This is a genomic window from Streptomyces sp. NPDC052107, assembly GCF_040680215.1.
Lineage (GTDB): Bacteria > Actinomycetota > Actinomycetes > Streptomycetales > Streptomycetaceae > Streptomyces.
Window position 1 is genome coordinate 114,084 of sequence record NZ_JBFAWG010000017.1, and the last position, 49,289, is coordinate 163,372.

At 70.9% G+C, this 49,289-nt stretch carries 49 protein-coding genes and 1 pseudogene (1 of these 50 only partly in view); 32 read left to right on the forward strand and 18 right to left on the reverse strand.

Going from position 1 to position 49,289, the window contains the following annotated elements; genetic code table 11:
- Both AB0M27_RS20790 and AB0M27_RS20795 read left to right on the forward strand, forming a co-directional pair.
- Window positions 1–470, forward strand: the 3' end of a protein-coding gene (locus tag AB0M27_RS20790) for a sensor histidine kinase (protein ID WP_365723324.1). Its footprint begins 736 nt before the window's first position; the window shows 470 of its 1,206 coding nt (coding positions 737–1,206); the start codon falls outside the window, past its left edge; its stop codon occupies window positions 468–470.
- Between the two features lie 78 nt (window positions 471–548).
- Window positions 549–1,220 carry a response regulator transcription factor gene (locus tag AB0M27_RS20795; protein WP_365723325.1) on the forward strand — a complete coding sequence of 224 codons (672 nt, stop codon included), beginning with the start codon at window positions 549–551 and terminating at the stop codon, window positions 1,218–1,220.
- A 480-nt stretch (window positions 1,221–1,700) separates the two neighbouring features.
- Here AB0M27_RS20795 and AB0M27_RS20800 read toward each other — a convergent pair.
- Window positions 1,701–2,805: pseudogene (locus AB0M27_RS20800) on the reverse strand (DUF5937 family protein).
- Window positions 2,806–3,007: 202 nt separating this feature from the next.
- Here AB0M27_RS20800 and AB0M27_RS20805 point away from each other — a divergent pair.
- Complete coding sequence (locus AB0M27_RS20805; RefSeq protein ID WP_365723326.1) at window positions 3,008–3,214, forward strand: hypothetical protein; 207 nt, start codon at window positions 3,008–3,010, stop codon at window positions 3,212–3,214.
- 60 nt (window positions 3,215–3,274) lie between these two features.
- Here AB0M27_RS20805 and AB0M27_RS20810 read toward each other — a convergent pair whose 3' ends face one another.
- A complete protein-coding gene (locus AB0M27_RS20810) occupies window positions 3,275–4,471 on the reverse strand; it encodes a beta-eliminating lyase-related protein (RefSeq protein WP_365723327.1) in 1,197 nt (398 codons plus the stop codon).
- Between the two features lie 238 nt (window positions 4,472–4,709).
- Between AB0M27_RS20810 and AB0M27_RS20815 the strand changes: the two genes are divergently transcribed.
- The 10 genes from AB0M27_RS20815 to AB0M27_RS20860 all read left to right on the forward strand — a co-directional run bounded on the left by AB0M27_RS20815 (window position 4,710) and on the right by AB0M27_RS20860 (window position 13,086).
- Window positions 4,710–5,690, forward strand: a complete 981-nt coding sequence (locus tag AB0M27_RS20815; protein ID WP_365723328.1) for a DUF2520 domain-containing protein — start codon at window positions 4,710–4,712, stop codon at window positions 5,688–5,690.
- Complete coding sequence (gene panC, locus AB0M27_RS20820) at window positions 5,687–6,679, forward strand: pantoate--beta-alanine ligase (RefSeq protein WP_365723329.1); 993 nt, start codon at window positions 5,687–5,689, stop codon at window positions 6,677–6,679. Before AB0M27_RS20815 ends, panC begins: the two co-directional genes overlap by 4 nt.
- Complete coding sequence (locus tag AB0M27_RS20825) at window positions 6,676–8,385, forward strand: L-aspartate oxidase (RefSeq protein WP_365723330.1); 1,710 nt, start codon at window positions 6,676–6,678, stop codon at window positions 8,383–8,385. Before panC ends, AB0M27_RS20825 begins: the two co-directional genes overlap by 4 nt.
- 29 nt (window positions 8,386–8,414) lie before the next feature.
- Window positions 8,415–9,392 (forward strand): carboxylating nicotinate-nucleotide diphosphorylase, encoded by a 978-nt coding sequence (nadC, locus tag AB0M27_RS20830; protein ID WP_365723331.1) that lies wholly within the window; start codon window positions 8,415–8,417, stop codon window positions 9,390–9,392.
- Between the two features lie 5 nt (window positions 9,393–9,397).
- Window positions 9,398–10,195, forward strand: a complete 798-nt coding sequence (locus AB0M27_RS20835) for a type III pantothenate kinase (RefSeq protein WP_365589633.1) — start codon at window positions 9,398–9,400, stop codon at window positions 10,193–10,195.
- A 190-nt stretch (window positions 10,196–10,385) separates the two neighbouring features.
- The gene (locus tag AB0M27_RS20840; RefSeq protein ID WP_365723374.1) at window positions 10,386–11,057 is read left to right on the forward strand and encodes a hypothetical protein; all 672 of its coding nucleotides are present in this window, start codon (window positions 10,386–10,388) and stop codon (window positions 11,055–11,057) included.
- 141 nt (window positions 11,058–11,198) lie between these two features.
- Window positions 11,199–11,378, forward strand: coding sequence for a hypothetical protein (locus AB0M27_RS20845; protein WP_023547678.1), 180 nt, complete (start codon window positions 11,199–11,201; stop codon window positions 11,376–11,378).
- A 120-nt stretch (window positions 11,379–11,498) separates the two neighbouring features.
- Window positions 11,499–11,993: a BlaI/MecI/CopY family transcriptional regulator gene (locus AB0M27_RS20850; protein WP_365723332.1), complete on the forward strand. Its 495-nt coding sequence runs from the start codon at window positions 11,499–11,501 to the stop codon at window positions 11,991–11,993.
- A gap of 9 nt (window positions 11,994–12,002) precedes the next feature.
- Window positions 12,003–12,536: an amino-acid N-acetyltransferase gene (locus tag AB0M27_RS20855; protein ID WP_365723333.1), complete on the forward strand. Its 534-nt coding sequence runs from the start codon at window positions 12,003–12,005 to the stop codon at window positions 12,534–12,536.
- A 214-nt stretch (window positions 12,537–12,750) separates the two neighbouring features.
- A complete protein-coding gene (locus tag AB0M27_RS20860) occupies window positions 12,751–13,086 on the forward strand; it encodes an Lsr2 family protein (protein ID WP_356299876.1) in 336 nt (111 codons plus the stop codon).
- Here the strand turns inward: AB0M27_RS20860 and AB0M27_RS20865 are convergent.
- Window positions 13,065–13,724 carry an SCO3374 family protein gene (locus AB0M27_RS20865; RefSeq protein ID WP_365723334.1) on the reverse strand — a complete coding sequence of 220 codons (660 nt, stop codon included), beginning with the start codon at window positions 13,722–13,724 and terminating at the stop codon, window positions 13,065–13,067. The genes AB0M27_RS20860 and AB0M27_RS20865 overlap by 22 nt on opposite strands.
- 430 nt (window positions 13,725–14,154) lie before the next feature.
- Between AB0M27_RS20865 and AB0M27_RS20870 the strand changes: the two genes are divergently transcribed.
- Window positions 14,155–16,680: an ATP-dependent Clp protease ATP-binding subunit gene (locus AB0M27_RS20870; RefSeq protein ID WP_365723335.1), complete on the forward strand. Its 2,526-nt coding sequence runs from the start codon at window positions 14,155–14,157 to the stop codon at window positions 16,678–16,680.
- Between the two features lie 80 nt (window positions 16,681–16,760).
- On the opposite strand, the gene AB0M27_RS20875 is transcribed toward AB0M27_RS20870, so the two are convergent.
- Window positions 16,761–17,378: an HAD family acid phosphatase gene (locus tag AB0M27_RS20875; protein ID WP_365723336.1), complete on the reverse strand. Its 618-nt coding sequence runs from the start codon at window positions 17,376–17,378 to the stop codon at window positions 16,761–16,763.
- 381 nt (window positions 17,379–17,759) lie between these two features.
- On the opposite strand from AB0M27_RS20875, the gene AB0M27_RS20880 reads away from it, so the two are divergent.
- Window positions 17,760–18,311, forward strand: a complete 552-nt coding sequence (locus AB0M27_RS20880; protein WP_365723337.1) for a M23 family metallopeptidase — start codon at window positions 17,760–17,762, stop codon at window positions 18,309–18,311.
- Window position 18,312: 1 nt separating this feature from the next.
- Here the strand turns inward: AB0M27_RS20880 and AB0M27_RS20885 are convergent, their stop codons facing one another.
- Window positions 18,313–18,912: a TetR/AcrR family transcriptional regulator gene (locus AB0M27_RS20885; protein WP_365723338.1), complete on the reverse strand. Its 600-nt coding sequence runs from the start codon at window positions 18,910–18,912 to the stop codon at window positions 18,313–18,315.
- Window positions 18,913–19,061: 149 nt separating this feature from the next.
- Here AB0M27_RS20885 and AB0M27_RS20890 point away from each other — a divergent pair, with 149 nt between their 5' ends.
- The 3 genes from AB0M27_RS20890 to AB0M27_RS20900 all read left to right on the forward strand — a co-directional run bounded on the left by AB0M27_RS20890 (window position 19,062) and on the right by AB0M27_RS20900 (window position 21,669).
- Window positions 19,062–20,618: an MDR family MFS transporter gene (locus AB0M27_RS20890; RefSeq protein WP_365723339.1), complete on the forward strand. Its 1,557-nt coding sequence runs from the start codon at window positions 19,062–19,064 to the stop codon at window positions 20,616–20,618.
- A 101-nt stretch (window positions 20,619–20,719) separates the two neighbouring features.
- Window positions 20,720–21,226: a helix-turn-helix transcriptional regulator gene (locus tag AB0M27_RS20895; RefSeq protein ID WP_365723340.1), complete on the forward strand. Its 507-nt coding sequence runs from the start codon at window positions 20,720–20,722 to the stop codon at window positions 21,224–21,226.
- Entirely contained in the window at window positions 21,223–21,669 is a 447-nt protein-coding gene (locus AB0M27_RS20900; protein WP_365723341.1) for a VOC family protein, read from the forward strand. The genes AB0M27_RS20895 and AB0M27_RS20900 overlap by 4 nt, the downstream gene beginning before the upstream one ends.
- A gap of 49 nt (window positions 21,670–21,718) precedes the next feature.
- Here the strand turns inward: AB0M27_RS20900 and AB0M27_RS20905 are convergent, their stop codons facing one another.
- A complete protein-coding gene (locus AB0M27_RS20905) occupies window positions 21,719–22,471 on the reverse strand; it encodes an SDR family oxidoreductase (protein ID WP_365723342.1) in 753 nt (250 codons plus the stop codon).
- A 166-nt stretch (window positions 22,472–22,637) separates the two neighbouring features.
- On the opposite strand from AB0M27_RS20905, the gene AB0M27_RS20910 reads away from it, so the two are divergent.
- Window positions 22,638–23,219: a TetR/AcrR family transcriptional regulator gene (locus AB0M27_RS20910; protein ID WP_365723343.1), complete on the forward strand. Its 582-nt coding sequence runs from the start codon at window positions 22,638–22,640 to the stop codon at window positions 23,217–23,219.
- Between the two features lie 63 nt (window positions 23,220–23,282).
- On the opposite strand, the gene cseC is transcribed toward AB0M27_RS20910, so the two are convergent.
- The 5 genes from cseC to AB0M27_RS20935 all read right to left on the reverse strand — a co-directional run bounded on the left by cseC (window position 23,283) and on the right by AB0M27_RS20935 (window position 27,724).
- Window positions 23,283–24,641 (reverse strand): two-component system sensor histidine kinase CseC, encoded by a 1,359-nt coding sequence (gene cseC / locus AB0M27_RS20915; protein WP_365723344.1) that lies wholly within the window; start codon window positions 24,639–24,641, stop codon window positions 23,283–23,285.
- Between the two features lie 13 nt (window positions 24,642–24,654).
- Window positions 24,655–25,359: a two-component system response regulator CseB gene (gene cseB, locus AB0M27_RS20920; RefSeq protein WP_365723345.1), complete on the reverse strand. Its 705-nt coding sequence runs from the start codon at window positions 25,357–25,359 to the stop codon at window positions 24,655–24,657.
- A gap of 39 nt (window positions 25,360–25,398) precedes the next feature.
- A complete protein-coding gene (locus AB0M27_RS20925; RefSeq protein WP_365723346.1) occupies window positions 25,399–26,049 on the reverse strand; it encodes a hypothetical protein in 651 nt (216 codons plus the stop codon).
- On the reverse strand, window positions 26,037–26,576 hold the full coding sequence (locus AB0M27_RS20930) for a SigE family RNA polymerase sigma factor (RefSeq protein ID WP_030751823.1): 540 nt from the start codon (window positions 26,574–26,576) through the stop codon (window positions 26,037–26,039). The genes AB0M27_RS20925 and AB0M27_RS20930 overlap by 13 nt, the downstream gene beginning before the upstream one ends.
- Before the next feature lie 272 nt (window positions 26,577–26,848).
- Entirely contained in the window at window positions 26,849–27,724 is an 876-nt protein-coding gene (locus AB0M27_RS20935; protein WP_365723347.1) for an A/G-specific adenine glycosylase, read from the reverse strand.
- A 181-nt stretch (window positions 27,725–27,905) separates the two neighbouring features.
- On the opposite strand from AB0M27_RS20935, the gene AB0M27_RS20940 reads away from it, so the two are divergent.
- Window positions 27,906–28,727 carry a hypothetical protein gene (locus AB0M27_RS20940; protein WP_365723348.1) on the forward strand — a complete coding sequence of 274 codons (822 nt, stop codon included), beginning with the start codon at window positions 27,906–27,908 and terminating at the stop codon, window positions 28,725–28,727.
- Between the two features lie 85 nt (window positions 28,728–28,812).
- Here the strand turns inward: AB0M27_RS20940 and AB0M27_RS20945 are convergent, their stop codons facing one another.
- The 3 genes from AB0M27_RS20945 to radA all read right to left on the reverse strand — a co-directional run bounded on the left by AB0M27_RS20945 (window position 28,813) and on the right by radA (window position 32,023).
- Complete coding sequence (locus AB0M27_RS20945; RefSeq protein ID WP_365723349.1) at window positions 28,813–29,268, reverse strand: RICIN domain-containing protein; 456 nt, start codon at window positions 29,266–29,268, stop codon at window positions 28,813–28,815.
- A 139-nt stretch (window positions 29,269–29,407) separates the two neighbouring features.
- Complete coding sequence (gene disA, locus AB0M27_RS20950; protein WP_365723350.1) at window positions 29,408–30,532, reverse strand: DNA integrity scanning diadenylate cyclase DisA; 1,125 nt, start codon at window positions 30,530–30,532, stop codon at window positions 29,408–29,410.
- Window positions 30,533–30,613: 81 nt separating this feature from the next.
- The gene (radA, locus tag AB0M27_RS20955) at window positions 30,614–32,023 is read right to left on the reverse strand and encodes a DNA repair protein RadA (RefSeq protein ID WP_365723351.1); all 1,410 of its coding nucleotides are present in this window, start codon (window positions 32,021–32,023) and stop codon (window positions 30,614–30,616) included.
- Window positions 32,024–32,220: 197 nt separating this feature from the next.
- On the opposite strand from radA, the gene AB0M27_RS20960 reads away from it, so the two are divergent.
- Window positions 32,221–33,957 (forward strand): hypothetical protein, encoded by a 1,737-nt coding sequence (locus AB0M27_RS20960; RefSeq protein ID WP_365723352.1) that lies wholly within the window; start codon window positions 32,221–32,223, stop codon window positions 33,955–33,957.
- 314 nt (window positions 33,958–34,271) lie between these two features.
- On the opposite strand, the gene AB0M27_RS20965 is transcribed toward AB0M27_RS20960, so the two are convergent.
- On the reverse strand, window positions 34,272–35,141 hold the full coding sequence (locus AB0M27_RS20965; protein ID WP_365723353.1) for a hypothetical protein: 870 nt from the start codon (window positions 35,139–35,141) through the stop codon (window positions 34,272–34,274).
- A gap of 71 nt (window positions 35,142–35,212) precedes the next feature.
- Between AB0M27_RS20965 and AB0M27_RS20970 the strand changes: the two genes are divergently transcribed.
- From AB0M27_RS20970 to ilvD, 4 genes are all read left to right on the forward strand, one after another.
- Entirely contained in the window at window positions 35,213–36,145 is a 933-nt protein-coding gene (locus tag AB0M27_RS20970) for a Ppx/GppA phosphatase family protein (RefSeq protein WP_365723354.1), read from the forward strand.
- Between the two features lie 148 nt (window positions 36,146–36,293).
- On the forward strand, window positions 36,294–37,118 hold the full coding sequence (locus AB0M27_RS20975; RefSeq protein ID WP_365723355.1) for a sugar phosphate isomerase/epimerase: 825 nt from the start codon (window positions 36,294–36,296) through the stop codon (window positions 37,116–37,118).
- Window positions 37,115–37,726, forward strand: coding sequence for a TetR family transcriptional regulator (locus AB0M27_RS20980; protein WP_365723356.1), 612 nt, complete (start codon window positions 37,115–37,117; stop codon window positions 37,724–37,726). The genes AB0M27_RS20975 and AB0M27_RS20980 overlap by 4 nt, the downstream gene beginning before the upstream one ends.
- A gap of 156 nt (window positions 37,727–37,882) precedes the next feature.
- On the forward strand, window positions 37,883–39,736 hold the full coding sequence (ilvD, locus tag AB0M27_RS20985; RefSeq protein ID WP_365723357.1) for a dihydroxy-acid dehydratase: 1,854 nt from the start codon (window positions 37,883–37,885) through the stop codon (window positions 39,734–39,736).
- A 52-nt stretch (window positions 39,737–39,788) separates the two neighbouring features.
- On the opposite strand, the gene AB0M27_RS20990 is transcribed toward ilvD, so the two are convergent.
- The gene (locus tag AB0M27_RS20990; RefSeq protein WP_365723358.1) at window positions 39,789–41,891 is read right to left on the reverse strand and encodes a serine/threonine-protein kinase; all 2,103 of its coding nucleotides are present in this window, start codon (window positions 41,889–41,891) and stop codon (window positions 39,789–39,791) included.
- Window positions 41,892–42,070: 179 nt separating this feature from the next.
- On the opposite strand from AB0M27_RS20990, the gene AB0M27_RS20995 reads away from it, so the two are divergent.
- Genes AB0M27_RS20995 through AB0M27_RS21005 form a run of 3 tightly spaced genes read left to right on the forward strand, consistent with a single transcriptional unit; the run spans window position 42,071 to window position 43,327 of the window.
- Entirely contained in the window at window positions 42,071–42,397 is a 327-nt protein-coding gene (locus AB0M27_RS20995) for an SH3 domain-containing protein (RefSeq protein ID WP_365723359.1), read from the forward strand.
- A gap of 21 nt (window positions 42,398–42,418) precedes the next feature.
- The gene (locus tag AB0M27_RS21000) at window positions 42,419–42,763 is read left to right on the forward strand and encodes an SH3 domain-containing protein (protein WP_365723360.1); all 345 of its coding nucleotides are present in this window, start codon (window positions 42,419–42,421) and stop codon (window positions 42,761–42,763) included.
- A 42-nt stretch (window positions 42,764–42,805) separates the two neighbouring features.
- Window positions 42,806–43,327 carry an EamA/RhaT family transporter gene (locus AB0M27_RS21005; RefSeq protein WP_365723361.1) on the forward strand — a complete coding sequence of 174 codons (522 nt, stop codon included), beginning with the start codon at window positions 42,806–42,808 and terminating at the stop codon, window positions 43,325–43,327.
- A 16-nt stretch (window positions 43,328–43,343) separates the two neighbouring features.
- Here the strand turns inward: AB0M27_RS21005 and AB0M27_RS21010 are convergent, their stop codons facing one another.
- Window positions 43,344–43,820, reverse strand: coding sequence for an SAM-dependent methyltransferase (locus AB0M27_RS21010; RefSeq protein ID WP_365723362.1), 477 nt, complete (start codon window positions 43,818–43,820; stop codon window positions 43,344–43,346).
- A 193-nt stretch (window positions 43,821–44,013) separates the two neighbouring features.
- Here AB0M27_RS21010 and AB0M27_RS21015 point away from each other — a divergent pair, with 193 nt between their 5' ends.
- The 4 genes from AB0M27_RS21015 (at window position 44,014) to proC (ending at window position 47,502) form a co-directional block, all read left to right on the forward strand.
- A complete protein-coding gene (locus AB0M27_RS21015) occupies window positions 44,014–44,799 on the forward strand; it encodes a class I SAM-dependent methyltransferase (protein WP_365723363.1) in 786 nt (261 codons plus the stop codon).
- Window positions 44,800–44,988: 189 nt separating this feature from the next.
- Window positions 44,989–45,789 carry an ABC transporter ATP-binding protein gene (locus tag AB0M27_RS21020; RefSeq protein ID WP_365723364.1) on the forward strand — a complete coding sequence of 267 codons (801 nt, stop codon included), beginning with the start codon at window positions 44,989–44,991 and terminating at the stop codon, window positions 45,787–45,789.
- Window positions 45,786–46,586 carry an ABC transporter permease gene (locus tag AB0M27_RS21025; protein WP_365723365.1) on the forward strand — a complete coding sequence of 267 codons (801 nt, stop codon included), beginning with the start codon at window positions 45,786–45,788 and terminating at the stop codon, window positions 46,584–46,586. Before AB0M27_RS21020 ends, AB0M27_RS21025 begins: the two co-directional genes overlap by 4 nt.
- A gap of 103 nt (window positions 46,587–46,689) precedes the next feature.
- Window positions 46,690–47,502 carry a pyrroline-5-carboxylate reductase gene (gene proC, locus AB0M27_RS21030; protein WP_365723366.1) on the forward strand — a complete coding sequence of 271 codons (813 nt, stop codon included), beginning with the start codon at window positions 46,690–46,692 and terminating at the stop codon, window positions 47,500–47,502.
- A gap of 127 nt (window positions 47,503–47,629) precedes the next feature.
- On the opposite strand, the gene trpS is transcribed toward proC, so the two are convergent.
- Window positions 47,630–48,658 (reverse strand): tryptophan--tRNA ligase, encoded by a 1,029-nt coding sequence (trpS, locus tag AB0M27_RS21035; protein ID WP_365723367.1) that lies wholly within the window; start codon window positions 48,656–48,658, stop codon window positions 47,630–47,632.
- Window positions 48,659–49,289: the final 631 nt, after the last annotated feature.

Below are 49,289 nucleotides of genomic sequence, written 5' to 3' on the forward strand. Positions count from 1 at the left end.
GCCGCCTGCTGGGCGTGCTGCGTACCGGGGAGCACCAGGAGAGCGGCGAGTACGTCCCGCAACCCGACGTCGAGCAGATCGACGAGCTGATCGAGCAGTGCCGCAGCTCCGGCCTCCCGGTCGACTTCAAGGTCGAGGGCACCCCCCGCCCGCTGCCGAGCGGCGTGGAGCTGACCGCGTACCGGATCGTGCAGGAGGCGCTCACCAACACCCGCAAGCACGGCGGGCCCAACGCGGGCGCGAGCGTCCGGCTGGTCTACTTCGACGACGGGCTCGGCCTGCTCGTCGAGGACGACGGCAAGGGCGCGCCGCACGAGCTGTACGAGGAGGGTGGCGCCGACGGACGGGGGCACGGTCTGATCGGTATGCGCGAACGCGTCGGCATGGTCGGCGGCACCCTGGACGCGGGCCCGCGCCCGGGCGGAGGATTCCGCATCAGCGCCCTGCTCCCGCTCAAACCGGCGCACTGACGCGGCCGCACGTCCCCATCGACACCTGTAACACCCTCGCCCTGAGGCAACACCACCGCCCCGATCGAAAGAGGCCCGATGACGATCCGTGTGATGCTCGTCGACGACCAGGTGCTGCTGCGCACCGGGTTCCGGATGGTGCTCGCCGCCCAGCCGGACATGGAGGTCGTGGCGGAGGCGGGCGACGGCGTCGAGGCCCTGCAGGTGCTGCGGTCCACGCCCGTCGACGTCGTCCTGATGGACGTCCGCATGCCCAAGCTGGACGGCGTGGAGGCCACCCGGCGGATGTGCGCGGAGCCCAATCCGCCCAAGGTGCTGATCCTGACCACCTTCGACCTGGACGAGTACGCCTTCTCCGGGCTGAAGGCGGGCGCCTCCGGCTTCATGCTCAAGGACGTGCCGCCCGGCGACCTGCTGGGCGCGATCCGGGCCGTGCACAGCGGTGACGCGGTCGTGGCGCCCTCCACCACCCGGCGTCTGCTGGACCGTTTCGCGCCGATGCTCCCGTCCACCGGCAAGGAGCCGCAGCACAAGGAGCTGGAGCGGCTCACCGACCGGGAGCGCGAGGTGATGGTGCTGGTCGCGCAGGGCCTGTCCAACGGCGAGATCGCGGCAAGGCTGGTGCTGAGCGAGGCCACGGTGAAGACCCACGTGGGCCGCATCCTGACCAAGCTCGGCCTGCGCGACCGGGTGCAGGTCGTGGTGCTCGCCTACGAGACGGGACTGGTCCGCGCGGGCGGCCACGGCTGAGCCCGGCCGCCGCGGGGGCCTCGGTGCAGCCCCCGCCCGGGCACGGCGAAGACCGGCCGCTGCGGCAGCCGTCAGCGCGGGCGCGTCGCGGCCGCGGCCGGGACCGGCCACGGTGGCGGGCGTCGGACGAGGCCTGTCGACGACCGCTCCTGTGGCTGTGGCTGTGGCTGAGGCCGGCCACGGTGGCGGGCGTCGGCCCGGCTGTGTCGCGGCCGCGGGTCGGGACCGGCCCTGCTGCCTGCCTCTGCGGCCACGGCACAGCCTGGCCCGGCCAGAGGGTGATATCCGCCCGGGATGCCGCGGCCGCCCATGGCTGACCCTGGCACCGACGGCGGATGTCGGCCCGAGATCCCGTGGCTGAGCCGGGCCCGATGACGGACGTCGGCCTAGGACCTGAGCGGCCGTGGCTGAGCGCGACTCCGGCGCCGGACGTCAGCTCAGGCCCACGGCCGCGGTCGGCGCCTGCTGCGGCGGGGTGCGTCAGCGCAGGACGCCCTCGATGAAGTCGGTGCCGAGGCGGGCCACCGCGGCCAGGTCCAGCTGGTGCTGGACGTACCGGCCCCGGCGGCAGTTGGTGATCAGGCCCGCCTTCTTCAGCACCGCCAGGTGCCGGGATATCTCGGGCGCCGACATGCCGTGCGCGTCGGCCAGTTCGCTCGTGGTGTGCGGGGCCCGCGCCAGATGCCGGCACAGCCCCATCCGCACCGGGTGGGCCAGCGCCTCCAAGCGGCGGGTGAGCTGCTCGACGGACGGGGCCTGCGGGCGGGAGCCGCTCGCCGGGTAGGTGATCGAGGGCTGCCAGCCGTATCGGTGCAGGACCATCACATGCGGCCAGCCGAGGCTGGTCGGGACGAGGACCAGGCCGCTGTCGCCGGTCGTGGTGCGGCCCACCAGGAGCTTGTCGACCGTGATGAGCGCGGCCTCCTCGTCGAGCGAGACGGCCCCGGAAAGTGCCGCGAGCGCCGCCCCGAGGCCCTTGCGGCGCAGGAGTTCGGTCTTGTACCGGGCGTCGGCGGCGAGCTGGGGCTGGAGACGGGCCCAGGTGTCGGCGAAGAACGCCTCGTCGCAGTCGAGCATCAACTCCCGGAACCAGGCGCGGACGGCCGGCGGATCATCCAGCAGCCGGCGCGTGAACCGCTCCTGCACGGCGCCGCGCGCGGCGGCCAGTTCCAGGGAGCGGCGGCGCAGCTCCGGGTCCTCCAGCGGGCCGGGTTCCTGGACGTCGTAACGCAGTTGGCACGGTGAACTCCAGGGCCGCGGTGACGAACTGGTCGTCCGTGAGCTTGTCCAGCTGGTCCAGTTCCTCGGCGAGGGTGGCGCCGGGGAGCGCACGGCCGCCGGGGATGCCCGCGAACGGGGCGAAGACGTCCGAGAACGTCGTACGCCACAGGAAGTCGGCCTCGCACAGCCGGTCGGCCAGGCAGGGGTCCAGCCGGGAGGAGACGGCGGTGGCCCAGCCCTGGAGGCCGGGGTGGTGGCCGGGCTCGCTGAGGGCGTGCAGGGCCATCCCCAGCTCCGCCAGCGGAGAGGGCACGACAAAGACCCGCTCCAGTGGCAGTCCGGTGATGTCGATGGTCACGCTCATGCCCTCCATCGTGCACCCGGCCACTGACACCGCCGCCGTGGATTGACGGCAGTCGTCAATCCACGGGACAGCCGCCCCGGCCGGGAGCAGGCTGGAGGCACCGGGGCAGCCGCGGAGCCCGAACGGTCACCGAGCTCACCGGGCGGTGGGTGACCCGACCTTGACCCGAGAGTCCCGAGAACCTCCGAGAAGGCGATCCGCCATGAGCATCACCCAGCAGTACCTCCTGGACAGTTACCGCGCCCGCGCGCTCGGCGAACCGGATCCGCCCGCACCGGGCCGGCACGACGCCGACCTGGTGCGCGAACTGCGCGACCACCGGCGCTTCCACGCGGTCATCGCCGGGCGCCCGGCGCGGGGGCGTGTGCGTTACGCCCTGCGTCGATGGCTGAGCCCACGCGCGCTGTAAAGGAGCGCGAGGCCCGCCTCGCCGTACACGCCCCTCTGGCCGTCGCGGCGTGCGCGTCGGCTACGCCCCAGGAAGCCGACGCGCGAAGTCGGCGACGGCCGCGCGTACGTCGTCCGCCGTCCACTCCAGGCCCGGCGAGCGCACGGAGACCTCGGTGAAGGACACCCCCGGCGCGCCGGGGTCCCAGGGACCGGCGAAGAGGAACGTCCCCTTCTCCTCGGCCTGGCGCACCGCCGCCTCCATCAGGACGTCCGGGTCGTACGGCAGCCAGACCTGGAAGTCGTGGGTGTGCGGTTCCTCGGGGTGGACGCGCGCCCACGGGACCCCTGCCGCGGCGAGACCCTCGCGCAGCGCGGCGGCGACCACGCGCGCGTGCCGTACATAGTCCGGCAGCCGGGGCAGCTCGCGCTCCAGCCCGGCAAGTGCGGACAGCGCGGTGGGGAACTGCTGGAAGACCATTCCGCCGTACCGGTGCCGCCACGCCTTCGCCTCCTCCACCAGCGTCCTCGGGCCGGCCAGCGCGGCGCCGCCGAAGCCGTCGAGGGACTTGTAGAACGACACGTAGACGCTGTCCGCCAGGCCCGCGATCTCCTGAAGGGGCCGGCCGAAGTGGACCGTGCACTCCCACAGGCGCGCGCCGTCGAAGTGCACCACCGCGTCACGCTCCCGCGCCGCCTCGACGACCTCGGTCAGCTCCTCCCAGGTGGGCAGCACGAAACCGGCGTCCCGGAGGGGCAGTTCCAGCATCAGCGCGCCGAAGGGCTCGTCGAAGTCCCGTACCTCGGCGGCGGTGGGCAGCCGGGGCTCACTGGTCACGCGCACCGGACGCAGCCCGCTGACCTGGCTGAACGCCTGCCGTTCGTGCACCTCGGGATGGGCCAGGGCGTGCAGGGCGACCGCGCGGTCGCCGGTGCGGCCCGCCCAGCAGCGCAGGGCCACCTGCTGGGCCATCGTACCGGTCGGGAAGAACGCGGCGGCCTCCGTGCCGAGCAGGGCCGCGACCCGTTCCTCCAGGTCCGCCACGATCTCGTTGCCGTACTGGTCCACGGGCTTGTCCAGGTCGTACACCTCGGGTGCCGTCTGCTGGAGGTCTGCCAGCCGCTCCCGGATCGTGCGCCGGAAGCCCGGACGCCACAGCACGCGCTCCGCCTTCGCGAAGGCGGCCCGGCGTCGCCCCCGCATCCGCTCCTGCTCGGACTGCTCCGTCTGCCGCTCGTCGTCCTGCCGCTCTTCGCCCGGTTCCGCCGTCTCGGTCATGTACGGATCATGCCCCGCCGGGGTCGGGGCGGGCAGCCGGTTTCGGCGCTCGCCTGCGCCCTGAGGCCGCGCGGGCCGAGGCGCGGCCGGGGCACGGGTGGACACCCGACTGCGGGGCGTACACGTGGCGTAACCCACAGCCTGTGGACAACCAATCGGCTCCGGACCGAGATAGCGTTAACATGACGAGAAATCGTCCGGTACCCAGAGCGGACTGGAACGGGAAGGCCTCCGTCGCGTGAGTACAGTCCACCAGAAAGACCTCAAGGACCGCCCCGCGCGGCTCACCGTCGGCGTCGTCGGCGCCGGCCGCGTGGGCCCCGCGCTCGCCGCGTCCCTCCAGCTCGCCGGGCATCGCCCGGTGGCCGTCTCCGGCGTCTCCGACGCCTCCCGGCGGCGCGCCGAGACCATGCTCCCGGACGTGCCGCTGGTGCCGCCCGCCGAGGTACTGCAGCGCGCCGACCTGGTGCTGCTCACCGTCCCCGACGACGTCCTGCCCGGCCTGGTCACCGGTCTCGCCGAGACCGGCGCCGTGCGGCCCGGGCAACTGCTCGTGCACACCTCCGGCCGGTACGGCGCACAGGTCCTCGACCCGGCCCTGCGCGCGGGCGCCCTGCCGATGGCCCTGCACCCCGCGATGACCTTCACAGGCACACCCGTGGACGTGCAGCGCCTCGCCGGCTGCTCCTTCGGCGTCACCGCGCCCGAGGAGCTGCGGCTGGCCGCCCAGGCCCTCGTCATCGAGATGGGCGGCGAGCCCGAGTGGATCAGCGAGCAGAACCGCCCGCTCTACCACGCGGCCCTCGCGCTCGGCGCCAACCACCTGGTGACCCTGGTCGCCCAGTCCATGGAGCTGCTGCGCACCGCGGGCGTCGAGGCGCCCGACCGGATGCTCGGCCCGCTGCTCGGCGCCGCCCTCGACAACGCGCTGCGCTCCGGCGACGCGGCCCTCACCGGTCCCGTCGCGCGCGGCGACGCCGGCACGGTCGCCGCGCACATCACCGAGCTGCGCAGGCACGCCCCGCAGACCGTCGCGGGCTACGTCGCGATGGCCCGCGCCACCGCCGACCGGGCGCTCGCGCACGGCCTGCTGAAGCCCGAACTCGCCGAGGACCTGCTCGGCGTCCTGGCCGACGGCGCCGGTGGCACGAACGGCACCGGTGGCACGAACGGCGGCGGGACGAACGGCACTCACGGCACCGAGGGGAACGACCGATGACCACCGCCCTGCTGAGCACCGCCGACGAGCTCCACGCGCGTGTGCGCCGCGGCCGCCGCGCCGTCGTGATGACCATGGGTGCCCTGCACGACGGTCACGCCACCCTGATCCGTACCGCGCGCGAGATCGCGGGGCCGGACGGCGAGGTCGTCGTCACCGTCTTCGTCAACCCGCTGCAGTTCGGCGCCGGCGAGGACCTGGACCGCTACCCGCGCACCCTCGACGCCGACCTGAAGATCGCCGATCAGGCCGGTGCGGACGCGGTGTTCGCGCCCTCCGTGGACGAGGTCTACCCCGGCGGCGACCCCCAGGTCCGGATCACCGCCGGCCCCATGGGCGAACGCCTGGAGGGCGCCTCGCGCCCCGGCCACTTCGACGGCGTGCTCACCGTCGTCGCCAAGCTGCTCCACCTCACCCGTCCCGACGTGGCCCTCTACGGCCAGAAGGACGCCCAGCAGCTGGCCCTGATCCGGCGCATGGTGCGGGACCTGAACTTCGGCGTCGACATCGTCGGCGTACCCACCGTGCGCGAGGAGGACGGGCTCGCCCTGTCCAGCCGCAACCGCTACCTCTCGCCGGACGAGCGCCGTACCGCGCTCGCGCTGTCCCGCGCGCTGTTCGCGGGCCGGGACCGGCACGCCGCGCAGGAGGCGCTGCGCGCGCGTGCCCGCGAAGTGCCCTCCACGCACGCGCGTGCCGAGGCGCTGAGCGCCCTCGGCGAGTCCCGCGCGGCCGCCGACGCGCACGCGGTCGCCACGGCGTCCCCCGGCGGCCCGGCGGCCGTCCGCGCGGCCGCCCGCCAGGTGCTGGACGAGGCCGCCCGGCTCGTCCCGCCGCTCGAACTGGACTACCTGGCGCTCGTCGACCCGTCCGACTTCACCGAGATCGGCCACGGCTTCACCGGCGAGGCCGTCCTGGCCGTCGCCGCCCGGGTCGGCACCACCCGGCTGATCGACAACCTTCCTTTGACCTTTGGAGCCGCCTCGTGACCAGCACAGGCACCAGCACTGGCATACGACTGCACGCGCCCGCCCCCGGCTGGGCGATCTCCGCGGACGTGGTCGTCGTCGGCTCCGGCGTGGCAGGCCTGACCGCGGCCCTGCGCTGCCAGGCCGCGGGCCTGACGACGGTCGTCGTCACCAAGGCCCGCCTGGACGACGGCTCCACGCGGTGGGCCCAGGGCGGCATCGCGGCCGCGCTCGGCGAGGGGGACACGCCCGAGCAGCACCTGGACGACACCCTGGTGGCCGGCGCGGGCCTGTGCGACGAGGAGGCCGTACGGATCCTCGTCACCGAGGGCCCCGACGCGGTACGGCGGCTCATCGACACCGGCGCCATCTTCGACGAGTCCTCCGAGGGAGGACTGGACCTCACCCGCGAGGGCGGCCACCACCGGCGCCGGATCGCCCACGCGGGCGGCGACGCGACCGGCGCGGAGGTCTCCCGGGCGCTCGTGGAGGCCGGACGCGCGCGTGGGCTGCACACCATCGAGAACGCGCTCGTGCTGGACCTGCTGACCGACGCCGACGGCCGTACGGCGGGCGTCACGCTGCATGTGATGGGCGAGGGCCAGCACGACGGCGTGGGCGCCGTGCACGCGCCCGCGGTGGTGCTCGCGACCGGCGGCATGGGCCAGGTGTTCTCCGCGACCACCAACCCGTCGGTGTCGACCGGCGACGGCGTGGCGCTGGCACTGCGCGCGGGCGCCGAGGTCAGCGACCTGGAGTTCGTGCAGTTCCACCCGACCGTGCTGTTCCTCGGCCCGGACGCCGAGGGCCAGCAGCCGCTGGTCTCCGAGGCGGTGCGCGGCGAGGGCGCCCACCTGGTCGACGCCGGCGGGGTGCGCTTCATGGTCGGGCAGCACGAGCTGGCCGAGCTGGCGCCCCGGGACATCGTCGCCAAGGGCATCCTGCGGCGGATGCTGGAGCAGGGCGCCGAGCACATGTACCTCGACGCCCGGCACTTCGGCGCCGAGACGTGGGAGCACCGCTTCCCGACCATCCTGGCCGCCTGCCGCGCCAACGGCATCGACCCGGTCACCGAGCCCATCCCGATCGCCCCGGCCGCCCACTACGCCTCCGGTGGCGTGCGCACCGACGCCCGGGGCCGTACGACCGTGCCCGGCCTGTACGCGTGCGGCGAGGTCGCCTGCACCGGCGTGCACGGCGCCAACCGGCTCGCCTCCAACAGCCTCCTCGAAGGCCTCGTCTACGCCGAGCGGATCGCCGCCGACATCGCCGCCGCGCGAGCGGAGAACGGCCTCCACGCGCGCGTGCCCGTACCGGTCCCGCACCCCGAGACGCCCGCGCACCCGCTGCTCGCCCCCGAGACCCGGTTCGCCATCCAGCGGATCATGACCGAGGGCGCCGGTGTGCTGCGCTCCGAGGAGTCGCTCGCCAAGGCCGCCGAGGAGCTGCAGCGGCTGCACACGGACGCCCGCGACGCCCTGGAGGAGAACGGCAAGACCGCCGAGCCCGGCGTCGACACCTGGGAGGCCACCAACCTCCTGTGCGTCGCCCGCGTCCTGGTCGCCGCCGCGCGGCTGCGCGAGGAGACCCGCGGCTGCCACTGGCGCGAGGACCGCGCCGAGCGCGACGACACCCACTGGCGGCGCCACATCGTCGTACGGCTGAACCCCGACCGGTCGCTGGCCGTGCACACGACCGACACCACAGACTTCCCCCCTACCCGGTAACACCCAGCGCCTCAGGAGCAGTGACAGACGTGAGCACCGACGACCTTCCCCTCGCCCCCACCGGCGGCTGCGGCGACGGCTGCGCCTGCGGCGCCGAGGGCGACGAGGAGTACCTGGAGAGCGGGCTCGACCCCGCGCTCGCCGAGCTGCTGGCCGCCGCCGGACTCGATCCCGTAGAGGTCGAGGACATCGCCAATGTCGCCATCCAGGAGGACCTGGACGGCGGCGTGGACGTGACGACCGTCTCGACCATCCCCGAGGACGCCACCGCCACCGGCGACTTCACCGCGCGCGAGGCGGGCGTCGTGGCGGGGCTGCGGGTCGCCGAGGCCGTGCTGTCCGTGGTCTGCACGGACGAGTTCGAGGTCGAGCGGCACGTCGAGGACGGCGACCGCGTCGAGGCCGGGCAGAAGCTGCTGTCTGTCACCTCGCGCACGCGTGACCTGCTGACGGCCGAGCGCAGCGCGCTGAACATCCTGTGCCGGCTGTCCGGCATCGCGACGGCCACGCGCGCGTGGGCGGACGTCCTGGAGGGCACCAAGACGCGCGTGCGGGACACCCGCAAGACGACCCCGGGTCTGCGCTCGCTGGAGAAGTTCGCCGTCCGCTGCGGCGGTGGCGTCAACCACCGCATGTCGCTGTCCGACGCGGCCCTGGTGAAGGACAACCACGTGGTCGCCGCGGGTAGCGTCGCGCAGGCCTTCAAGGCCGTACGGGAGGCGTTCCCGGAGGTGCCGATCGAGGTCGAGGTCGACACCCTGCACCAGCTGCGCGAGGTCGTCGAGGCGGGCGCGGACCTGATCCTGCTGGACAACTTCACGCCCGACGAGTGCGCGGAGGCCGTCGGGATCGTCCACGGGCGGGCCCTGTTGGAGGCCTCGGGCCGGCTCACGCTCGACACCGCGCGCATGTACGCCGACACGGGCGTGGACTTCCTGGCCGTCGGCGCGCTCACCCACTCCGCGCCGATCCTGGACATCGGCCTCGACCTGCGCGAGGCGGAGTAACCGCGATGCTCCTCACGATCGACGTCGGCAACACGCACACCGTCCTCGGCCTGTTCGACGGCGAGGACATCGTCGAGCACTGGCGCATCTCCACGGACGCGCGCCGCACGGCGGACGAGCTGGCGGTGCTGCTCCAAGGCCTGATGGGCATGCACCCGCTGCTCGGCGAGGAGCTGGGCGACGGCATCGACGGCATCGCGATCTGCGCGACCGTCCCGTCGGTGCTGCACGAGCTGCGCGAGGTCACCCGGCGCTACTACGGCGACGTCCCCGCCGTCCTGGTCGAGCCGGGCGTGAAGACGGGGGTGCCGATCCTCACCGACAACCCCAAGGAGGTCGGCGCGGACCGGATCATCAACGCGGTCGCGGCCGTCGAGCTGTACGGCGGCCCGGCGATCGTCGTCGACTTCGGTACGGCGACCACGTTCGACGCGGTCTCCGCGCGCGGGGAGTACGTCGGCGGGGTCATCGCGCCCGGCATCGAGATCTCCGTGGAGGCGCTCGGCGTGAAGGGCGCGCAGCTGCGGAAGATCGAGGTGGCCCGGCCGCGCAGCGTGATCGGCAAGAACACGGTCGAGGCCATGCAGGCCGGCATCGTGTACGGCTTCGCGGGGCAGGTCGACGGGGTCGTCAGCCGGATGGCACGGGAACTCGCCGACGACCCGGACGATGTGCGGGTGATCGCCACGGGCGGGCTCGCGCCGATGGTGCTGGGGGAGTCCTCGGTGATCGACGAGCACCAGCCGTGGCTGACGCTGATCGGGCTGCGGCTGGTGTACGAGCGGAACGTGTCGCGGCTGTGAGGTGACCCGCGTGCGAGGGGACCGGCACCTGGGCGGGGCGCCGGTTTTCCCGCTCCACGCGTGCGTGCCGTAGCCCCGGTCGAGGGAAACCGGGAGCGACACGCGGTGAATAGATCATCCCTATTCGTCACTTTTGTCCGATTAGCGGTAGCGTCGCCGCATGCCCACGCCATACGGATCCCGCGGCGGCATGGCGTTCGGCGTGGAGGAGCTCCGTGTGCTCCGCCGCGCCCTCGCCCTCGCCCTTCACCCCGGCCAAGCGTCCGCCGAGGACGTCCAGGACTGCTTCCGCCTCGCCGAGTCGCTCGACGAGGCGCTGCACGAGGGGGCGAGACTGCGTGCTTTCCTGGTGGCCGACCTCGGCCGGTACCGGGCGGCGCTGCCGGGCACCACCGCCGGCTATCTCGCCCTCCTGGAGGAGGTGCTGGCGGCCGGGTACCGGCCGACGCCGGACGATCTCGCCGCGCTGCGGGCGCTGCGCGTGAACCCGGTGGCGGGCGCGCTGCTGGACCGTTGCCGGGTGCTGGCCGAACAGGACGTACGGGCCCGGTTCGCGCAGGGCGCGCGCAAGGTGCCGGCACCTGCCGTGCCGCCCGCCCGCACCCGTCTGCTGGCCCTTCCGGGCGGCGGGGGAAGCTCAGGGGTGCCACAGGCCCAGGAGGGTGCCGGAGAGCCGCAGAAGCCCGCCCAGAAGCCCCCGCAGAAGCCCGCGCCGAAACCTGCGCCGACACCCGGGGAGCGGCCCGGTGCGGAGCCGGCGGCGCCGAAGCGGCCCATTCCGACGCCGGGCGAGGTCTTCCCGCGCCGCAAGCCGACGCCTCCGGCGGGCCCGGCCGAAACCCGCGAACTGGCCGTCGGCTGACCGACCCGGCCTACGGCCGGTTTACCCGTTTACCCACCCGCACCCCCGGTGCGGCTGTCGCGGTCGGGTGCGGGTGGCCCCGGTGGGGGGTTTGCGTACCCCGTACCTTTCGCGGGTTGGCCCGTGGCTACTCTGTTGGGCATGGACTACGTCTCCGCGCTCGTGCCTCCGGTCGTGATGGCCGTGTTCTTCATCGGTGTGGTCAGGGTGATCGTGAAGACCCAGGGCGGGGCCGCCAAGGCCAAGGAGGACGCGGCCGTCGACGCCGCCCTCGCGCGTGCGGAGAGTGCGCGTCAGGCCTCCGCCGGCGGCGACGCCTGAGGCTGCCCGCCGAGCCCTGTCTCCGTAACGCCGCGAGCCGTATGCCCTTTTTGTTCGTATTCATGGGCTAGTGCACGTCCGGCACGCCATTGTCGGGATCTCCCACTATTGTTCTGAGCTGTGCCTCGCCCATTGGGAGAACTCGAAGACGCGGTCATGACGCGGGTGTGGAAGTGGAACCGCCCGGTGACCGTTCGAGAAGTCCTGGAAGACCTCCAGCAGGAACGCTCCATCGCGTACACCACCGTGATGACCGTTTTGGACAATCTCCATCAGAAGGGCTGGGTCCGCCGCGAGGCGGAAGGGCGGGCCTATCGATATGAGGCCGTCTCGACGCGCGCCGCGTACGCCGCCGCCCTCATGAACGACGCCTGGTCGCAGAGCGACAACCCGGCCGCCGCTCTCGTCGCCTTCTTCGGGATGATGAGCGAGGAACAGCGCCAGGCCCTCCGGGACGCCGTACGCATCGTCCAGGGACCGGAAACCCCGGAAGCCCCCGAACCGCGGCAACAGGAAGCCGCACAAGAGGAAGCCCGGGAAGCCGCGGAACAGGAAGCGCCCGAAGCCCGGGAAGAGGAGAACCCCGGCTCGGCGCCGGACGCGGACGGGCGATAGCGTCCGCTCATGTCAGCAGAGCGCCCCGAAGTCCCGGCAAAAGCCATCACGGTCCGGCGCGCCCGGACCAGCGATGTCGCGGCGGTACGCCGCCTCCTCGACGCCTACGCCCGTGACCGCATCCTGCTCGACAAAGCCACGGTCACGCTTTACGAGGACATCCAGGAGTTCTGGGTCGCGGAACGCGACGACAACGCCGAGGTGGTCGGCTGCGGTGCGCTGCACGTCATGTGGGAGGACCTCGCGGAAGTCCGCACTCTCGCGGTGAAGCCCGGCCTCAAGGGCGCCGGCGTCGGCCATCAGTTGCTGGAGAAGTTGCTGCAGACCGCGCGCTGGCTCGGCGTTCGCCGGGTTTTCTGCCTGACCTTCGAAGTGGACTTCTTCGGGAAGCACGGCTTCGTGGAGATCGGGGAGACGCCGGTCGACACCGATGTGTACGCGGAGCTCCTGCGTTCCTATGACGAGGGCGTCGCGGAGTTCCTGGGTCTCGAACGAGTGAAACCGAACACCTTGGGCAACAGCCGGATGCTTCTGCATCTGTGATCGTCATTGCCCGGGTGCCCTATGTCCGAAACGCGCATGTTTCCGGACGGAGGCGGTCCGACGGTCCTCTACCGGTGCTCTCCCAGGGGTTTGTGTTTTTCCGGCAAAAGCGGTTTGCTTTCCGACGTACTGCAGTACTGCATATAACAGGGGCGGCGAAACGGCGGACGCCGCACACCCCTGGCCCTCAACGTTATCGATGAAAGGAAATCCGGTGGCACAGAAGGTTCAGGTCCTTCTTGTCGACGACCTCGACGGCGGCGAGGCGGACGAGACCGTGACGTTCGCGCTGGACGGCAAGACGTACGAGATCGATCTCACGACCACCAATGCGGACAAGCTGCGCGGCCTTCTCGATCCCTATGTGAAGGGCGGTCGTCGTACTGGTGGCCGTGCGTCGGGCGGACGCGGAAAGGCGCGTGCCGCTTCCGGTGGCAACCAGGACACCGCGGCGATCCGCGCCTGGGCGAAGGAGAACGGTTACGAGGTCAACGACCGCGGTCGCGTTCCCGCGTCCATTCGCGAGGCCTATGAGAAGGCCAACGGCTGATCCCGGCGGCAGGCGGTCGGCAGTCCCGCGCGCGGGCGCCGCAGCCGGACCCGGTGACACTGCGCTGCCACCGTGTCCAGCAGTCGTACGAGATCGGGGGCGCCCTCTTCGCGCCCCATGGCCGGCATCGCCGGCAGCGAGGCCTCGACCTCGCCTCCGGGCCCAGGGGGCCGCAGCCATACGGCGGCCCCCTGCACGGATCCGGCCCACGCGACCTCTTCGGACACGGTCGCCGGTAGGACCGGTGCCTCCATCGCGTCGCCCGCCCCCAGGACCCGCAGGTCGAGGGCCACGGCGCTCCACTCCAGCCAGTCCAGCAGCCCCGGCAGGTCCTCCGCGCTGCCCGCGGCCACCAGCAGTTCCATCCGGTCGCCCCGAAGGGCCACCGGAGAGCCCGGCTCGAGATGCCGGAGCGCCCCGGCGCCCGCCTCGGCCGGCACGTCCAGGACGTCGAACCGCACCCCGGTCGGCAGCCGCAGCGGCCGTCCGGGCACTGTCGCCCAGCCCAGATCGTTCTCGTACCAGTGCCGGACCCGGGCATCCGGGCCGCCTGGAAGATCACCCGTGTTCGGTACGTCCGGATCCAGGGGACGACGGGGAAGGGGGACTGTTGAGGCCGTGGGGACCAAGCCAACCATGCCAAGTGCAACCGCCGAAACGACCCTCTGGTTACGCTGGGCGCCGGATTGATCGCCCGGAGTGCCGAAAGAGGGGGCGCGCGGGGGTACGCGGAGGCGCAAGGTTGTTCGCCCATAGCGGAGGGAACCGGTGCGCGCCGCATGGAGTGTCAGTCCCAGCGGGTAAGACATGCCTAGTGGGAGGGGGCGACACGCAGGACGGGCCGTCTCACGTTCGCCATCGGCGTACTGGCGAGTGGGGTAACTGCCTGGCCTGCGGGAACATCGTCTCGCACCATCGGGTTGGAGCAGATGTCGGCGCACACGGTCAGGAGGCCATCGACGGTGTCGGCAGTTGGAATGAGCGGTCCCCGCTTGCGGGACTAAGCTGCGGAAGGACAGAGAGGGGAAGTTCCCCCCACTGCCTGACCGCTCTGAGGAGCGATTAACGATGTTCGAGAGGTTCACCGACCGCGCGCGGCGGGTTGTCGTCCTGGCTCAGGAAGAAGCCCGGATGCTCAACCACAACTACATCGGCACCGAGCACATCCTCCTGGGTCTCATCCACGAGGGCGAAGGTGTCGCCGCTAAGGCCCTGGAGAGCCTCGGCATTTCGCTTGAGGCGGTCCGCCAGCAGGTGGAGGAGATCATCGGCCAGGGCCAGCAGGCTCCGTCCGGGCACATCCCCTTCACCCCCCGTGCCAAGAAGGTCTTGGAGCTGTCGCTCCGCGAGGCTCTTCAGCTGGGCCACAACTACATCGGCACGGAGCACATCCTGCTCGGCCTGATCCGCGAGGGCGAGGGCGTCGCCGCCCAGGTCCTGGTCAAGCTGGGCGCAGACCTCAACCGGGTGCGACAGCAGGTCATCCAGCTGCTCTCCGGTTACCAGGGCAAGGAGACCGCCACCGCCGGCGGCCCGGCCGAGGGCACTCCCTCGACCTCCCTCGTCCTGGACCAGTTCGGCCGGAACCTCACCCAGGCCGCTCGTGAGTCCAAGCTCGACCCGGTCATCGGGCGCGAGAAGGAGATCGAGCGGGTCATGCAGGTGCTGTCCCGCCGTACCAAGAACAACCCGGTGCTGATCGGTGAGCCCGGCGTCGGCAAGACCGCCGTCGTCGAGGGCCTCGCCCAGGCCATCGTCAAGGGCGAGGTGCCCGAGACGCTGAAGGACAAGCACCTCTACACGCTGGACCTCGGCGCCCTGGTCGCCGGCTCCCGCTACCGCGGTGACTTCGAGGAGCGCCTGAAGAAGGTGCTCAAGGAGATCCGCACCCGCGGCGACATCATCCTGTTCATCGACGAGCTGCACACGCTGGTCGGCGCGGGTGCCGCCGAGGGCGCCATCGACGCGGCTTCCATCCTGAAGCCGATGCTGGCCCGCGGTGAGCTGCAGACCATCGGTGCGACCACGCTGGACGAGTACCGCAAGCACCTGGAGAAGGACGCGGCCTTGGAGCGCCGCTTCCAGCCCATCCAGGTCGCCGAGCCGTCCCTGCCGCACACGATCGAGATCCTCAAGGGCCTCCGTGACCGGTACGAGGCGCACCACCGCGTCTCCATCACCGACGAGGCCCTGGTCCAGGCCGCCACCCTGGCCGACCGGTACATCTCCGACCGCTTCCTGCCGGACAAGGCGATCGACCTGATCGACGAGGCCGGTTCCCGGATGCGCATCCGCCGGATGACCGCTCCGCCGGACCTGCGCGAGTTCGACGAGAAGATCGCCGCCGTCCGCCGGGACAAGGAGTCCGCGATCGACTCGCAGGACTTCGAGAAGGCCGCCTCCCTGCGCGACAAGGAGAAGCAGCTCCTGGCCGCCAAGGCCAAGCGGGAGAAGGAGTGGAAGGCCGGCGACATGGACGTCGTCGCCGAGGTCGACGGCGAGCTGATCGCCGAGGTCCTCGCCACGGCGACGGGCATCCCGGTGTTCAAGCTGACGGAGGAGGAGTCCTCCCGTCTGCTCCGCATGGAGGACGAGCTCCACAAGCGGGTCATCGGCCAGAACGACGCCGTCAAGGCGCTGTCGAAGGCGATCCGTCGTACGCGCGCCGGTCTGAAGGACCCGAAGCGTCCGGGTGGTTCGTTCATCTTCGCCGGCCCGTCCGGTGTCGGTAAGACCGAACTGTCCAAGGCGCTCGCCGAGTTCCTCTTCGGTGACGAGGACGCGCTGATCTCCCTCGACATGTCGGAGTTCAGCGAGAAGCACACTGTCTCGCGTCTCTTCGGTTCGCCCCCCGGCTACGTGGGCTACGAAGAGGGCGGTCAGCTGACGGAGAAGGTGCGCCGCAAGCCGTTCTCGGTCGTCCTCTTCGACGAGGTCGAGAAGGCCCACCCGGACATCTTCAACTCGCTGCTGCAGATCCTGGAGGACGGTCGCCTGACCGACTCCCAGGGCCGGGTCGTGGACTTCAAGAACACGGTCATCATCATGACGACCAACCTCGGTACCCGGGACATCTCGAAGGGCTTCAACCTGGGCTTCGCGGCCACGGGTGACACGAAGTCCAACTACGAGCGCATGAAGAACAAGGTGTCGGACGAGCTCAAGCAGCACTTCCGCCCCGAGTTCCTCAACCGCGTCGACGACGTGGTCGTCTTCCCGCAGCTGACGCAGGCGGACATCCTGCGGATCGTCGACCTGATGATCGGCAAGGTGGACGAGCGCCTGAAGGACCGGGACATGGGTATCGAACTCTCCCAGTCCGCCAAGGAGCTGCTGGCCAAGAAGGGTTACGACCCGGTGCTGGGCGCGCGTCCGCTGCGCCGCACGATCCAGCGAGAGGTCGAGGACTCGCTCTCGGAGAAGATCCTCTTCGGCGAGCTGCGTCCCGGTCACATCGTGGTCGTGGACACCGAGGGCGAGGGCGAGTCCCAGACCTTCACCTTCCGCGGTGAGGAGAAGTCGCCGCTGCCCGACGTCCCGCCGATCGAGCAGGCGGCCGGCGGTGCCGGACCGAACCTGAGCAAGGAGGCGTAAGCCTCCGGCGAAATGGCCGAACGAAAGGGGCCGGTGCTGCACAGCACCGGCCCCTCGTCCATGCCCGCGAAAGCCGTGCCTTACGACAACTGCCCGTTGTAGTCCGGCAGTTTGAAGGTCTTCTCGGCGTGGCCGCCGGAAAGGTCGGTGACGCTGTTACCGATGTTCGCGATGATCGTGTAGCCCCTGTTCTCGATGTCGACGCGCTGCGCGGTCTTGTAGGCGGCGACATCCTTGAACAGGTCGAACAGGCCCCGGACATAGAGGCCGGAGACGTCGTAGCCGTCGTGTTCGAGGTTGTACTCGGTGGGCAGGTAGATGATGCCCGGGCGGGCGGTGACGAAGAACAGGGAGACGCCGTGCTCCTGGGCGTACTTCGCGACGTTCAGGACGGGCTTGTTCGCCGGCTGCGGGTAGCTGAAGCCGAAGTCGGTCTCCAGCGTGGTGTTGTCGATGTCGAAGACGATCGCCTGCTTCTCGCCCGGCTCGGCGTCGGCGATCCGCTCCTTCAGGTACGGCAGGGCCTGGTCCATCACGGCCTGGCAGTCCTTCTGCCAGGTGGCGTAGTCCACCTTGGCGCTGGAGCTGCTCGTGGTCGCCGTGTCGTCCGCCGCCTGGGCCGGGGCGGCCATCGCGGCCAGGGCGGCCACGGAGACGGCGGTTGCGGATATGCGGAGCGCCCAGGGGCGTCTGGTCATCGGTGGGGGTCCTCTCACGTCCGTACGCGAGCCTGAAATGTCAGGAGCATGATCTGAGGTGAGGGTGGCGTGAGGGGAACCGTAGGGTTACTGAACGGTAGGTGACCAGAGGTGTGCGTCACATTTCTGAGATCGCCGGTTGGGGAAGCCGGTGATATGGGGCACAGGCGAAATATCCCTTACTAGCCTTCATAGTGGGATTGGCCTGCCAGGTAAACAGGTAAAGGGGACTCAAAGCGGGGTTAAAGGCGGCATCTACTACTGGGAGCCGTAGAAGGGGCGTTTTGGGGCGCACGGGGTGCTCGGTTACCAAGGAATGGCCGCTCGGTTGAACGTCCGTTCGCCGGGTGGCGGTTCTGTCTCCGACTCCACGAGGTTTAGATGTTCCAGCGCGTCACGTCCCGTTCTTCCCGTACGTCCCCGCTCCGCACCCGCGTGGCCGTCCTGGCCGCCGGAATCGGCGCCGCGGCCGTCCTGGGGACCGGAGTCGCGAGCGCCGCCGCACCCTCCGCGGCCGCCTGGGTCCACCCGGTGAAGTCGTACACGCTCTCCGCGAGCTTCGCGCAGGCCGGCAGCCACTGGGTCGCCAAGCACAGCGGCCAGGACTTCGCCGTGCCGACCGGCACCGACGTCGTCGCCGCGCACGGCGGCACCGTCGTCAAGGCCGGCCCCAACGGCGCCGGTGACGGCCCCGCGTACGGCAACGCCATCGTCATCTCGCACGGCAACGGCACCTACTCGCAGTACGCGCACCTGTCCCGGATCGACGTCAAGGTCGGCCAGATCGTCAAGACCGGCCAGCACATCGCCCGGTCCGGCTCCACCGGCAACTCCACCGGCCCGCACCTGCACTTCGAGGTCCGCAAGACCCCGAACTACGGTTCCGCCGTCGACCCGGTCGCCTTCCTGCGCGCCAAGGGCGTCACCGTCTGATTCAGTCCTGCCGCCGGGCGTGTTCGTGCGCCTGGCCGATCAGGTCCAGGGCGACTTCGAGAACTGCCGTGCGCTTCTTCTCGAAGTCGCCTTCGAGGTCCTGCATCAGGAACATCCCCGCATGCAGGGTGAACATCGCGCTGACCGAGCGCACCTGGTCGACGAGCTCGGCCTCCGGGTCGATGAGGATGTCCCGCAGATCGCGCATCCGGTCCTTGAAGATGTCACCGATGCGCAGGTCCCGGACCGTGCCCTGGTTGTCGTGCATGAAGCGGAAGAGCGGTTCGGCGTCGGCCAGCACGCGGCTGTAGCGCCGGACCACCTCCTGCTTGGTGTCCAGGGTGTGCGGCTGGCTGCGGCCCCACTCGATCAGGTCCTCGATCGGCTTCGTCAGATCCTCGAAGAGGCTGACGATGATCTCTTCCTTCGTCTTGAAGTGGTAGTACAGCGCCGCCTTCGTGACGTCGAGACGCTCGGCTATCTCGCGCAGGGAGGTCTTCTCGTAGCCCTGCTCCGCGAAGAGTTCGAGCGCCACGTCCTGGATGCGCTGGCGGGTGTTGCCGCGGCGCTGCTGCTTGGTGCCGTCCATGGTGACGCCCATCCTCGTACTCCTTGCGCTGCCGCGGAAACTTACTTGACGCCCGGCTAGTGACAGGTCTACTTTCCCTAGTGTACTGAACTAGCCGGGCGGCAAGTAAGTGGCCGCCGCAGGGGGAATGGGAAGAGATGGCGGACACGGTCGAAGGCGTCATGGAAAGCAAACCGGAGGGCAAACAGCCCAAGAGCGTGCGGGTGGTCCTGCTCGCACTCATGATCGCGATGATGCTCGCGATGCTCGACAACATGATCGTGGGTACGGCGATGCCGACGATCGTGGGCGAGCTGGGTGGCCTGGAGCACCTGTCCTGGGTGGTCACCGGCTACACCCTGGCCACCGCGGCCTCCACCCCGATCTGGGGCAAGCTCGGTGACACGTACGGGCGCAAGGGCTCGTTCCTCACCTCGATCGTGATCTTCCTGATCGGGTCGGCGCTCAGCGGCATGGCCCAGAACATGGGCGAGCTCATCGGCTTCCGGGCCGTCCAGGGCCTGGGCGCCGGCGGTCTGATGGTCGGCGTCATGGCGATCATCGGCGATCTGATCCCGCCCCGGGAGCGCGGTAAGTACACCGGCATGATGGCCGGCGTCATGGCGCTGGCGATGATCGGCGGCCCGCTGGTCGGCGGCACCATCACCGACAACTGGGGCTGGCGCTGGTCCTTCTACATCAACCTGCCGCTGGGAGCCGTGGCCCTGGCCCTGGTCAGCGCCGTGCTGCACCTGCCCAAGAAGCGGGCCAAGGCGCGCATCGACTACCTGGGTGTCGCGCTGCTGACCGTCGGCATCACCGCGATCGTGCTGGTCACCACCTGGGGCGGCACCGAGTACGCCTGGACCTCCGCGCGGATCATGGAGCTGACCAGCATCGGCGTGGTCGCGCTGATCGGGTTCGTCTGGTGGCAGTCCAGGGCCGTCGAGCCGGTCGTACCGCTGCACATGTTCCAAAGCCGCAACTTCACGCTGATGTCCGTCATCGGCTTCATCACCGGCTTCGTGATGTTCGGCGCCACGCTCTACCTCCCGCTCTACCAGCAGGCGGTGCAGGGCGCGTCCGCGACCAACTCCGGTCTGCTGCTCCTGCCGATGCTCGGCGCGATGCTCGTGACCTCGATGGTCGCGGGCCGGGTCACCACCAACAGCGGCCGCTACAAGATCTTCCCGATCGTCGGCGGTGCGCTGATGATCGCCGGTCTGTATCTGCTTTCGTTGATGGACACGGACACGACCCGGCTGACCTCCGGCATCTACATGGCCGTGCTGGGTCTGGGCATGGGCTGCCTGATGCAGATCACCATGCTGGTGGCGCAGAACAGCGTGCAGATGAAGGACATGGGCGTCGCGTCCTCGTCCACGACCCTGTTCCGTACGCTCGGCTCCTCCTTCGGTGTGGCCATCATGGGCGCGCTGTTCAACAACCGCGTTCAGCACGTCATGGCCGAGCGGGCCGGCGCACTGGGCAAGGGCATCACCGAGAAGTCCGCACAGCTGGACGCGAAGCACCTGAAGATGCTGCCGGCACCGATCAAGGACGCCTACCAGCACGCGGTGTCCGCCGGTACGCACTCGGCGTTCCTGCTGGGCGCGGTGATCGCGGTGATCGTGCTGATCGCGGCGCTGTTCGTGAAGGAGGTTCCGCTCAAGAGCGGGAAGCCTTCGGCGGAGAGCGGCGAGGACGTGGCTCCGGTGCAGGTCGTCGAGGCCGTCTGAGCAGCACTTGAACTGAAGGCCCCCGGTCGGTGTCCGCCCCGGGGGTCTTCTTCTTTTGCCGGTCGGCGCCGTTGTCAGTGCCCCGTGTCACCATCGGCTGCATGGACAAGGTGCGGCGGCTGCGTCTGGCCAAGGACGCCATGGACCGGGACTGGGCGGACCCCGGTCTCGATCTGGCCGCCGTGGCGGCGTGCGCCGGGTACTCGCGCTATCACTTCCTGCGGGCCTTCAAGGACGTCTACGGCGAGACGCCGGGCCAGTACCTGACCCACCGGCGGATCGAGCGCGCCGAGGAGATGCTGCGCTGTGCCAACCTCACCGTGACCGAGATCTGCACCCTGGTCGGCTTCAGCAGCCTCGGCACGTTCTCCGCCCGCTTCAAGGCCCGCACCGGGCTCACCCCGAGTGAGTACCGCGCGCGGCACGTGGGACGCGGGGCCTCTCTGATACCCGGGTGCTACGCCATGCTCTGGGCCGGCGGATTCAGCACCGCAAGATCGGAGAAGCGCTCCGGGGCCGGCCCTGCCTACGGTGACGACGGGACGTCCGCCGAGGCGGACGACACCACCAGCGCCATCAGTACCGCCGACAGGAGAGCAGATCCATGATCAAGGGGCTTGCCATCACGACCGTCTGGGTCCTGGACCAGGACCGGGCCAAGGAGTTCTACACCGAGAAGCTGGGCCTCGAGGTCCGTACGGACATGACCATGGGGGAGGGCGGCATGCGCTGGCTCACCGTCGGCGCTCCCGGCCAGCCCGACGTGGAGCTGACGCTCATGGTGCCCGGGCCGCCCGCGATGGACCCCGAGTCCGCCGAGATGATGCGGAAGCTCGTGGCCAAGGGGGCGCTCGGCGCGGGCGTGCTGGCGACCGACGACATCCACGGCGACTACAAGAAGCTCAAAGCCCGCGGGGTGGAGTTCCTGCAGGAGCCCCAGGAGCGGCCGTACGGCACGGAGGCGCTCTTCCGTGACGACTCCGGCAACTGGTTCTCCTTCACGCAGCGGCGAGAGGGCGGGCTGGACCTGGAGCGGGACTGGGCCTGCTGAGCGCCTCGTAGCTCGGGGAGCGTTGCCCGCGCCCCTTTCGGGGCGCCGGTCAGCGCCCCGTTGCCAGCGTTGCCCCGCCCGTCGCCTCAAGGACCACGCCCGTCACGAAGTCGTTGGCCGTGAGCATGTGGATCGCGCGGGCGATGTCCCCCGGGCGGCCCACGCGGCCGACGGGGGTGATCGCGGCGAATCCGTCGAAGAGGGACTGGCGCTGTTCGGCCGGGACGGCGTCCCACCAGGGGGTGTCGATGACGCCGGGGGAGACGGCGTTGATCCGGAGCGGAGCCAGTTCCACCGCCAGGGGTGGGACCATCGCCTCCAGGGCGCCGTTGATAGCGGCGAGGCCGGCGGTACCGGGCAGGGCGGCGCGGGCGGAGGCAGCGGTCACCAGCGTCACCGAACCGTCGCGGCGCAGCGTCGGCAGTGCGGCCTGGAGCACCTGGACGTGCGGCCAGAACTTGCCGTCGAAGCCCTTTGCCAGTTCGGCCAGGTCGAGTCCGGCGAAGGGGCCGCCGCCCCTGCTGCCGCTGAGCGCGAGGACCAGGTGGTCGACCGGTCCCGAGCCGGCGAAGAAGGCGTCCACCGCGGCGCGGTCCGCCCCGTCCAGCCGGTACGTCGAGACCTTGCCGCCGATCCGGGCCGCTGCGGCGTCGAGGCGGTCCTGGCTGCGGCCGGTGATGACCACCTCCGCGCCGTCCGCCGCGAAGAACGCGGCCGCCGCCTCGCCGATTCCGGAGCTGCCGCCCATGACGACGACGCGCTGTCCGGCGAGGGGGTGCACAGGGTTGTTCTGAGTGCTCATGAGTGGCTCTCTCCCGAGGAAGCACCGGGGTCCCGGCTTTTTGACGAGACCGGTGGTCTCGTTAAAGTGTTACCGAGACCGGTACTCTCGTCAAGCGGTGAGGGGCGGACGGGGCCGGTCGGGTCCGGGGATCCGGGAAGCCGCCGGACTCGGAGAGGATGGGCCCGTGCACGACAGCAACGAACCCCGCCCGCACACCGGGCGCCGCCGTAACGAGGCCGCGCGCCGCGCGATCCTCGACGCCGCGCTGGACCTGCTCGCCGACGCCGACGGGGCCCCGGTGAGCGTCGAGACCATCGCGCGCGAGGCCGGAGTGGGAAAACAGACCCTCTACCGCTGGTGGCCCTCGAAGGGAGCCGTCCTGCTGGACGCCCTCACCGACCGCGCCGCCCAGGACGTGCCCGCTCCGGACACCGGAAACCTCCGCGACGACCTGCGCGAGCTGGCGGTCGCCACCTTCGAGGCCTCCCAGCGGCCGCCGTCCGCGCCGGCCCTGCGCACCCTGGTCCGGGAGGCGGCCCGTGACGTGCATCTGGCCCAGCTGATGCGGGAGTTCACGGAGTCCCGCAGGGCGGCGGTGCGAGCGGTGCTCGAACGGGGGCGGGAGCGGGGGGAGCTGTCCACCGACCAGGATGTCGACCTGCTGGTCGACCAGTTCTACGGGTTCTTCTGGTACCGGTTCCTGCTGGGGCACGCACCGCTCGACCGGGCCGCCGCCGAACTTCTCACCGACTCACTGCTCCGCTGAGTGCGCCGCGGGAAGTGCCGCGTTGTGCGGTCGCGAGTCCGCGGCACCGTCGTGCTTGCCCGCTCAGTTCCCCGCGCCCCCCGACAACGGCAGCGCCGGGTAGCTGCCCGTGGCGGTCGGTGCGTGCTCCGGCAGCCACAGCACCGCCACCGCGCCCTCCGCGCGGATGCCGTCGGGGGTGCCCGCGGGCCGTACGTTGCGGAACGTCAGCCGGGCGCCCAGGACTCGGGCCTGGCCCGCGGCGATGGTCAGGCCCAGCCCGTGGCCCGTACCGGCGCGGTCCTTGCTGCCGGTGCGGAAGCGGCTCGGTCCCTCGGCGAGCAGTTCCTCGGGGAAGCCGGGACCGTGGTCGCGGACCCGGATGACCCGGCCCTCGACGGTCACCTCGATCGGCGGCCTGCCGTGCCGGGCGGCGTTGGCGAGCAGGTTGAAGAGGACTCGCTCCAGGCGGCGCGGGTCGGTGGTGACCTCCGACTCGTGCACCACGCGCACCTCGACCTCCGGGTCCTTGGCGGCCACACGCCGGGCGACGAACTCGCCGAGCATGATGTCCTGCAGCTCCGCCCGCTCCGAGGCGCCGTCCAGGCGGGCCACCTCCAGGACGTCCTCGACGAGCGTGCGCATCGCCTTCGCCCGGTCCAGGACCAGTTCCGTGGGACGGCCGGGAGGCAGCAGTTCGGCGGCCGTGAGCAGGCCCGTCACGGGGGTGCGCAGCTCGTGCGCGATGTCGGCGGTGACCCGCCGCTCGGCCTCGAGACGCTGCTGCAGCGCGTCCGCCATGGCGTCCACCGCGCGCGCCAGATCGTCGGTCTCGTCCCGTACGACCCCGCCGATGGCCTCCCGCACCCGGACGTCGGTCTCGCCCCTGGCGACCTGGTTCGCGGCGGCGGCCGCCTTGCGCAGCCGCCCGGACAGCTGCCCGCCGATCAGCACACCGAGCGCGCTGCCGCCGAACACGACCGCGACGGAGCCGATGACCAGCGCCTGGTCGAGGTCCTTCATCACATCGGTGGAGCGGTCCGGCATATGGGTGTGCAGGGACAGCACATGTCCGTCCTTGGTCGGCATGGCCGCCCAGATGTCCGGCACTCCGCCCCGGTCGATGACGTCGCTGGCCTTGCGGCCGTCTGCGGCCTTCTCGCGCAGCGCGGCCGGCAGCTCGGGGTCGTCAATCTTGATGTTCGGGAAGTTCGGCCGCCGGTTCTGGTCGTAGTTGCGCTGCGCGAACTGGAGGCGCTGGTTGGCCAGGTCGCGTGCGTTGTCGAGCATCGAGACCCGGGCAGCGTTGTGCACCACCAGGCTCAGCGCGATCGCCACCAGCCCGGCCACCAGCGCGATCGCCGTGCTCAGCTTCCATCTCAGTCCGGTGTGCAGGCCTGCGCGCTCCATACGCCGGACCGGGTACCGAAGAATCCCCCGCATGCCGCCGCTCCGCTCAGGCCTTCAGCTTGTAGCCGAAGCCGCGGACGGTCTCGATCCGGTCCTGGCCGATCTTCTGGCGCAGCCGCTGCACATGCACGTCGACGACCCGGGTGTCCCCGCCCCAGCCGTAGTCCCAGACGCGCTCCAGCAGCTTGTCGCGGGAGAGTACGGTGCCCGGCGCGGAGGAGAACTCCAGCAGCAGCCGCATCTCGGTGGGGGTGAGCGCGACCGGCTGCCCCGCCCGGCGCACCTCCATGCCCTCGGTGTCGATCTCCAGGTCACCGAAGGTGAGCACCCCGCCGGTCATCGCGTCCGGGCCGGCCTCGGCCTGGGCGCTGCCGCTCGCGTGCCCGAAGCGGCGCAGCACGGCCCGGATCCGCGCGACCAGCACGGCGCCGTCGAACGGCTTGGTCACATAGTCGTCGGCGCCCGCCTCCAGGCCGAGGACGACGTCGATGGAGTCGGCGCGCGCCGACAGCATGATCACCGGCACGGTCGACTCGTCCCGGATACGACGGCACAGGCTGACCCCGTCCAGACCGGGGACCATCACGTCCAGCAGGGCGATGTCGGGGCGGTTCGCCCGGAATGCCTCCAGGCCCGACAGGCCGTCGGGCATGGCGGTGACCGCAAAGCCGTCCCGCTCGAGGGCGAGCTGGGTGGCCTCGCGGATGACGTCGTCGTCCTCGACGAACAGGACATGGGTCTGGTCTGCCATCCCGGTGCTCTCAGTCCTCGTGTGTGCGTGTGTGGGGGGTCAGTTGTCCGTCGGGGCCGCCGCGTCGCCGCCGGTTCTGCTGTAGTAGGTGTCGTGCCGGTACCGCTCGGTGAACCGGCCCGCCTTCCACCTGTACGTGATCACGGTTTCCCGGGACGGGTTCGACACCTGGTCGTCCGTGTCGTACACCTGCTTGGTCACGGTCAGGTCGGTGCCGTCGATCTCCGAGACGACCGGCGAGTCCTCCTCCTTGAACACATTCTTGTACGTGCCCCCGACGTCCCGGTACACGTAGGTGCCGACGCCCACCCAGTCACCGCACACCCACACGTTCACCAGGACGTCGTTGACGGATCCGCCGGTCAGGTCGCCGTAGGTGACCTCGACCGGGTAGCCGTCTCCGCTGCACGGCTTCAGTTCCCGCTTCACCGCCGGGGAGACCGCCGGGTCCTTCTTGAGCAGGGAGACCGCGTCCACTCGCCGGTAGCGGCTGGTCGGGTTCGGGCTGGGAGAGGCGACGGCTCCCGCGACCGCCGACGCGTGCGCGGGCCCCTCGTCCCGGGTGCCAGTGCCCCCGGTGCCGCAGGCGGCGACGAAAAGGGCGATGACGGCGAGCGCGGCCCCCACCGCGATCACCGCCTGTGAACTGCCTCGGACCCCGTCGGGTCCGGCCCCGGTCAGGCCGCGCAACGCTCCCGCTCCTCACGCTCCAGCGCGCGTGCGTCCAGATCGCGGGCCTCCAGCTCCTCACGGAGCCGGGCGAGCGCCCGGTGCAGCGTGCTCTTGACCGTACCGGCCGACATGCCGAGGGCCGCGGCCGTCTCCTCTGTGGACATCTGCTCCCAGTGTCGCAGTACTACAACACTGCGCTGCTTCGGTGCGAGCACTTTCATGACGTCCATCAGCAGGGCCCGGTCGGCGTGCTGCTCGGTGGAGTCGTCCACGGACGCGTCGGGCAGCTGCTCGGTCGGGACCTCCTCCAGCTTGCGCGCCCGCCACCACTCCGTACGAGTGTTGATCATGACCCGGCGCAGATAGGCGTCGGCGAGGCGCTTGTCGGCGATGCCCTCCCAGCGGCCGTACGTCCGCACCAGCGCCGTCTGCAGCAGGTCCTGGGCGTCGACCGGGTCCGGGACCAGCCGGCGTGCGCTGCGCAGCAGCGCGTCCTGCCTGGTGCGGACGTACTCCTCGAACTCGAGCACCTCGCCCTGCGCCATGATCAACCGCCTCCGCTCCCCGTTCACTTCGGCTCGTGCCTGAAGTCCTGCGTTCCCCGCGCCCGGTGGTCTGCCGGGCACGGAAAAGAAGTTAGGGAGTGGTTGTCACGGCGCTGTCCGAACCAGCCTGCGGCTAGCAATCGGCTATCCGTCAGTTGTGTAACAGCCATGGGGACGGGGTAAGGGGAGTGACTGTTATGTCCCTTTATGGGGGCCTTTGTCGGCCGGATCGGCCCGTAACAGAGGCCCGGCGGCCGTGACTTGGCTGTCCGTCAGCTCAGCGGCAGCCGATACAGACCGCCCGGCAGCGGCTCTACCAGACCGTCCGCGACGAGCCCGTCGAGCGCGCGGGCGCGCTGCACCGGCTCGTGCCACACCCGGTCCAAGGCCGCCTGCGGCACCGGCGCATGCGCCTCCCGCAGGACCGCCAGCAGCTTGCCGCGCACCTGCCGGTCCGTGCCGGCATACGTCTGCCCACGGCGCGGCGGCCCCTCGTGCTCCGGCTTCCCCGCCAGCCGCCAGGCGCACTGCGCGCGGATCGGGCAGCGCCCGCACTCCTCGTTCTTCGCCGTGCACACCAGCGCACCCAGCTCCATGGAAGCAGCGGCCCAGCGCGCCGCCGTCCGCTCGTCCTCGGGCAGCAGCTCACGGGCGAGCCTGCGCTCGGCGGCCGTGGTCGCGTTCGGCGGGTACTGCACCCCCGTCACCGCCCGCGCGAAGACCCGGCGCACATTCGTGTCCAGCACCGGATGCCGCTGCTCGTACGCGAACGAGGCCACCGCGGCGGCCGTGTACTCGCCGATGCCGGGCAGTGCCAGCAACTGCGCGTGGTCCGTCGGTACGTCCCCGCCGTGCCGTTCCGTTATGGCCAGCGCGGCGCCGTGCAGCCGCAGGGCCCGGCGCGGGTAGCCGAGCCGGCCCCAGGCGCGCACCGCCTCGCCCGGCGCCTCCTTCGCGAGGTCGGCGGGGCGCGGCCAGCGGGCGAGCCACTGCTCGTAGATGGGCAGCACCCGGTTGACCGGGGTCTGCTGGAGCATGAACTCGCTGACCATCACCCCCCACGGGCCCGCCTCCGGGCGGCGCCAGGGGAGGTCGCGGGCGTGGGCGTCGAACCAGGCGATCACGGGGGTGTGCAGCTTCTCAGTCATGGCCCTTCCGATCCTGCCACGGCTCGGCACGCATGACGGGTGACGGCGCGGTCACTCAACGTGGCGAAGGGTGAAGAAGCCTGGGTGTGACGGCAGTTGCCGGGATGATGATCCGGAAAAGTTGGCGTTCGCGCGGCGGGTGGGGCAGGCGAGGACGGCGTTCTCTCGTACAGTTTGCGCCGTGGGATCTCTGCGCAATCCGGTCGGGCCGCTTCCCTCCTCCATCTACTGGCGAAGGAGGGTCGTACTGCTGTCGCTGATCGCCCTGTTGGCGCTGCTGATCACGTGGATCGTCACCGCCGGCGGCGGGGGCGGCAAGAAGAACGCCAGCGGGTCTGACGGCAAGAATCCCGCGCCCACCATCACGCCGGGGCCGTCCTCGTCCGGGCCCGCGATCAGCCAACACCCGGGCGGGCGCGACGACTCGGGCGGCAACTCCGGTGGGAGCGATTCCGGCTCCGGCGGCGGCAGCGGCTCCGGCACCGGCACCGGCTCCGCCGGCTTGCCCGGGTCCGGTGACGGCTCGGCCGGTGGCTCGGGTTCGGGCTCCGGTGGCGGCAGCGTCGGTACGGGTGACACGCTCCCGGCGTCCTCCACGCTGCCCAACTGCGCCTCCTCCGCCGTGACGTTGAGCTTGCGGAGCCTGCACAACTCCTACTCGCCGGACCAGACGCCGACCTTCGGACTCACCGCGAAGAACCGTTCGTCCGTCGACTGCAAGGTCGATCTCGGGCCGAAGAACGCTGTGTTGACCATCACGTCGGCGGACGGAAGCGACGCGTTCTGGTCGTCGGCGGACTGTCCCCAGGGCGCGGGGAGCCTGGTGTTCCGGGTGCCGGCGGGGCAGAGCATCACGTACACCGTGAAGTGGGACCGGAAGCCGAGCGCGCCCCAGTGTGCGACTCCCTCCGCGGGCTCGGCGAAGGCGGGCACATATCTGCTGGAGGCGAAGGCGCCCGGGTTCGGGAAGGTGCAGGCGTCCTTCGTGCTGTCGGCCGACTGAGCCGGGCCTCAGCGGGCTCTCCAAGACGGCCGGCAAAGGGGACACCCCCGGCCTCGTCGAGGCCGGGGGTGTCCCGAACTGTGGTTCAGCTCCAGCGCTGGACCGGGTAGCCCTCGTCGGCTGCGGTTCGTATCTCCCCGGTGGTCAACGCCTCGAGGACGCGCCCGGTGGCCTTGTTCTTCAGCCGCCAGCCGGAGGAGTCGTGGCTCTCGTACCACCTCTGGTAGTCGCCACCGTTGCAGTTGAGAAGGTACACGTCACCGTTGCTGTTGCTGTCGAGGCACTTCCCGGTCATGTGGTGCTGCATGACGTAGGCGCCGTCGGACTGCTTGAACTCGTCCCACCACAGGGGCGGGCTCTGGGAGGGGTCTGCGTTGATCGTACGGACCCGGTTGTTGAGGTACGTCAGGTACTTGCCGTTGTAGTTGTTCCTCCAGGTCACGCGGTTGCCGGCGGCGAACGCCTGCCCCGTGCCCGCAAGGGTCAGTGCCGGGGCGAGGACTGCCGCGGCGACGAACGTGCCTATGAGGCGCTTCTTCATACGAGTTCCCCCTACACAGTTCGAATTGAGAATCGAACATTTTGGTCGGGGCTACGCTATCCCGGCGTGATCGCCGCGGGCAAGGTGATTTGGATCAACTGGGTGAAGTCACACAGGAGTTGGGGCGCAGGACCCGAACTCAGACGTACCGCTCCAGAATGGAGGACTCGGCCAGGCGCGACAGGCCTTCCCGCACGCTCCTCGCCCGGGCCTCGCCCACGCCGTCCACGGTCTGCAGGTCGTCCACACTCGCGGCGAGCAGCTTCTGCAGGCCGCCGAAGTGCTCCACCAGCCGGTCGATGATCGCGCCCGGCAGCCGCGGAACCTTGGCCAGCAGCCGGAAGCCCCGCGGGGAGACCGCCGAGTCGAGGGTCTCCGGCGAGCCCGTGTAGCCCAGCGCCCGCGCCACCGTGCCCAGTTCCAGAAGCTCCGCGTGGGTCAGCGCGTCCAGCTCGGCCAGCGCCTCCTCGACCGTGCGGGAGCGCTTGGCCGTCGGCTCGGGGACATAGTCCCGGACGACCAGCTCACGGTCGGGCTCGACCCCGGCGATCAACTCCTCCAGCTGGAGCGCGAGAAGACGCCCGTCCGTGCCCAGTTCGACCACATACTCGGCGATTTCGGTGGCAATGCGCCGGACCATCTCCAGGCGCTGCGCGACGGCGGACACGTCCCGCACCGTCACCAGGTCCTCGATCTCCAGCGCCGAGAGCGTGCCGGCCACCTCGTCCAGCCGCAGCTTGTACCGCTCCAGCGTGGCCAGCGCCTGGTTCGCGCGGGACAGGATCGCCGCCGAGTCCTCCAGGACGCGCCGCTGACCGTCGACGTAGAGGGCGATCAGGCGCATGGACTGGGAGACGGAGACCACGGGGAAGCCGACCTGCTTGCTGACCCGGTCCGCCGTACGGTGCCGGGTGCCCGTCTCCTCCGTGGGGATGGTCGGGTCCGGCACCAGCTGCACGCCCGCGCGCAGGATCTTCGACAGGTCCGACGACAGCACGATGCCGCCGTCCAGCTTGCACAGCTCCCGCAGCCGGGTGGCGGTGAACTCCACGTCCAGCACGAATCCGCCCGTGCACATCGCCTCGACCGTCTTGTCCGAGCCGAGGACGATCAGCCCGCCGGTGTTGCCGCGCAGCACGCGCTCCAGGCCGTCACGCAGGGCCGTACCAGGAGCCACGGCGCTCAGCGAGGCGCGCATCAGGCCATCGGAACCGGCACTCCCACCGATTTTTCCGGGAGCTGCTGCCCGGTCGTTGGCTGCCACTGCACTCCTCCGGTCGCAGGTTCTGACGCGCCCCCGTGACCCGCACTCGGTTCGTACGGACGGGCGAGACCAGGGCAAAGTCTACCGGCGGTCCTCAGCCTCCCGTGGGGCCTCTCGGCGACGGGAGCGCGGCAGCACCCGCAGGGCGTCCCCCACGTCGGCGACTTCCAGGACCTTCATGCCGGGCGGCACCTTGCCCGGATCGGTCGGCACGAGTGCGTGTGTGAACCCCAGCCGGTGCGCCTCGGAGAGTCTGCGCTGCACGCCCGTGACCCGTCTCACCTCGCCCGCGAGGCCCACCTCGCCGATCGCGACCAGGTTCTTCGGCAGCGGGGTGTCGCTGGCGGCGGAGGCCAGCGCGAGGGCGATGGCCAGGTCGGCGGCCGGCTCCGACAGCTTCACCCCGCCGACCGTCGCGGAATAGATGTCCCGCTTGCCGAGCGCGCTGATCCGGCCGCGCTGCTCCAGGACGGCCAGCATCATCGACACGCGGGATGTCTCCAGGCCCGAGGTCGTACGCCGCGGGGAGGGGATCTGGGAGTCGACGGTCAGCGCCTGCACCTCGGCCACCAGCGGGCGGCGGCCCTCCAGGGTGACGGTCAGACAGGTGCCGGGGACCGGTTCGTCGCGACGGGTCAGGAAGAGTCCGCTTGGGTCGGCAAGGCCCGTGATGCCCTCGTCGTGCAGCTCGAAGCAGCCGACCTCGTCCGTGGCGCCGTAGCGGTTCTTCACACCGCGCACCAGGCGCAGGCGCGCGTGCCGGTCGCCCTCGAAGTGCAGGACGACGTCCACCAGGTGTTCCAGGAGACGGGGGCCCGCGATCGCCCCGTCCTTCGTGACGTGGCCCACGAGGAGCGTGGACATCCCGCGCTCCTTGGAGGCGCGGATGAGCGCGCCCGCGACCTCCCGCACCTGGGCCATGCCGCCGGGCGCGCCCTCGATCTCCGGGGAGGCGACCGTCTGCACCGAGTCGAGGATCAGCAGGGAGGGCTTGACCTCGTCCAAGTGGCCGAGGACGGCGGACAGATCGGTTTCGGCGGCCAGATACAGCTCGTCATGGAGGGCGCCGATGCGGTCCGCGCGCAGCCGCACCTGGCTCGCCGACTCCTCGCCGGTCACGTACAGGGTGCGGTGTTCGGCGCTCGCGGACTTGGCGGCCACGTCCAGCAGTAGCGTGGACTTGCCGACGCCGGGCTCGCCGGCGAGCAGCACGACCGCGCCGGGCACCAGGCCGCCGCCGAGCACCCGGTCCAGCTCGGGCACGCCGGTGGTGCGGGCGATGGCCTGCCGCCCGTCGACCTGCCCGATGGGCAGCGCGGAGGTGGTGACGCGGCCCGGTGTCGTCGTGCGGACCGCGGGCGCGCCGTACTCCTCGACCGTGCCCCACGCCTGGCACTCGGGGCAGCGGCCGAGCCACTTGGCCGTCTGCCAGCCGCACTCGGTGCAGCGGTAGGACGGGCGGTCCTTGGTGGTCTTGGTACGGGCAGCCATGCGGAAACCGTAGCCCGCGGCACTGACAACGGGACCCCGGGCCGTGTGTGGGTGAACCGGTATCGGCCACCACCCGTCGGGTTCACGCCACGGAGCAAAGGGTTCCCGTCCCCTTATGAGGGATCGTTTCACCCGTACGAATTAAAACTGCTCAAGGTTCGAGAACGTGCACTCCAGCGCCGCCTACGGTCGCACAGGTGATGAGCAGCAGTCCGGAGACGACCATCCGCACCACCGGCGCGCACCGGTCGCGCGGCGAGGCGCGTGCAGCACGAGAGGCGCGGGAGGGGCGCGCAGCGGGAGAGGCGGGCGAGGTCCGCGAGGTGCGCGACCGCGCCGCCGCGCGCACCCTCGCCCAGCGGCCGTCGGCGCGCTACGAACCGTACCTGGACGGGCTGTTCACCTACTGTCTGTCGGTGCTGTGCGACCACGACGCTGCCACCGCCGCCCTCGGCGACGTCCTCGCCCTGGCCGAGCGGCGCGGACACCGCGCCCCGGAGGCCGCCGACCGCAGGGCCTGGCTGTACGCGCTGGCCCGCTGGGCGTGCCTGCGCAAGCTGGCCGAAGCCAAGCAGAAACGTCAGGCCACGCATGCGGCGGGCCGCCCCGGGACCGGGAACCAGGTGCCCGATCCGCCGGTCGCCCCGGAGGTGCAGGAACAGCGGCGCCGCGAACTGGGGCTGCTGGCCTGGCCGGAGGCGGCCGGTACGACCCCCGAGCAGCGCGAGGCCCTGGAGCTGGCCGTCCGCCACCACCTGGCCGCGCACGAGGTCGCCGCCGTCCTCGGCAGGGAACCGACGGCCGCACGCGAACTGCTCGCCTCCGCCGCCTGCGAGGTCGAGCGCACCCGTGCGGCCCTCGCCGTCGTCGAGACCGGCGGCTGTCCGAGCGTGGCCCATCTCACGGGGGACAGCGGGCTGGTCCTGAGCACGGCGCTCCGCCGCGAACTGGTCCGCCACGTCGACGACTGTCCGCGCTGCCGCCGCACCGCCGAGCGCGCCGTCCCCGGCCACTGGCCCGGCGCCACGGTCACCCCGGCCGAGCTGCCCGTTCTGGAGGCCCCCCGAGCGGCCCTCCACATGGCCCTGGCGCACCATCCACGCGCGCGTGGCGCGGCGGCACCCCGCTTCGACCGGCGCGGCTTCCCCGTGGACCCCAAGGACCGCGCGGCCCGCCGCGACCGGCTACGCGCGCGTGCGGTGACGACGACGGTCGTCGCCACGGTGGTGGCCGCGCCCGTCCTGGCCCTGTGGGCCGCCTACCGGGGCGCGCCGACGGCGGACGGGGACGGCCCCTCCGCCACCGCGAGCGAGACCCAGGGCCCCGAGGCCCTCGGCAGCGACACGGCCGGCGGCTACGAGAACGCCGGGAACGCGAGCGTGAAGCCCGGCGCCCGCGTCGGCAAGGACGACGTCTCCGTGGAGGTCGTCAGCGTGACCGGAGTGGGCAAGAACGGCGCGGGGCACCTCGCGGTCAGCGCCGCGAACGACGGGGACACCACCCTGATCACCCTCACCGCGTCCGGCTCCGCCCCGGTCCGCTGGTCCGCGTCCACGACGGTGCCCTGGCTGTACCTGAGCAAGTCCACGGGAACCCTGCATCCCGGCGACACGTTGACGATCAAGGTGTACGTCGACCACCTCCGCGAGCCTTCCGGCCACTGGCACGCGCAGGTGGCGATCTCCCCGGCCGGTGCGGTGGTCACCATCGACGGCTACGGCACGGCCCCCACCCACCACCCCAGCCCGCCACCAACCTCCTCCGATCCCACTCCAATCCCGTCAACCCCAACCCCCACCGACCCCCCATCCAGCCCACCGCCCCCTCCAACCGACCCCCCGTCCACCCCCACCGATCCCACCTCACCACCCGACTCCCCGACCCCGACACCAACTCCGACCGGCAGCGATACGCCTGGTCCCGCTGGGAGCTAGGGGTGGGCTTGGGGTGGATCTGCGCCGAGACCGTCCGGGACCTCGGGGCGGGCCTAGGGACTCAGGGGCGAGCGGATGTGGCCGGGCGTGGGCTGAAAGGCGGGGCTGCTCCGGGGCCCGGACGCTCTGTTTCCCGGTGTGGGGTGAGCGGCGCGGGTCACGTGGCGTTCGACCCGGGCGGCAGGGACGGGTGAGGGGACGCGTTCGCCCATGACCCGGCGAGCGTCACAGCGGCCCCGGCGCGACCGTTCCGTTGGTGCCCGCCCAGCCGAGCGAGGCGGTTGGACGGGTGGGAAGGGATCGGCTTGGTGGAGTTACCGGGCCGGGTCGGCCGGGTGGGGGGCCACCAGGGGCAGCTGGGAGGCCAGGCGCTGTTCGCAGAGTTCGGCCAGGCGGTCGTAGCCGGCCTTGCCCATCAGTTCGGTCAGTTCGGCCCGGTAGGAGACGTAGACCGGCTCGCCCGCGCCGTGTGCGGAGGTCGCCGAGGTGCACCACCAGTGCAGGTCGTGGCCGCCCGGACCCCAGCCCCGGCGGTCGTACTCGCCGATGGAGATCTGCAGGACCCGGGTGTCGTCGGGGCGGTCGATCCAGTCGTACGTCCGCCGGATCGGCAGCTGCCAGCACACGTCCGGCTTGGTCTCCAGCGGCTCCCGGCCCTCCCGCAGTGCGAGGATGTGCAGCGAGCAGCCCGCGCCGCCCGCGAAGCCGGGCCGGTTCTGGAAGATGCAGGAGCCCTGGTAGGGGCGGGTCTGGCGGGAGCCCTCCTCGTCCTTGGAGACCCAGCCGTTCCGCGTGCCCTCGTCGTGGTGCTGCCAGATCTCCGGCGTGAGCCGTGCCACATGCTCGGCGACCCGCTTCTCGTCGTCCTCGTCCGAGAAGTGCGCGCCCAGCGAGCAGCACCCGTCGTCCGCGCGGCCCGCCTGGATGCCCTGGCAGCCGCTGCCGAAGATGCAGTTCCAGCGAGAGGTCAGCCATGTCAGATCACAGCGGAAGACCTGCTCGTCGTCCGCGGGATCAGGAAACTCCACCCAGGCGCGCGCGAAGTCGAGCCCCTTCTCGTCGCTCACTTGCGGGGCCTGCCTGCCCTGCTTCGACTTCTTGGTCACGGACGACGCCTTCGCCTGTGCTGAATCCTTCGATTCCGTGGAGGATTTGTGGTCCTTCGCCTTTTTCGTCTTTGGCACATGTCCAGGGTAAGTGGCCGAGGACCGCTCCGGGGACCGTCGACGGGCGATCTGGCAGTAGCGTTCCGTATATGAGACTCGGTGTCCTGGACGTGGGTTCGAACACGGTGCATCTGCTGGTGGTGGACGCCCACCCCGGCGCGCGCCCGCTGCCCGCGCATTCGCACAAGGCCGAACTTCGGCTCGCCCAACTGCTCGACGAGAGCGGTGCCATCGACAACGACGGCATCCACAAGCTGGCCGCAGTCGTCCAGGACGCCCTCCAGGCCGCCGAGGACAAGGGTGTCGAGGACCTGCTGCCCTTCGCGACCTCCGCCGTCCGCGAGGCCACCAACGCCGACGACGTCCTCGCGCGCGTGGAGCAGGAGACGGGCGTACGACTCCAGGTCCTCACCGGCCCGGAGGAGGCCCGCCTGACCTTCCTCGCGGTCCGCCGCTGGTTCGGCTGGTCCGCCGGAAAGCTGCTCGTCCTGGACATCGGCGGCGGCTCCCTGGAGATCGCCTACGGCATAGACGAGGAGCCGGACACCGCCGTCTCCCTGCCGCTCGGCGCCGGCCGGCTCACCGCGGGCTGGCTGCCCGGCGACCCGCCCGCCCCCGAGGCCGTACGCGGCCTGCGCCGCCACGTCCGTACCGAGATCGCCCGCACGGTCGGCGAATTCAGCCGCTTCGGGGCCCCCGACCACGTGGTCGCCACGTCCAAGACCTTCAAGCAGCTCGCCCGGATCGCCGGCGCCGCCCGCAGCGCCGAGGGCCTCTACGTCCAGCGCGAACTCAAGCGCGAGTCCCTGGAGGCCTGGGTGCCGCGCCTGGCCGGCATGACGGTGGAGCAGCGCGCCGAGCTTCCCGGCGTCTCCGACGGCCGGGCCGGCCAGCTCCTGGCGGGGGCCCTGGTGGCGGAGGCCGCGATGGACCTGTTCGGGGTGGAGAACCTGGAGATCTGCCCCTGGGCTCTGCGCGAGGGCGTGATCCTGCGGCGGCTTGATCACATGGGGTCCGATTAGGCGGTCAGCGTCCCGAAGGGGCGCGGGGCCGTATCGATACGTGGCCGCGCCGCGTGGGCGCGAGCAACCGCGACGGCGCCGCACCCGCCCGAATGGCAATGCTCACAACAGCGAACGGGCACCCCGCACCAGCACCACCGCACACCGTATGGTGACGGACGTGGCTGAACCAACGGACGTGCGTATCGCGCTGTCGACGGCCTCCGTATACCCGGAGTCCACCTCGACGGCCTTCGAGATCGCCGCACGCCTCGGCTACGACGGTGTCGAGATCATGGTGTGGACCGACCCGGTCAGCCAGGACATCGAGGCGCTGCGCCGCCTGTCGGACTACCACGGCGTCCCGGTCCTGGCCGTCCACGCCCCGTGCCTGCTGATCACCCAGCGGGTCTGGTCGACGGACCCCTGGGTCAAGCTGCAGCGGGCCCGGGCGGCCGCCGAGAAGCTGGGCGCCTCCACCGTCGTCGTCCACCCGCCCTTCCGCTGGCAGCGGCAGTACGCGCGCGACTTTGTCGACGGGGTCTGGCGGATGGCGAACGAGACGGACGTACGGTTCGCCGTCGAGAACATGTACCCGTGGCGTTACCGCGACCGCGAGATGCTGGCCTACGCCCCGGACTGGGACGTCACCCAGCACGACTACCGGCACTTCACGATCGATCTCAGCCACACGGCGACGGCCCGTGCGGACGCCCTGCAGATGATCGACCGCATGGGCGACCGCCTCGGCCACGTCCACCTCGCCGACGGCCGGGGCTCGGCCAAGGACGAGCACCTGGTGCCCGGCCGCGGCACCCAGCCCTGCGCCGAGCTGCTGGAGCACCTGGCCCTCTCCGGGTTCGACGGCCATGTCGTCATCGAGGTCAACACCCGGCGGGCGATGTCCAGCGCCGAACGCGAGGCCGACCTCGCCGAGGCCCTGGCCTTCACCCGCAAGCACCTGGCGTCGGCGGTACAGGTGCGCCGGCCATGAACGACAACGCGCAGCCCACCCGCAGAAGGGGCAGACCCCCGCGCACGGAGTCCGCCGACACCCGTGACCGCATCCTCTCCGCGGCCCGCGAGGAGTTCTCCGAGCGTGGGTACGAGAAGACGTCCGTGCGCGGTATCGCCAAGGCGGCCGGCGTCGACTCCGCGCTGGTCCACCACTACTTCGGCACCAAGGAGCAGGTCTTCGAGGCGGCGATCGCGGTGGCCTTCGCGCCCGCGCTGAACGCCCCCGAGGCGCTGGCCGCCGGTCCCGTGGAAGCGGTGGGGGAACGGCTGACCCGTTTCGTCTTCGGCGTCTGGGAGAACCCCACCACCCGTTCACCGGTCCTGGCGATCGTCCGGTCCGCCGTGAACAACGAGACCGCCGCCGCCGTCTTCCGCCGGCTCATCGCCTCCCAGCTGCTGCGCCGCGTCGCCGCCCAGGTGGACCTGCCGGACGCCGAACTGCGCGCCGAGCTGGCCGCCGCCCAGCTGGTGGGTACGGCGATGATGCGGTACGTCGTCAAGCTGGAGCCGCTGGCCTCCGCCGACCTGGAGCAGATCATCGCGCGCGTCGCACCGGTCGTACAGCACCACCTGACCAGCGCCTGAGCCGCGCACCGGGGTCCTGCGTCAGCGAGATACCCGTCCCGCATTCCGGACAACCGCGTCCAGCGTTTGGAGCACCGGCGTACGCTCGGAGACAGTCAGAACTCTCCGGACTCCTCGCCGGAGGGTCTTTGAAGGTCACTGAAGGAGCGAGCGACGATGCCCGAGCTGAGGTCCCGCACAGTCACCCACGGCCGCAACATGGCGGGCGCCCGCGCCCTTATGCGCGCCTCCGGTGTACCCGGTGCGGACATCGGCCGAAAGCCGATCATCGCCGTCGCGAACTCCTTCACCGAGTTCGTGCCGGGCCACACCCATCTGCAGCCGGTCGGCCGGATCGTCAGCGAGGCGATCAGGGAGGCGGGCGGCATCCCGCGCGAGTTCAACACGATCGCCGTGGACGACGGCATCGCCATGGGCCACGGCGGCATGCTGTACTCCCTCCCCTCCCGCGACCTGATCGCGGACTCGGTGGAGTACATGGTCGAGGCCCACTGCGCCGACGCCCTGGTCTGCATCTCCAACTGCGACAAGATCACCCCGGGCATGCTGATGGCGGCCCTGCGCCTGAACATCCCGACGGTCTTCGTCTCCGGCGGCCCGATGGAGTCCGGCCGCGCCACCCTGGTCGACGGCACGGTCCGCACGCTCGACCTGGTCGACGCGATCTCCGACGCCGTCAACGACAAGATCTCCGACGAGGACATCCTCCGTATCGAGGAGAACGCCTGCCCCACCTGCGGCAGCTGTTCCGGCATGTTCACCGCCAACTCGATGAACTGCCTGACCGAGGCGATCGGCCTGTCCCTCCCCGGCAACGGCTCGGTCCTCGCCACCCACACCGCGCGCAAGCAGCTCTACGTCGACGCCGCCCGCACGGTGATGGACATCACCCGCCGCTACTACGAGCAGGACGACGACTCGGTCCTCCCGCTCAACATCGCGACCTTCCAGGCCTTCGAGAACGCCATGGCCCTGGACATCGCCATGGGCGGTTCCACCAACACGATCCTGCACCTGCTGGCCGCCGCCCAGGAGGCCGGCGTCCCCTTCGGCCTGGAGCAGATCGACGCCGTCTCCCGCCGCGTGCCGTGCCTGGCGAAGGTGGCGCCCAACGTGGCGAAGAACCGCACGTACTACATGGAGGACGTGCACCGCGCCGGCGGCATCCCGGCACTGCTGGGCGAACTGCACCGCGCGGGCCTCCTCAACGAGGACGTCCACGCCGTGCACAGCCCGTCCCTCTCCGACTGGCTGAAGACCTGGGACGTCCGCGGCGGCTCGCCCTCGCAGGAGGCGGTGGAGCTGTGGCACGCGGCCCCGGGCTGCGTCCGCTCCGCGGAGGCCTTCTCCCAGTCCGAGCGCTGGGAGGCGCTGGACGAGGACGCGGAGTCCGGCTGCATCCGCTCGGTCGAGCACGCCTACTCCAAGGACGGCGGCCTCGCGGTCCTCAGGGGCAACCTCGCCGTCGACGGCTGCGTGGTGAAGACGGCCGGCGTGGACGAGTCGATCTGGACCTTCGAGGGCCCTGCGGTCGTCTGCGAGTCCCAGGAGGAGGCCGTCCAGCGCATCCTGACCCACGAGGTCAAGGACGGAGACGTGGTCGTCATCCGCTACGAGGGCCCCAAGGGCGGCCCCGGCATGCAGGAGATGCTCTACCCGACCTCGTACCTGAAGGGCCGCGGCCTGGGCAAGACCTGCGCCCTGATCACCGACGGCCGCTTCTCCGGCGGCACCTCCGGCCTCTCCATCGGCCACGCCTCCCCCGAGGCCGCCTCCGGCGGCACCATCGCCCTCGTCCAGGACGGCGACCGCATCCGCATCGACATCCCCAACCGCACGATCGAGCTCCTGGTCGACGAGGCCGAACTCGCCCGCCGCGAGCAGTCCCTGAACGGCGCGTACGCCCCGAAGAACCGTGACCGCAAGGTCTCGGCGGCACTGCGGGCCTACGCCGCGATGGCGACCAGCGCCGACAAGGGTGCTGTGCGGGATGTGAGCAAGCTGGGCTGAGCAGCCATCTGAGAGGGGCCGACTCCCGTGCGGGGGCGGCCCCTCCGGCGTCTCACCAAGCCGACGGGTCACGCCCGTCGAGGGCGAAGACGGTGCCGTCGGGGGCGGTGGCGTAGACGTGGGCGCCGACCATCACGGGATCCGGCGGCGTGCCGGTGACCTGTGCCGAATGCAGGCCGAGGCGGGCCCGGGTCTGCCCGACGAGGGTGCCGTGGTGCGCGTCGATGGCGAGCAGCCGCCCATCGGCAGCGGTGACGTACACATGCCGGCCGTCCGTGACGGGTGCCGAGCCGCGACTCATCGAAGTCTCCAGGTGCCACAGCTGTGCCCGCGTCTCCACATCCACGGCGTAGAGGGAACCACCGCCGGCCAGTACGTAGGCCACCTCGCCCCGCACCGTGGCGTGCGCACCGTCGAGCGCGACCGGCAACTGCACCCTGCGCGTCGACCGGCTGCCGGGGCTGTAGCGGACGACCTCCTTGGCGCCGTAGAGGTCGTCGACGGCGAGGAAGAAAACCGAGCCACTCCGGGCGCCGAAGGGCTTGAGCCAGCCCTTGAGGCGGGCGTCCCACCGCACATCACCCGTACGCGGGTCCAAGGCCGTCACGTGCGTACTCGATCCGCCGGTGGAAGCCGTTGCCGCGTACGCCAGCGGGTCGCCCGAGAACGTGTCCAAGGTCGGTACACCGCCGCTGGGGATCCGGTGCCGCCACAAGCCACGGCCCGTCGCGCCGTCCACCCCCGTGACCACGCCGTCGGCACCGATCAGCAGAGTCGTTCCGCCGGCGTGGCGGACGGTCGTGCCCGCGGACAGGGGACGCTTCCACACCTCCCTGCCCGATGCGGGATCCAGCGCCACGAGACGTGAGCCGCCCTCCGCGTCCGGCTGCACGAGCCCCGCTGAGACGGCCGGCGGTCTGGTGGTGGGGGAGGAGGTTGCCGAGTGCCGCCACAGGAGCCGCCCGTCGCCCGGGGAGAGCGCGAACACCACCCCCGGCTGCGTGCAGAACAGCCGTCCGGTGCCGTACGAACACCGCGTCGTACCCGAGGCCCCGGGCACCGGCTTGGCCTCCCAGGCGCTGAAAGCGGCCGACTTGGTGCGCGGCCCGGCGCCCTCGTGCGTGGCGCCGTCCTTGGCACCGAGTAACTGGACGCAAGAGAGAGCCCCGACCAGAGCCAGCCCGACCCCCAGCGCTCCGGCACCGAGGAGCAGCCGCTTCGCCGAGCGCTTACCGGGCCGTCGGCCGTCCTCCTTGTGACGTGCCCCGGCCTCCGGAAGATCCTTACTCGCCCGCTGAGCCGGTATGAACGCCTGCGTGTCGTACGAGGCCGCAACCGAACGCAGCTCCCGCATCAGCTCATCGGCCGTCGGCCGCTCCTCCGGCTGCTTGGCGAGACACCGCAGCACCAACGGCACCAGGCTCTCCGGTACCCCGGCCAGATCGGGTTCGTCGTGCACCACCTGGTAGGCGACGACATACGGGCTGTCGGAGTCGAACGGCCCCCGTCCGGTCGCCGCGTGCACCAGTACGGACCCGAGCGCGAAGATGTCCGCCGCCGGGCCCACCTCCCGCGGCCGCCGGAACTGCTCGGGTGCCATGAACGGCGGTGTCCCGATCAACTTCCCGGTCTCTGTCCGCAGTTCGCTGTCCTTGGGGCGGGAGATGCCGAAGTCGATGACCTTCGGTCCGTCCTCGGCGAGCAGCACATTGCTCGGCTTGAGATCCCGGTGCACGACCCCCACCCGATGGATGTCGCGCAGCGCCTCGGCCAGCCCGGCCATGAGCCGCCGCAACTGCGCCGGATCCATGGGCCCGTTCCGCTTCACCTGGTCGGAAAGAGTGGGCCCCGGAATGAACAGCGTGGCCATCCAGGGCCGTTCGGCCTCCGGGTCGGCGTCCACGACGGGCGCGGTGAACGCGCCGCTCACCCTGCGCGCGGCAGACACCTCCTGCCGGAACCGCCCCCTGAACTCGCGATCCTGAGCGAACTCGGCATGGATGATCTTCACCGCGAGTTTCTTCCCCGAGGTGCTCCGGGCGAGGTGCACGACCCCCATGCCGCCGGACCCCAGACACGACTCCAGGCGGTAGTGACCGGCGTACTCGGGACGTTCCGCTTCTGCGCCCGCTCCGGTGCTGCGCTGTGGCGCCATGGACTACCCCCGTGCTGTTCCTCCGCGCGCGCGACGCACGGAGCCTAGTCGATGACTCGTACGAGACCGATGCGGCTTGCTAGCCTCCGCGTGCGAGTCGCGCACAGGTGTCTCGCGGCTCGATTCAAGGGAATCGACGGGGCCCGTGTTGGTCATGGGTTCAAGGGGGGATGTTTTCCATGTCTGTTGAGCGCGTCGAAGATGCCGGGAGTGCCGACGCGGGTGAGTCCGCAGTGGCCGCCGTGACGACCGAGACGGTGCGCCACTACGCGGTTGCCCCGGGCGTTCGCCTCAACGTCCGTAGCGGCCCCGGGACCAACTACGGCATCGTCCGCGTCCTCCCCGAGGGCGTGAAGGTCCCGATCTACTGCCAGACACCCGGCACGACCGTGACGGGTCCATACGGCACCTCGAACATCTGGGACAACATCGACAACGGCGAGTTCGTGTCGGACGCCTACGTCCAGACCGGCAGCGACGGCTACATCGCCCCCCGCTGCGGCTGACCACTCCAAGACAGGACAGAAATGACTTCCATCAAGCGCGGAGCCGTCGTCCTGGCCGCCGCCGCAGGGGCCTTCCTCACCGTGGTGAACTCACCGGCCTCGGCGGCCGCCCTGGACCTCCGCTACTACTCCGTCGCCCCGGGCCTCCGCCTGAACGTCCGCAGTGGTCCCGGCACCAGCTACAACATCGTTCGCCTCCTGCCCGAGGGAGCGAAGGTCCCGATCTTCTGCCAGACCCCGGGCACGACCGTGACGGGCACGTACGGCACGACGAACATCTGGGACAACATCGACAACGGCGAGTTCGTGTCGGACGCCTACGTCCAGACCGGCAGCGACGGCTACATCGCCCCGCGCTGCGGCTGACCCCACCGGGAGCCCGCCCCCGCCCGGCGCCATAATCGTTCCGTGAGCGACGAAACCGGCACCCTGGACACCCCGGCGGGCTCCTCGGGCGCGGCCCCGGCTGGCGGCCCCCACCCCGAGCCCCTCCGCTTCTTCGGCACCACGTGGGTGAACCACGACAACGGCTACGCGGCCCGCCGCGCCGGCGTCGCCGTCGGCTCCCTCGCCGTCGCCGTCGCCTCCTGCCTGGTTCTCCGCTTCGCCTACGAGGGCATCCGGATCGCCGACACCGGCTCCTTCGTCACCGTGCTGATCATCGTCATGTTCGCGATCTGCAGCGCGCTCGCCTTCCGCAACACCTGGGACGGCTTCGGCAAGCGCCACGACCCACAGCGCCAGGCCTCCCTGCGCGGCCTGCTCGCCATCGGCTTTGTCGGCTCCCTCCTCGCCTACTTCTTCCGCTCCTTCACCGAGGCCCCGGGCGAGAAGCTGCACCGCGAGGAGTACGAGAAGGCCCGCGAGGACTACGAACGCCGCACCTTCCGCCGCACCGGCAACCCGTCCAAGAAGAAACGGCGCCGGTGACACCTGCTCCCGCCGATCAGTAATACCGGCTCATGATCGCCGTGGCCCACTCCGGCTGACGGGTCGCGCCCTGCGGCCCGAACTCCGCCATGTACGGCTTGATGTCCAGCACCGGAGTCCCGTCCACCGCGTCCAGCCCCTCGACGTGCACCTCAAGACCGTCGACCCGCAGCACACGGCAGCGCGAGACGCCGATCCGGTTGGGCCGGTTCTTGCCGCGCTGGGCGAAGATCCCGACCTTCGGCCAGTCGGCGTTGCCGCGCGGATGCCGGGCCCCGGTCTCGATCTTCTCCTCGGGCACCCGGTCGAAGTGGTAGACGACCTCCAGGTGGGAGAAGTCCTCCAGCCCGGCCAAGGCCTCCGCGGAGAACCGTGCACCGTCGATCCGGATCACGGCACGGACCTCACCCCACTCGTCGTCGCGCACCTCCGCCCGCCCACCGACGACCCACCCCACCGGCCGCACCACCACACCCCTGACTTCCCCGGCCACTTCCCCGACTTCCTCACCCGGCCCAGCCACGTCGGCCCCTTCCCCTGACTCGCAAGCACCACAAGCAACTCGCCCCACGCTATCCGCGAGCGGCGGTCACCAGGCCCCGTCACCCTCCAACCCCGTCCCGACCCCTCGCGCCCGCCCCTGAAAACCCGCTGCCGTCACCTCCGATCACCCTCACCATGGCCGTATGACCGTGACGCAACCGCCCTCTCCGCCCTCGCCCACGACCCGCGCGCACGCCTTCAACTCCGCCGCCGCCCAGTACGCCGCGAACCGCCCCTCCTACCCGCCCGCCCTCTTCGACGCCGTCGAGGAACTGGCCGGCCGGTCGCTGTCCGGCGCCAGGGTCGTGGATGTCGGCGCCGGTACCGGTATCGCGACCGCCCTCCTGCAGGCCCGCGGCGCCGACGTGCTCGCCGTCGAACCGGGTGAGGGCATGGCCGCCGAGTTCCGCCGCGGGCTGCCGCGTCTCCCGATCGTCCGCGGCAACGGCAACGCCCTCCCCGTCGCCGACGGGTACGCCGACTTCGTCACCTACGCCCAGGCCTGGCACTGGACCGACACCGCCCGCTCGGTGCCGGAGGCGCTGCGGGTGCTGCGGCCGGGCGGTGCGCTGGCGCTGTGGTGGAACGGCGATGCCCTGGATGTGGAGTGGATCGCCGAGGCGGCGCTCCGGATCGGCCGCTTCTTCGGTGTGGACATCGCCGCCGAGAAGCGGAACGGCAGCCGCACGGAACTGGCCGATCCCAGCGGCCGCCTGCGTTTCAGTCGGCGGGAGGTCCGCTGGAGCCGCCGCGTCACGATCGACACCCACCTCGCGAACATCGGCAGCCACTCGGCGTTCCTCCTCACGCCCGAGGACCGCAGGACCGCCTTCCTGGAAGAGGAGCGCGCCCATCTGCTGAAGGCCTTCCCGGACGGCATGGTCGAGGAGACCTACGACGTGCTTCTGCTCGTCGCCACCAAGCCCTGATCAGCGAAGAAGCATCAGCCAACAAGCATCAGCGAACAAGCGTCAGCAGCATCAGCGAAGAAGCCTCGCCCGGAGCGGCGGTCGGGTTCGTCCCGGCCGCCGCTTCCGTCTGTGTGCCCGGCCTCCGGTTCCGCACGTGTGCCCGGCCGCCCCTTGACGCGCAGGCCCGCCAGCAAGAGTATTCATCGCATGATGAATTATGTGCCGGAGCCACCACCCCAGCCCTCCGTACCAGCCGTCGAAGCCCACGACCTGACCGCCGTCCGCGGCCCCCACACCGTCCTCCACCACCTCGACTTCTCGGTCCCCCGCGGCCAGGTCACCGGCCTGCTCGGTCCTTCCGGCTGCGGCAAGTCGACCCTCATGCGCTCGATCGTGGGCACCCAGGCCAAGGTCACCGGCACTCTTCAGGTCCTCGGCCACCCGGCCGGCCACCCCGCCCTGCGTTCGCGCATCGGCTATGTCACCCAGGACCCCTCCGTCTACGACGACCTGACCGTCCGGCAGAACCTGGAGTACTTCGCCGCGATCCTCGACCCCGGCCGCGCAGCCGCCGAACGCCGCCACGAGCACGTCACCCGGGCCATCACCGACGTCGACCTCACCAGCCACGCCGACGCCCTCGCCGGCAACCTCTCCGGCGGTCAGCGCAACCGGGTCTCACTGGCCGTGGCCCTGCTCGGCGCCCCCGAACTCCTCGTCCTGGACGAACCCACCGTCGGCCTCGACCCCGTCCTGCGCCGCGACCTGTGGCACCTCTTCCACGACATCGCCGCCACCCGCGGCGCCACCCTCCTCGTCTCCTCCCACGTCATGGACGAGGCCGAGCGCTGCCACCGCCTCCTCCTCATGCGCGAGGGCGAGATCCTCGCGGACGACTCCCCGGACGCCCTGCGCACCCGCACCGGCAGCGACACCGTCGAGGCCGCCTTCCTCCACCTCGTCGACGAGGCAGCTGCGGCAGCCCGACCCAAGGAGAGCACTCGATGAGCACGACGACCACCACGAACACCAGCAGCATCGCGACCGTTCCGGCCCCGACCGGTGTCATCAACGCCGGCCGCACCACCGCCACCGCCGCCCGGGTCCTGCGCCAGCTCCGCCACGACCCGCGCACCATCGCGCTGATGATCCTCGTCCCGTGCCTGATGCTGATCCTGCTGCGCTACGTCTTCGACGCCAGCCCCCGCACCTTCGACAACATCGGCGCATCCCTGCTCGGTATCTTCCCGCTGATCACGATGTTCCTGGTCACCTCCATCGCCACCCTGCGCGAACGCACCTCCGGCACCCTCGAACGCCTCCTCGCCATGCCCCTCGGCAAGGCCGACCTCATCGCCGGCTACGCCCTCGCCTTCGGCACGATCGCCATCGTCCAGTCCACCCTCGCCACCGGGCTCGCCCTGTGGGCGCTCGGGCTCGACATCACCGGCTCACCCTGGCTGCTGCTCCTCGTCGCCCTCCTCGACGCCCTGCTCGGCACAGCCCTCGGACTCTTCGTCTCGGCCTTCGCCGCCTCGGAGTTCCAGGCGGTCCAGTTCATGCCCGCGGTGATCTTCCCCCAGCTCCTCCTCTGCGGCCTGTTCACTCCCCGGTCCGACATGCAGCCCGTCCTCACGGGGATCTCCGACGTCCTGCCCATGTCGTACGCCGTCGACGGCATGAACCAGGTCCTGCACCACACCGACATGACCGCGACCTTCGTCCGCGACGTCCTGATCGTGGCCGGCTGCGCACTGCTGGTCCTGGTCCTGGGCGCGGCCACCCTCCGGCGCCGCACGGCCTGACTGCCCTTCGCCGATCCAACGGCCCGGACGGCCGCCTCTCTGCCCGTGTTCCGCCTGCCGGACAAGCACCCGCACCCTCACGGCCCGGTGCGAGGATGACCCCATGAGCCAGAAAGTCGCAGTCCTCGGCACCGGCAAGATCGGCGAAGCCCTGCTCAGCGGAATGATCCGGGCCGGCTGGGCCCCCGCCGACCTCCTCGTCACCGCCCGCCGCCCGGAACGCGCCGAAGAACTCCGCACCCGCTACGGAGTCAGCCCGGTCACCAACACCGAGGCCGCCAAGACCGCCGACACCCTCATCCTCACGGTCAAGCCGCAGGACATGGGCACCCTCCTGGACGAGCTCGCCCCGCACGTCCCCGCCGACCGCCTCGTCATCAGTGGCGCCGCCGGTATCCCCACCTCCTTCTTCGAGGAGCGCCTGGCCGCAGGCACCCCGGTCGTCCGTGTCATGACCAACACCCCCGCCCTCGTCGACGAGGCCATGTCGGTCATCTCCGCCGGCAGCCACGCCACCGAGCAGCACCTCGCGCACGCCGAGGAGATCTTCGGTGCCGTCGGCAAGACACTCCGCGTCCCCGAGACCCAGCAGGACGCCTGCACCGCCCTGTCCGGCTCCGGCCCGGCGTACTTCTTCTACCTGGTCGAGGCCATGACCGACGCCGGCATCCTGCTCGGCCTGCCCCGCGACAAGGCCCACGACCTCATCGTCCAGTCCGCCATCGGCGCCGCCGTGATGCTCCGCGACAGCGGCGAACACCCCGTCAAGCTCCGCGAGAACGTCACCTCCCCGGCCGGCACGACGATCAACGCCATCCGCGAACTGGAGAACCACGGCGTACGAGCCGCCCTCATCGCCGCCCTCGAAGCCGCCCGCGACCGCAGCCGCGAGCTCGCCTCCGGTAAGAAGGACTGACCCGGCGCCGGGGGGAGGGGCGGGCGACGGCTCACCGTCAGCCGCCTCACCCCCGCCCCCTCCCGCACGAGACACAAAAGCCCGCCGAGCAAGCACGGGCACGGGCTAACGCCCGGCCCGAACAGCTCTAGCGCCCGGCCCCGCTCAACGCCGTCTCAAACAGCGGCGGCAACAACCCGATCGCCCGGTACGCCGCATCGACGGTCGGCCGGGCCATCGCCCTCGCCTTCTCCGCACCATCCCGCAGCACCCCCTCCACATAGGCGGGATCCGCGCACAGCTCCCTGTGCCTGGCCTGCACGGGCCTGAGGACCTCCAGCACCGCCTCCGCGGTGTCCTTCTTCAAGGCGCCGTACGAGTCATATACACCGGCCAAGTCCTCCGGGTTCCCACCCGTGCACGCCGCGAGGATCTCCAGCAGATTCGCGACCCCCGGCCGCCCCTCCCGGTCGTACTCCACACCCCGGCCGCTGTCGGTGACGGCCCGCATGACCTTCTTGCGCACGTCGTCCGGCTCGTCCAGCAGATAGACGACCCCCAGTCCCCAGTCGTCCGACTTCCCCATCTTCGAGGCCGGGTTCTGCAGGTTCATCACCCGTGCCGCGACCGCCGGCCGCGTCGCCTTCGGCACCACGAACGTGTGCCCGTACCGCTGGTTGAACCGCACCGCCAGATCCCGCGCCAGCTCGACGTGCTGCACCTGGTCGTCCCCGACCGGCACCTCCTCCGCGCCGTACCCCAGGATGTCCGCCGCCATCAGCACCGGATACGTCAGCAGCGAGAGCCGCACGCTCGCACCGCGCTCCTGCTGCCGCGCGACCTTCTCCTTGTACTGGATCATCCGACGCATCTCACCATCGGTCGCCACGCACTCCAGCAGATACGACAGCCTCGTGTGCTCGTCGACATGGCTCTGCAGGAACACGGTGCACACCTCGGGATCGAGCCCGGCCGCCAGCATCAACGTCGCCGTCTGCCGACTGAGTCTGCGCAATCGCGCCGGATCCTGGTCCACCGTGAGCGCGTGCAGATCCACGACGCAGAACACCGAGTCCGCCTGGTGCTGGTCCGTCTCCACCCAGCGCCGCAGGGCTCCCAGGTAGTTGCCCAGCGTCAGGTGCCCGGTCGGCTGAATCCCGCTGAAGACCCGCTTCATCTCCACTCCACCTCCTGGTCGGGACCGCCGCTCCTGCGGCCGGCCCCCGGAGTCCGGAGGAGATACGCGAACGGCCGCCGAAGCGGCGGCCGTTGGATGCATACGTGAGTGCGGCCGCCGTCAGGCGGCCCACCAAAACTGTGTACACGTACGCGTCGTCATGCGGACCAGAGTACGCCGCCGGAGTGCAGCTGGGGCAAGAGTTGACACACGCCACGCCGATCCGTAGTGTTCTCCGAGTTGTCCGACGTGAGCGCCGACCCCGGTCGGTCCCCGGACAGCCACTCCGTAAGAACCAACCAGCAATCGACGCTCCGGCGCCGAGTGTTTTGGCGTGCGTATTTGCGGAATGAGGAATCCGCGTTCGAAAGGACGCAGCCCCCGATTAGCTCGGGAGCACGGAATCCGCTAAAGTCTCACTCGTCGGAACGGCCCAACGGCCGGGAAGACAAACCCCCTGACTGGGAGTCAGACGCCGAAAGGATCTGATAGAGTCGGAACCGCCGGAAAGGGAAGCCGCGAGAAAACGCGGGGAACCTGGAAAGCACCGAGGAAATCGGGTCGAGAAAAGATCTGATAGAGTCGGAAACACCGAAGGGAAGCGCCCGGAGGAAAGCCCGAGAGGGTGAGT

Bases quoted from the DNA above. Each gene is read 5' to 3' on its own strand.
- AB0M27_RS20795 (WP_365723325.1), top strand. From the start codon at position 549: ATGACGATCCGTGTGATGCTCGTCGACGACCAGGTGCTGCTGCGCACC.
- AB0M27_RS20805 (WP_365723326.1), top strand. From the start codon at position 3,008: ATGAGCATCACCCAGCAGTACCTCCTGGACAGTTACCGCGCCCGCGCG.
- AB0M27_RS20810 (WP_365723327.1), bottom strand. From the start codon at position 4,471: ATGACCGAGACGGCGGAACCGGGCGAAGAGCGGCAGGACGACGAGCGG.
- panC (WP_365723329.1), top strand. From the start codon at position 5,687: ATGACCACCGCCCTGCTGAGCACCGCCGACGAGCTCCACGCGCGTGTG.
- AB0M27_RS20835 (WP_365589633.1), top strand. From the start codon at position 9,398: ATGCTCCTCACGATCGACGTCGGCAACACGCACACCGTCCTCGGCCTG.
- AB0M27_RS20840 (WP_365723374.1), top strand. From the start codon at position 10,386: ATGGCGTTCGGCGTGGAGGAGCTCCGTGTGCTCCGCCGCGCCCTCGCC.
- AB0M27_RS20845 (WP_023547678.1), top strand. From the start codon at position 11,199: ATGGACTACGTCTCCGCGCTCGTGCCTCCGGTCGTGATGGCCGTGTTC.
- AB0M27_RS20855 (WP_365723333.1), top strand. From the start codon at position 12,003: ATGTCAGCAGAGCGCCCCGAAGTCCCGGCAAAAGCCATCACGGTCCGG.
- AB0M27_RS20865 (WP_365723334.1), bottom strand. From the start codon at position 13,724: ATGGTTGGCTTGGTCCCCACGGCCTCAACAGTCCCCCTTCCCCGTCGT.
- AB0M27_RS20870 (WP_365723335.1), top strand. From the start codon at position 14,155: ATGTTCGAGAGGTTCACCGACCGCGCGCGGCGGGTTGTCGTCCTGGCT.
- AB0M27_RS20875 (WP_365723336.1), bottom strand. From the start codon at position 17,378: ATGACCAGACGCCCCTGGGCGCTCCGCATATCCGCAACCGCCGTCTCC.
- AB0M27_RS20880 (WP_365723337.1), top strand. From the start codon at position 17,760: ATGTTCCAGCGCGTCACGTCCCGTTCTTCCCGTACGTCCCCGCTCCGC.
- AB0M27_RS20885 (WP_365723338.1), bottom strand. From the start codon at position 18,912: ATGGGCGTCACCATGGACGGCACCAAGCAGCAGCGCCGCGGCAACACC.
- AB0M27_RS20890 (WP_365723339.1), top strand. From the start codon at position 19,062: ATGGAAAGCAAACCGGAGGGCAAACAGCCCAAGAGCGTGCGGGTGGTC.
- AB0M27_RS20895 (WP_365723340.1), top strand. From the start codon at position 20,720: ATGGACAAGGTGCGGCGGCTGCGTCTGGCCAAGGACGCCATGGACCGG.
- AB0M27_RS20900 (WP_365723341.1), top strand. From the start codon at position 21,223: ATGATCAAGGGGCTTGCCATCACGACCGTCTGGGTCCTGGACCAGGAC.
- AB0M27_RS20905 (WP_365723342.1), bottom strand. From the start codon at position 22,471: ATGAGCACTCAGAACAACCCTGTGCACCCCCTCGCCGGACAGCGCGTC.
- cseC (WP_365723344.1), bottom strand. From the start codon at position 24,641: ATGCGGGGGATTCTTCGGTACCCGGTCCGGCGTATGGAGCGCGCAGGC.
- cseB (WP_365723345.1), bottom strand. From the start codon at position 25,359: ATGGCAGACCAGACCCATGTCCTGTTCGTCGAGGACGACGACGTCATC.
- AB0M27_RS20930 (WP_030751823.1), bottom strand. From the start codon at position 26,576: ATGGCGCAGGGCGAGGTGCTCGAGTTCGAGGAGTACGTCCGCACCAGG.
- AB0M27_RS20935 (WP_365723347.1), bottom strand. From the start codon at position 27,724: ATGACTGAGAAGCTGCACACCCCCGTGATCGCCTGGTTCGACGCCCAC.
- AB0M27_RS20945 (WP_365723349.1), bottom strand. From the start codon at position 29,268: ATGAAGAAGCGCCTCATAGGCACGTTCGTCGCCGCGGCAGTCCTCGCC.
- radA (WP_365723351.1), bottom strand. From the start codon at position 32,023: ATGGCTGCCCGTACCAAGACCACCAAGGACCGCCCGTCCTACCGCTGC.
- AB0M27_RS20970 (WP_365723354.1), top strand. From the start codon at position 35,213: ATGAGACTCGGTGTCCTGGACGTGGGTTCGAACACGGTGCATCTGCTG.
- AB0M27_RS20975 (WP_365723355.1), top strand. From the start codon at position 36,294: ATGGTGACGGACGTGGCTGAACCAACGGACGTGCGTATCGCGCTGTCG.
- AB0M27_RS20980 (WP_365723356.1), top strand. From the start codon at position 37,115: ATGAACGACAACGCGCAGCCCACCCGCAGAAGGGGCAGACCCCCGCGC.
- ilvD (WP_365723357.1), top strand. From the start codon at position 37,883: ATGCCCGAGCTGAGGTCCCGCACAGTCACCCACGGCCGCAACATGGCG.
- AB0M27_RS20990 (WP_365723358.1), bottom strand. From the start codon at position 41,891: ATGGCGCCACAGCGCAGCACCGGAGCGGGCGCAGAAGCGGAACGTCCC.
- AB0M27_RS20995 (WP_365723359.1), top strand. From the start codon at position 42,071: ATGTCTGTTGAGCGCGTCGAAGATGCCGGGAGTGCCGACGCGGGTGAG.
- AB0M27_RS21000 (WP_365723360.1), top strand. From the start codon at position 42,419: ATGACTTCCATCAAGCGCGGAGCCGTCGTCCTGGCCGCCGCCGCAGGG.
- AB0M27_RS21015 (WP_365723363.1), top strand. From the start codon at position 44,014: ATGACCGTGACGCAACCGCCCTCTCCGCCCTCGCCCACGACCCGCGCG.
- AB0M27_RS21020 (WP_365723364.1), top strand. From the start codon at position 44,989: ATGATGAATTATGTGCCGGAGCCACCACCCCAGCCCTCCGTACCAGCC.
- AB0M27_RS21025 (WP_365723365.1), top strand. From the start codon at position 45,786: ATGAGCACGACGACCACCACGAACACCAGCAGCATCGCGACCGTTCCG.
- proC (WP_365723366.1), top strand. From the start codon at position 46,690: ATGAGCCAGAAAGTCGCAGTCCTCGGCACCGGCAAGATCGGCGAAGCC.
- trpS (WP_365723367.1), bottom strand. From the start codon at position 48,658: ATGAAGCGGGTCTTCAGCGGGATTCAGCCGACCGGGCACCTGACGCTG.